General features: G+C 66.8%; 50 protein-coding genes (2 of these 50 running past the window's edge). 36 read left to right on the forward strand and 14 right to left on the reverse strand.

Annotation, left to right across the window (positions count from 1 at the left end):
* The 8 genes from IEY07_RS03095 to IEY07_RS24010 all read left to right on the forward strand — a co-directional run.
* On the forward strand, nucleotides 1-195 hold the 3' portion of the coding sequence (locus IEY07_RS03095; RefSeq protein WP_188893671.1) for a hypothetical protein. 216 nt of this gene lie to the left of the window's left edge; the window shows 195 of its 411 coding nt (coding positions 217-411); its start codon lies beyond the left edge, outside the window; it ends in the stop codon at nucleotides 193-195.
* Nucleotides 196-407: 212 nt separating this feature from the next.
* A complete protein-coding gene (gene hflX, locus IEY07_RS03100) occupies nucleotides 408-1,862 on the forward strand; it encodes a GTPase HflX (protein WP_188893672.1) in 1,455 nt (484 codons plus the stop codon).
* A 33-nt stretch (nucleotides 1,863-1,895) separates the two neighbouring features.
* On the forward strand, nucleotides 1,896-4,127 hold the full coding sequence (locus IEY07_RS24540) for an ATP-dependent DNA helicase (protein ID WP_188893673.1): 2,232 nt from the start codon (nucleotides 1,896-1,898) through the stop codon (nucleotides 4,125-4,127).
* 80 nt (nucleotides 4,128-4,207) lie between these two features.
* Nucleotides 4,208-4,738 carry an RNA polymerase sigma factor gene (locus IEY07_RS03110; RefSeq protein ID WP_188893674.1) on the forward strand — a complete coding sequence of 177 codons (531 nt, stop codon included), beginning with the start codon at nucleotides 4,208-4,210 and terminating at the stop codon, nucleotides 4,736-4,738.
* Between the two features lie 121 nt (nucleotides 4,739-4,859).
* A complete protein-coding gene (locus tag IEY07_RS03115; protein WP_188893675.1) occupies nucleotides 4,860-5,633 on the forward strand; it encodes a VOC family protein in 774 nt (257 codons plus the stop codon).
* 63 nt (nucleotides 5,634-5,696) lie between these two features.
* The gene (locus IEY07_RS03120; protein ID WP_188893676.1) at nucleotides 5,697-6,383 is read left to right on the forward strand and encodes an IMP cyclohydrolase; all 687 of its coding nucleotides are present in this window, start codon (nucleotides 5,697-5,699) and stop codon (nucleotides 6,381-6,383) included.
* Nucleotides 6,384-6,562: 179 nt separating this feature from the next.
* Nucleotides 6,563-7,072 (forward strand): FAD-dependent oxidoreductase, encoded by a 510-nt coding sequence (locus IEY07_RS24005; protein WP_229669638.1) that lies wholly within the window; start codon nucleotides 6,563-6,565, stop codon nucleotides 7,070-7,072.
* Entirely contained in the window at nucleotides 7,012-7,563 is a 552-nt protein-coding gene (locus tag IEY07_RS24010; RefSeq protein WP_229669639.1) for an oxidoreductase dimerization domain-containing protein, read from the forward strand. The genes IEY07_RS24005 and IEY07_RS24010 overlap by 61 nt, the downstream gene beginning before the upstream one ends.
* Nucleotides 7,564-7,569: 6 nt before the next feature.
* Here the strand turns inward: IEY07_RS24010 and IEY07_RS03130 are convergent, their stop codons facing one another.
* Together IEY07_RS03130 and lexA are read right to left on the reverse strand one after the other, a co-directional pair.
* Nucleotides 7,570-8,694, reverse strand: a complete 1,125-nt coding sequence (locus IEY07_RS03130) for an aminotransferase class V-fold PLP-dependent enzyme (protein ID WP_188893677.1) — start codon at nucleotides 8,692-8,694, stop codon at nucleotides 7,570-7,572.
* Nucleotides 8,695-8,783: 89 nt separating this feature from the next.
* Nucleotides 8,784-9,758, reverse strand: a complete 975-nt coding sequence (lexA, locus tag IEY07_RS03135; protein ID WP_188893678.1) for a transcriptional repressor LexA — start codon at nucleotides 9,756-9,758, stop codon at nucleotides 8,784-8,786.
* A gap of 284 nt (nucleotides 9,759-10,042) precedes the next feature.
* Here lexA and IEY07_RS03140 point away from each other — a divergent pair, with 284 nt between their 5' ends.
* The 8 genes from IEY07_RS03140 (at nucleotide 10,043) to IEY07_RS03175 (ending at nucleotide 19,352) form a co-directional block, all read left to right on the forward strand.
* Entirely contained in the window at nucleotides 10,043-10,426 is a 384-nt protein-coding gene (locus tag IEY07_RS03140; protein ID WP_188893679.1) for a hypothetical protein, read from the forward strand.
* Between the two features lie 113 nt (nucleotides 10,427-10,539).
* The gene (locus tag IEY07_RS03145; protein WP_188893680.1) at nucleotides 10,540-11,016 is read left to right on the forward strand and encodes a DUF2752 domain-containing protein; all 477 of its coding nucleotides are present in this window, start codon (nucleotides 10,540-10,542) and stop codon (nucleotides 11,014-11,016) included.
* 312 nt (nucleotides 11,017-11,328) lie between these two features.
* Nucleotides 11,329-11,925, forward strand: coding sequence for a transcriptional regulator NrdR (gene nrdR / locus IEY07_RS03150; RefSeq protein WP_188893681.1), 597 nt, complete (start codon nucleotides 11,329-11,331; stop codon nucleotides 11,923-11,925).
* Nucleotides 11,926-12,079: 154 nt separating this feature from the next.
* Nucleotides 12,080-14,998, forward strand: a complete 2,919-nt coding sequence (locus IEY07_RS03155) for a vitamin B12-dependent ribonucleotide reductase (protein ID WP_188893682.1) — start codon at nucleotides 12,080-12,082, stop codon at nucleotides 14,996-14,998.
* A gap of 201 nt (nucleotides 14,999-15,199) precedes the next feature.
* Entirely contained in the window at nucleotides 15,200-15,523 is a 324-nt protein-coding gene (locus IEY07_RS03160) for a hypothetical protein (protein ID WP_188893683.1), read from the forward strand.
* A 54-nt stretch (nucleotides 15,524-15,577) separates the two neighbouring features.
* Complete coding sequence (locus IEY07_RS03165) at nucleotides 15,578-16,072, forward strand: Fur family transcriptional regulator (protein WP_229669640.1); 495 nt, start codon at nucleotides 15,578-15,580, stop codon at nucleotides 16,070-16,072.
* Between the two features lie 18 nt (nucleotides 16,073-16,090).
* Nucleotides 16,091-18,244, forward strand: a complete 2,154-nt coding sequence (gene katG / locus IEY07_RS03170; protein ID WP_188893684.1) for a catalase/peroxidase HPI — start codon at nucleotides 16,091-16,093, stop codon at nucleotides 18,242-18,244.
* A gap of 106 nt (nucleotides 18,245-18,350) precedes the next feature.
* Nucleotides 18,351-19,352, forward strand: a complete 1,002-nt coding sequence (locus IEY07_RS03175) for a zinc-binding dehydrogenase (protein WP_188893685.1) — start codon at nucleotides 18,351-18,353, stop codon at nucleotides 19,350-19,352.
* Here the strand turns inward: IEY07_RS03175 and IEY07_RS03180 are convergent.
* Nucleotides 19,342-20,832, reverse strand: coding sequence for a flavin-containing monooxygenase (locus tag IEY07_RS03180; RefSeq protein WP_229669641.1), 1,491 nt, complete (start codon nucleotides 20,830-20,832; stop codon nucleotides 19,342-19,344). The genes IEY07_RS03175 and IEY07_RS03180 overlap by 11 nt on opposite strands.
* 92 nt (nucleotides 20,833-20,924) lie before the next feature.
* On the opposite strand from IEY07_RS03180, the gene IEY07_RS03185 reads away from it, so the two are divergent.
* Nucleotides 20,925-21,488 (forward strand): YbhB/YbcL family Raf kinase inhibitor-like protein, encoded by a 564-nt coding sequence (locus IEY07_RS03185; protein WP_188893686.1) that lies wholly within the window; start codon nucleotides 20,925-20,927, stop codon nucleotides 21,486-21,488.
* A 20-nt stretch (nucleotides 21,489-21,508) separates the two neighbouring features.
* Here the strand turns inward: IEY07_RS03185 and IEY07_RS03190 are convergent, their stop codons facing one another.
* Entirely contained in the window at nucleotides 21,509-22,426 is a 918-nt protein-coding gene (locus tag IEY07_RS03190; protein ID WP_229669642.1) for an AraC family transcriptional regulator, read from the reverse strand.
* Between the two features lie 86 nt (nucleotides 22,427-22,512).
* Between IEY07_RS03190 and IEY07_RS03195 the strand changes: the two genes are divergently transcribed.
* Nucleotides 22,513-23,310 carry a phytanoyl-CoA dioxygenase family protein gene (locus tag IEY07_RS03195; protein WP_229669643.1) on the forward strand — a complete coding sequence of 266 codons (798 nt, stop codon included), beginning with the start codon at nucleotides 22,513-22,515 and terminating at the stop codon, nucleotides 23,308-23,310.
* Between the two features lie 24 nt (nucleotides 23,311-23,334).
* On the opposite strand, the gene IEY07_RS03200 is transcribed toward IEY07_RS03195, so the two are convergent.
* From IEY07_RS03200 to IEY07_RS03225, 6 genes are read right to left on the reverse strand one after another with little or no spacing between them, the layout of a single operon-like run.
* Nucleotides 23,335-24,384, reverse strand: a complete 1,050-nt coding sequence (locus tag IEY07_RS03200) for an ABC transporter ATP-binding protein (protein WP_188893687.1) — start codon at nucleotides 24,382-24,384, stop codon at nucleotides 23,335-23,337.
* Nucleotides 24,381-25,439 (reverse strand): ABC transporter ATP-binding protein, encoded by a 1,059-nt coding sequence (locus IEY07_RS03205; RefSeq protein WP_188893688.1) that lies wholly within the window; start codon nucleotides 25,437-25,439, stop codon nucleotides 24,381-24,383. Before IEY07_RS03205 ends, IEY07_RS03200 begins: the two co-directional genes overlap by 4 nt.
* Nucleotides 25,440-25,454: 15 nt before the next feature.
* On the reverse strand, nucleotides 25,455-26,306 hold the full coding sequence (locus IEY07_RS03210; RefSeq protein WP_188893841.1) for an ABC transporter permease: 852 nt from the start codon (nucleotides 26,304-26,306) through the stop codon (nucleotides 25,455-25,457).
* Between the two features lie 9 nt (nucleotides 26,307-26,315).
* Nucleotides 26,316-27,377 (reverse strand): ABC transporter permease, encoded by a 1,062-nt coding sequence (locus IEY07_RS03215; protein ID WP_188893689.1) that lies wholly within the window; start codon nucleotides 27,375-27,377, stop codon nucleotides 26,316-26,318.
* 33 nt (nucleotides 27,378-27,410) lie between these two features.
* Nucleotides 27,411-29,357 (reverse strand): ABC transporter substrate-binding protein, encoded by a 1,947-nt coding sequence (locus IEY07_RS03220; RefSeq protein ID WP_229669644.1) that lies wholly within the window; start codon nucleotides 29,355-29,357, stop codon nucleotides 27,411-27,413.
* A gap of 37 nt (nucleotides 29,358-29,394) precedes the next feature.
* Nucleotides 29,395-31,236, reverse strand: coding sequence for an ABC transporter substrate-binding protein (locus IEY07_RS03225; protein ID WP_188893691.1), 1,842 nt, complete (start codon nucleotides 31,234-31,236; stop codon nucleotides 29,395-29,397).
* Nucleotides 31,237-31,700: 464 nt separating this feature from the next.
* On the opposite strand from IEY07_RS03225, the gene IEY07_RS03230 reads away from it, so the two are divergent.
* The 8 genes from IEY07_RS03230 to IEY07_RS03265 all read left to right on the forward strand — a co-directional run bounded on the left by IEY07_RS03230 (nucleotide 31,701) and on the right by IEY07_RS03265 (nucleotide 40,464).
* Nucleotides 31,701-32,108: a (deoxy)nucleoside triphosphate pyrophosphohydrolase gene (locus IEY07_RS03230; RefSeq protein WP_229669645.1), complete on the forward strand. Its 408-nt coding sequence runs from the start codon at nucleotides 31,701-31,703 to the stop codon at nucleotides 32,106-32,108.
* A 165-nt stretch (nucleotides 32,109-32,273) separates the two neighbouring features.
* Nucleotides 32,274-33,206 carry an AEC family transporter gene (locus IEY07_RS03235; protein ID WP_188893692.1) on the forward strand — a complete coding sequence of 311 codons (933 nt, stop codon included), beginning with the start codon at nucleotides 32,274-32,276 and terminating at the stop codon, nucleotides 33,204-33,206.
* 207 nt (nucleotides 33,207-33,413) lie between these two features.
* Nucleotides 33,414-34,583 carry an ROK family transcriptional regulator gene (locus IEY07_RS03240; RefSeq protein WP_188893693.1) on the forward strand — a complete coding sequence of 390 codons (1,170 nt, stop codon included), beginning with the start codon at nucleotides 33,414-33,416 and terminating at the stop codon, nucleotides 34,581-34,583.
* Nucleotides 34,584-34,634: 51 nt separating this feature from the next.
* On the forward strand, nucleotides 34,635-36,296 hold the full coding sequence (locus IEY07_RS03245) for an ABC transporter substrate-binding protein (protein WP_188893694.1): 1,662 nt from the start codon (nucleotides 34,635-34,637) through the stop codon (nucleotides 36,294-36,296).
* 155 nt (nucleotides 36,297-36,451) lie between these two features.
* On the forward strand, nucleotides 36,452-37,438 hold the full coding sequence (locus IEY07_RS03250; protein WP_188893695.1) for an ABC transporter permease: 987 nt from the start codon (nucleotides 36,452-36,454) through the stop codon (nucleotides 37,436-37,438).
* Nucleotides 37,439-37,448: 10 nt separating this feature from the next.
* Nucleotides 37,449-38,369 (forward strand): ABC transporter permease, encoded by a 921-nt coding sequence (locus IEY07_RS03255; protein WP_188893696.1) that lies wholly within the window; start codon nucleotides 37,449-37,451, stop codon nucleotides 38,367-38,369.
* On the forward strand, nucleotides 38,366-39,427 hold the full coding sequence (locus IEY07_RS03260) for an ABC transporter ATP-binding protein (RefSeq protein WP_229669646.1): 1,062 nt from the start codon (nucleotides 38,366-38,368) through the stop codon (nucleotides 39,425-39,427). Before IEY07_RS03255 ends, IEY07_RS03260 begins: the two co-directional genes overlap by 4 nt.
* Nucleotides 39,424-40,464, forward strand: a complete 1,041-nt coding sequence (locus IEY07_RS03265) for an ABC transporter ATP-binding protein (RefSeq protein WP_188893697.1) — start codon at nucleotides 39,424-39,426, stop codon at nucleotides 40,462-40,464. Before IEY07_RS03260 ends, IEY07_RS03265 begins: the two co-directional genes overlap by 4 nt.
* A gap of 71 nt (nucleotides 40,465-40,535) precedes the next feature.
* Here the strand turns inward: IEY07_RS03265 and IEY07_RS03270 are convergent, their stop codons facing one another.
* Together IEY07_RS03270 and IEY07_RS03275 are read right to left on the reverse strand one after the other, a co-directional pair.
* The gene (locus IEY07_RS03270; protein ID WP_188893698.1) at nucleotides 40,536-41,147 is read right to left on the reverse strand and encodes a DapH/DapD/GlmU-related protein; all 612 of its coding nucleotides are present in this window, start codon (nucleotides 41,145-41,147) and stop codon (nucleotides 40,536-40,538) included.
* Nucleotides 41,148-41,261: 114 nt separating this feature from the next.
* The gene (locus IEY07_RS03275; protein WP_229669647.1) at nucleotides 41,262-42,527 is read right to left on the reverse strand and encodes an alpha-L-fucosidase; all 1,266 of its coding nucleotides are present in this window, start codon (nucleotides 42,525-42,527) and stop codon (nucleotides 41,262-41,264) included.
* A gap of 72 nt (nucleotides 42,528-42,599) precedes the next feature.
* Between IEY07_RS03275 and IEY07_RS03280 the strand changes: the two genes are divergently transcribed.
* The 10 genes from IEY07_RS03280 to IEY07_RS03325 all read left to right on the forward strand — a co-directional run bounded on the left by IEY07_RS03280 (nucleotide 42,600) and on the right by IEY07_RS03325 (nucleotide 55,872).
* Nucleotides 42,600-43,532, forward strand: a complete 933-nt coding sequence (locus tag IEY07_RS03280) for a hydroxymethylglutaryl-CoA lyase (protein ID WP_188893699.1) — start codon at nucleotides 42,600-42,602, stop codon at nucleotides 43,530-43,532.
* A gap of 94 nt (nucleotides 43,533-43,626) precedes the next feature.
* On the forward strand, nucleotides 43,627-44,553 hold the full coding sequence (locus IEY07_RS03285; protein ID WP_188893700.1) for a T3SS (YopN, CesT) and YbjN peptide-binding chaperone 1: 927 nt from the start codon (nucleotides 43,627-43,629) through the stop codon (nucleotides 44,551-44,553).
* A 95-nt stretch (nucleotides 44,554-44,648) separates the two neighbouring features.
* A complete protein-coding gene (locus tag IEY07_RS03290) occupies nucleotides 44,649-45,614 on the forward strand; it encodes an isoaspartyl peptidase/L-asparaginase family protein (RefSeq protein WP_188893701.1) in 966 nt (321 codons plus the stop codon).
* Nucleotides 45,615-45,645: 31 nt separating this feature from the next.
* Nucleotides 45,646-46,509: a MurR/RpiR family transcriptional regulator gene (locus IEY07_RS03295; protein WP_188893702.1), complete on the forward strand. Its 864-nt coding sequence runs from the start codon at nucleotides 45,646-45,648 to the stop codon at nucleotides 46,507-46,509.
* Nucleotides 46,510-46,610: 101 nt separating this feature from the next.
* A complete protein-coding gene (locus IEY07_RS03300; protein WP_188893703.1) occupies nucleotides 46,611-47,807 on the forward strand; it encodes a glycosyltransferase family 4 protein in 1,197 nt (398 codons plus the stop codon).
* Nucleotides 47,808-47,893: 86 nt separating this feature from the next.
* Nucleotides 47,894-48,775, forward strand: a complete 882-nt coding sequence (ppk2, locus tag IEY07_RS03305; RefSeq protein ID WP_229669678.1) for a polyphosphate kinase 2 — start codon at nucleotides 47,894-47,896, stop codon at nucleotides 48,773-48,775.
* Between the two features lie 60 nt (nucleotides 48,776-48,835).
* Nucleotides 48,836-52,735, forward strand: a complete 3,900-nt coding sequence (gene hrpA, locus IEY07_RS03310) for an ATP-dependent RNA helicase HrpA (RefSeq protein WP_188893705.1) — start codon at nucleotides 48,836-48,838, stop codon at nucleotides 52,733-52,735.
* Nucleotides 52,736-52,755: 20 nt separating this feature from the next.
* Nucleotides 52,756-53,703 carry a PAC2 family protein gene (locus IEY07_RS03315; protein WP_188893706.1) on the forward strand — a complete coding sequence of 316 codons (948 nt, stop codon included), beginning with the start codon at nucleotides 52,756-52,758 and terminating at the stop codon, nucleotides 53,701-53,703.
* A 31-nt stretch (nucleotides 53,704-53,734) separates the two neighbouring features.
* A complete protein-coding gene (locus IEY07_RS03320; RefSeq protein ID WP_188893707.1) occupies nucleotides 53,735-54,604 on the forward strand; it encodes an acyl-CoA thioesterase in 870 nt (289 codons plus the stop codon).
* Between the two features lie 146 nt (nucleotides 54,605-54,750).
* Complete coding sequence (locus IEY07_RS03325) at nucleotides 54,751-55,872, forward strand: DUF5005 domain-containing protein (protein ID WP_188893708.1); 1,122 nt, start codon at nucleotides 54,751-54,753, stop codon at nucleotides 55,870-55,872.
* Between the two features lie 94 nt (nucleotides 55,873-55,966).
* Here the strand turns inward: IEY07_RS03325 and IEY07_RS03330 are convergent, their stop codons facing one another.
* Together IEY07_RS03330 and IEY07_RS03335 are read right to left on the reverse strand one after the other, a co-directional pair.
* Nucleotides 55,967-56,917: a sigma-70 family RNA polymerase sigma factor gene (locus tag IEY07_RS03330; RefSeq protein WP_188893709.1), complete on the reverse strand. Its 951-nt coding sequence runs from the start codon at nucleotides 56,915-56,917 to the stop codon at nucleotides 55,967-55,969.
* Between the two features lie 180 nt (nucleotides 56,918-57,097).
* Nucleotides 57,098-57,671, reverse strand: partial view of a hypothetical protein gene (locus IEY07_RS03335; protein ID WP_188893710.1) — the 3' portion only. Its footprint extends 263 nt past the window's final position; 574 of the gene's 837 nt are visible here — the last part of the coding sequence; its start codon lies off the right edge, out of view — the gene reads right to left on this strand; the stop codon is at nucleotides 57,098-57,100.

Genomic DNA, 57,671 nt, shown 5'->3' on the forward strand with positions numbered 1-57,671 from the left:
GCTCGCGACACTGTGCCGGTGAACCCCGACAGCCGGGTCGAGGTCTACTACTCGTCGCCGTACTTCACCTTCCTCTCGGGTCGGATCGGTCCGGTCCCGCAGCCGCACCGCGGCAAGCTGGCGCTCTGGCTGCTGCTGATCGGTCTCGCGATCGTGGTCGTGCTGGTCATCATCGGCGCCATCGCCGGCTCGTAGCGGCTCGGACGGATGGCCGATCGTCCGCCGCTCGCCCGCTGAAGTGCCGATCGCCCGCCGCTCGCGGATTGTCCGCCGCCGGCGGATGGGCCATGGAAGTGGTGACAACGGGAGTTCGTGGTCGGTTTCGGCGCGGATCGGGCAGCGGCGGAGCAACTCTGTGGGTAAACCGGGTGCCACTGTTGGTGGGGCGTGCGAAACTGGAACCCAACATGACCGAACGTTCCACGAATCTCCAGTCCGACCGCGCGACCGACTTCGAGGCCGAGGTCAACTACGACGGCGAGCAGCTCGACCTGGCCGACCGCATTTCGTTGCGCCGGGTCGCCGGGATGTCGACCGAGCTCACCGACATCACCGAGGTCGAGTACCGCCAGCTCCAGTTGGAGCGGGTGGTGCTGGTCAGCGTCTGGACCTCAGGCAGCCAGGTCGACGCGGACAACTCTCTGGCCGAGCTGAAACTGCTGTCGGAGACCGCCGGCTCCGAGGTGCTCGAGGGCCTGGTCCAGCGCCGCGACCGACCGGACCCGGCGACGTATATCGGCAGCGGCAAGGTGGCCGAGCTGCGGGAGGTGGTCGTCGCCACCGGCGCCGACACCGTGATCTGCGATGGCGAGCTCGCGCCCGCCCAGCTGCGCAAACTCGAGGACAAGGTCAAGGTCAAGGTGATCGACCGGACCGCCCTGATCCTGGACATCTTCGCCCAGCACGCCAAGAGCGCCGAGGGCAAGGCGCAGGTCGAGCTGGCCCAGCTGCAGTATCTGAAACAACGTCTGCGTGGCTGGGGCGGCAACCTGTCCCGGCAGGCCGGCGGCCGGACGAGCGGTGGAGCCGGCATCGGCGGCCGTGGTCCCGGCGAGACCAAGCTGGAGACCGACCGACGGCGGATCAACACCCGGATCGCCCGGCTCCGCGCGGAACTGCGCGAAATGGACTCGACCCGCGAGACCAAGCGGGCCGAGCGCCGGCGCAACAAGATCCCGTCGGTCGCCCTCGTCGGCTACACCAATGCCGGCAAGTCCTCGCTGCTGAATCGGCTCACCGGCGCCGGCGTGCTGGTCGAGGACGCACTGTTCGCGACTCTCGATCCGACCACCCGGCGCACCCAGACCGCCGACAGTCGCGACTTCACCCTGACCGACACCGTCGGCTTCGTCCGCCACCTGCCGCACGATCTGGTCGAGGCCTTCCGCTCCACCCTGGAGGAGTCGGTGCTGGCCGATCTGCTGGTGCACGTCGTCGACGGCTCCGATCCCGACCCGCAGGGCCAGATCGAGGCGGTCCGCGAGGTGCTGCGGGAGATCGGCGCCGACCAGGTGCCCGAGCAACTGGTCATCAACAAGGCCGACCGGGCCGATCCGGCGACCCTGACGGTGCTACGGCACCAGTTCCCCGATGCGTTGGTGGTGTCTGCCCGGACCGGTGCCGGGATCGAAGAGTTGCAGTCCCGGATCGACGAGCGGTTGCCGCGGCCCGGAGTCGAAGTGCAGGCTCTGGTGCCGTACGAGCGCGGAGACCTGATCAACCGGATCCATCACGAGGGCGAATTCGACAAGCTGGAGCACACGGCGCAGGGGACGTTGGTCGTTGCGCGGGTGCACGAGGGACTCGCCGCTGAGCTGAGTTCCTTTCTCCTGTCCGAGGGTGCCGATACCTTGGTGCGGTGATCCCGCGAGCCCTGAGCCTGTCGAAGGGTTCTGATGAGCACCGCTGAGCGTACGACCGGTTCCACGGCTCCGACCGCCCAGGACGTTCTCGATGCCGCGGTCGCCGAGATCGGCGGCCAGCATCGGCCCGGCCAGGTTGCCATGGCCGAGGCGATCACCGAGGCGTTCGGCAGCGGCCGACACCTGTTGGTCCAGGCTGGGACCGGCACTGGCAAGTCGCTGGGATACCTGGCGCCGTCGCTGGTGGCGCTGGCCGACGGATCCGTGCAGCGGGTGGTCGTTGCGACCGCGACGTTGGCGTTGCAGGCGCAATTGGCGACCAAGGACATCCCGGCCGCGCTCGCGGCTGCGGAGCAGGCCACCGGCCGGCGGCCCAACGCCGCGATCCTCAAGGGCCGTACGAACTATGCCTGCCGGCTGCGGGTCAACGGCGGTGCCGAGAGTGCACAGCAGTCGCTGATCGATGCCGCCGACCTGGCGGAGAGCCTGCGGACGGCGATGGCCGGCCAGCCGGAGCAGGACGAACCCGACAGCCCGGGCATGTCCACCGCGCTCGGTGCCGAGGTGCTCGCACTGCGGGAGTGGGCCGAGGCGGAGCACGAGCGCGGCGGGCTCGGTGATCGTGACGATGCGCCGACCCACACCGAACGAGCCTGGCAGCAGGTCTCGATCCCGGTGCGCGAATGCCTGGGGATCCAGGCCTGCCCGTTCGGCGACTCCTGTTTCGTCGAGCGATCACGGGAGAAGGCACGGGGCGCGGACCTGGTGATCACCAACCACGCCCTGCTGGCCATCGACGCGATGCACGGCCGGACCGCGCTTCCGGATCATTCCGTGCTGATCATCGACGAGGCGCACGAGCTGGTGTCTCGGGTCACGGGTGCTGCGTCGGCGGAATTGCACCCGACGACGATCGAACGGGTCTCCCGCCGTGCCCTCAGCTACCTCGACGATGATCTTGCCCTGGACCTGATGGAGGCTGCCGATGGTTTGCGGGAGGCACTGGACTCGGTGTCACCCGACCGGATCGAGGACACCTCGTCGCCGGTGATCGCCGCGGTGGACGCGGTCCGTGGGACGTCGCGCCGGGTGGTCAGCGCGCTGACGTCCGAGGGCAGCAAGAGTGAGGACAACGATCGCAAACAGGCCGCCGCCGCGGTGAAGGAGATCTTCGATGTGGCCGACCGGATCGTCAAGATCGATGATCATGACGTGATCTGGGTCGCCGATTCGGAGCGGACCGGACGCGATCTCAGGGTTGCCCCGCTGTCGGTCGCCGGGCTGATGCGGGACCGGGTCTTCAGTGATCGTACGGTGATCATGACCTCGGCGACCCTGAAGCTGGGTGGTGACTTCACCGGGGTCGCGGCCTCGGTCGGCCTGCGGTCCGGTGAGCGGGACGACGCCCCGCGGTCCCATGATCAACAAGCTGCGGTCCGGCAGGCATCGATCCGGGCCGGCGAACACGCCGAAGCCCACGATGGTCTTGAAGAGGGGCTCGGAGACGATCTTGAATTCGATGACGAGCCGGGGGCTGCCGGAGGGCCGCGCACGAAGCAGACGGAGAAGCCCGGCAAGCCGGAGACCGGGCCGCTGACCTGGCGCGGGCTCGACGTCGGGACACCGTTCGACTATCGCCGACAGGGCATCATGTACGTCGCCCGCAACATGCCCAAGCCCGGTCGGGACGGCCTGGGCGAGGAAGTGCTGGCCGAGATCGCCGAGCTGGTCTGGGCGGCCGGCGGCCGGACCCTCGGGTTGTTCTCCTCCCGCCGTGCGGCCGAGGCCGCCGCGGTATTCGTCCGCAAGCAGCTGCCGAAGATGACCATTCTCTGCCAGGGCGACGCCCAGCTCACGGAGTTGACCAGACGTTTCGTCGAGCAGGAGGAGGCCAGCCTGTTCGGCACGCTGTCACTGTGGCAGGGGGTCGACGTACCCGGGACCACCTGCCAACTGGTGATCATCGACCGGATCCCGTTCCCGCGGCCGGACGAACCGCTGACGGTCGCCCGTCAGCGCGCCGTCTCCGAAGCCGGCGGCAACGGCTTCATGGCCGTCGCTGCCACCCACGCGGCGCTGTTGCTCGCCCAGGGTTCCGGTCGGTTGATCCGGCGGTCCAGCGATCGGGGTGTTGTCGCGGTGCTCGATCCGCGGCTGGCGACGGCTCGCTACGGAAACTTCCTGCGCGCCTCGATGCCGGACATGTGGCCGACCAGCGATCGCGAGCTGGTCGTGGGTGCGCTGCGCCGCCTCAACGGCAGCTGAGCGCCTCGAGGGTGCGGTGCGTCGGAGAATAATCGGCCGCTGACCGTCGGAATCCGGTCGGTTGGGACGACAGTAGGAATGTGAGCGAACGGTGGCAGGTCGAGCCCGAGCCGGGTCTGCTGCTGCTCGAACTCTATGACGAGGCGCTGCCGGCTGTCTTCGGTTACCTGCTGTCACGGTCGGGGAGCCGTACACTCGCCGAGGATCTGACTGCCGAGACGTTCGTTGCGGCTATGGGATCTCTGCGCGCCCGGACCACGTCGCAGCCGACGGTGGCTTGGCTGATCGGGATCGCCCGACACAAACTCGTTGATCATTGGCGCAGGGCCGAACGCGACGAGCGCGCGATTCGCGTGCTGAGCGGGGGCCTGGTTGGGCCGGAGGATCCCTGGGAGTCGGAGATCGACGCCATTCGGGCTCGTGGGGTGCTGATGCGGCTGGGCGCCCCGCATCGTGCGGCACTCACGTTGCGGTATCTGGACGGGCTGTCTGTGCCGGAAGTCGCCGCGCACCTGGATCGCACCATCCATGCCACCGAAGCACTGCTCGTACGGGCCCGCGCGGCCTTCCGCCGCAGCTACGAGCGAGAGGAGGGCGAGTCCGGTGGCTGACCCGTTCGACGCCCTTCGCGAGCCGGTGGCACCCACAGAACCCGATCCGGCATTCGCCGAGCGACTCCGGAGCAGGCTGCAGCAACTCCTGCTCCACAGTGAACCATCCGACGGAGGAGATATGAGCGCGTCCACTGCAGCAGGATCCGACCCGGCCGAGTTGGCCTTGCCGCCGGCCATTGTCCCGTACCTCGGCGTCAGCGACGCCCGCCGGGCGCTGGACTGGTATGTCGAGGTCTTCGATGCCGAGCGCAGGGGGGAGGCGTACGTCAATCCGGACGGCAGCATCGGTCATGCCGAGCTGGGCATCGGCGACGCGGTGCTGATGCTGGCGGAGTACGGACCCCGACCTGCCGCTGCCGATCAGCCGGCGACCGGACCGGCCCACTCGCTGTTCGTCACGGTGCCCGATGCCGACCGTACGGTCGATCGCGCCGTATCGGCAGGCGCGACGCTCGAACGTCCTGTTACGGACGAGGCCTATGGCCGGACCGGTGTCATCATCGATCCGTTCGGCCACCGGTGGATGGTCAGCACCCGCCCACGAAGCGCCACCCGTGCCCGGGCCGGAGACATCGTCTACGTGACGATCTGGGTACAGGACCAGGAGCAGGCCGTACGGTTCTACGAGAACGTGCTCGGGACCAGGGTCCGCGGCAACACTGCAGCGCCGACGGTGTCGATCGCCGGACTCGATCAGCCTTACGCTCCCGAGGATGCGCGACCGGCAACGGTCCCCGTCTACCGGGTTACCGACCTCGATGCCGCGCTCGAGCGGGTGCGTGCCGCCGGTGGCCGGACCACGGAAGCATCGCAGGAGCCGTACGGACGGATCGCTGACTGTTACGACCCTGAAGACACCTGGTTCGCCCTCTGGGAGACTCCACGAGGCTGAACGATCACGGCGATCATGACCCGGGTTGCACCGGAACCTTGCTGGCACGCAAGGATGTCGGCCATGAGTTCCGACGCCTTGGAAGCCGCCCTGTCCGACCGCCCGTACCCGGGCCGGGTGATCATCGTCGCCAGGACCGCGGCGGGGATCGTTGCCGCGTACGCCGCGACCGGTCGCAGCGAAGCGTCCCGACAGCGCCGGATCCGGCTGACCGAGACGGGCGACCTGCTGGTGGAGCCGACAGTCGGGGATGCCTCGGACCCGCTGCGGCACTATCGCGCGGTACGCCGCGTGGACGGGTGTTTCGTGCTGGGTAACGGCAGCCAGGTCGACCCGGTCGCGGATCGGATCGCGTCCGGAGCCGTACCGTCGGTCGCTCTGGAAGACCTCGAATACGAGCCGGACCCGCCGATCTTCACGCCGCGGATCACAGCAGTGGTCGGTGACGACGACACCGTCTGGTTGGGGGCCGCACACCGCGGATCGGCCGACCGGGCCTCGGCCGACACGATCGTGACCCGCGCCGGGCGACTGGACGTCGGCGAAGGTCTGCTGTTGTCGACCTACCGCGGGCCGGTGGCCGAGCCGGTCACCAATCGGGTCCCGGTACCGATCACCACCACGGCGACCACTCACGCCGAGCTGGCCCGGCAGCTGTGGGACGGACTCGACGCCGAACGCCGGGTGCTGTCGGCCGGCTTCGAGCCGAAGGACCATCTCGCCGATCCCGTTCTGATCAACGCCGGCTGATCAACGCCGGCTGATCAACGCCGGCTGATCAACGCCCAGGGTGCTGGTCGAGCACCTGAGGGTGGTGCGCGGCCACCTCGGTCTGCGAGTCTGACAGTGCCCACACCCTCGACGTCGCCGTCGACGGCCCGGTCCAGCTGCACGCGAACGAGCGCCGTACGGTCACCGCGGACAAGATCGTGATCGCCGTCGGCACCACGCCGGCGCGGCCCGCGCACATCCGGTTCGACGGCGTACGGGTGCTGGACTCGGACCAGATCCTCAACCTCGACAAGGTTCCCGACTCGCTGGTCGTCGTCGGGGCGGGCGTGATCGGCGTCGAGTACGCCTCGATCTTCGCCGCACTCGGCACCCGGGTCACGCTGGTCGAGAAGCGGCCGAACATGCTGGACTTCTGCGACCCGGAGATCGTCGAGTCGCTGAAATTCCATCTGCGGGACCAGACGATGTCCTTCCGCTTCGGCGAGGAGGTCGCCCAGGTCGAGTCGAGTGATCGCGGCACCACCACCACCCTCGCCTCGGGCAAGCGGATCGCGGCCGAGGCGGTGATGTATTCGGCCGGCCGGCAGGGCAACACCCGCCGACTTGATCTTGCCAACGCCGGGCTGGCGGCGGACAACCGTGGCCGGTGGTCGCCGATGATCATTATCGGACGGCGGTCGAGCACATCCATGCCGTCGGCGACGTGATCGGCTTCCCGGCGTTGGCCGCGACGTCGATGGACCAGGGGCGGCTGGCGGCCGCACACGCTTTCGACGAGCCCGCCCATGATCTTGCCGCCCTGCAGCCGATTGGCATCTACACGATTCCGGAGATCAGCTACTGCGGGAAGACCGAGGCGGAGCTGACCCAGGAGGCCGTCCCGTTCGAGGTCGGGATCTCGCGCTATCGGGAACTGGCCCGTGGCCAGATCATCGGCGACCCGTACGGGATGCTGAAGTTGATCGTGCACTCCCAGACCCGCAACATCCTCGGCGTGCACGTCTTCGGCACCAACGCCACCGAACTGGTGCACATCGGCCAGGCGATCATGGGCTGCGGCGGAACCGTCGACTACCTGGTCGACACAGTCCTCAACTATCCGACGCTCTCGGAGGCGTACAAGGTCGCGGCCCTGGATGTGACGAACAAACTGCGCGCCGTCGACCGGCTGGTGGGCTCGATGCTGGCCGGCGACTGAGTGGGGTCAGCCGATGATCTTGATCAGCGCGTCGGCCAGCCGCTGGTAGTCGTCGGGGGTGTTGTAGACCGCACCCGCGATCCGCATCAGGGCCTCTCCGCCGAACTCGTGCATCGGGACCTGGATGCCGAACTCGTCGGCCAGCCGTTGCCGGGCAGGGTTGTCGCCGCGAAGCAAGTGATCGGGCAGCCGTACGATCCGCATCGTCGGCGCGGGATGCACCGGCAGACCGTCCAGGGACGTCCCGAGTGCGTCGGCCAGCAGCCGCTGTCCGGCGTCGACCGTCGCACTCTGCCTGTCGATCTGCTCCCACCCGCCCAGCTCGGTCCAGAAGTCCAGCCCGGCCGGCGCCGCCAACCAGCCCGAGTAGTCCCAGGTGCCGGGGTGATCGAACGCCTCGGCGTAGCCGTCGTGCAGGTGCCAGCTCAGCACGCTCGGCGGCGTGCCGGCACGGCGGTCCTCGCGGGACCACAGCACCGCGGTGCCGCGGGGAGTGAAGGCCCATTTGTGCAGATTGCCGACCCAGTACGCGACCCCGAGCTCCTCGATGTCGACCGGGAGGGTGCCGGGCACGTGCGCGGCGTCGACCAGGACCGGTGCCTCGATCGCTGCTGCGATCTCTGCCACGGGCAATACTGTCGCGGTCGGGGAGGTGATCTGGTCGACAATCACCAGCCGGGTCCGCGGACCACAGACAGCGACGAAGGCGTCGACGATCTCGTCGTCACCGGCGCCGAGTGCGAATTCCGCCGCCCGGACCGAAGCGCCGCGCCGGCCGGCCCAGTGCTCGGCCGCGATCCGTACGGCTCCGTAACCGTGGTTGCAGACGACGATCTGATCGCCCGGTTCAAGATCAAGTGAACTGATCACCGCGGACGCGCCCTCGGACACATTGCGTACCCAGCCGACGCCCTCGGGGTCGACGCTCAGCCACGCGGCGACGAACCGGCGCGCCTGCGGCACGAGTTCGCGGAGCTCAACGCTGTTGAAATGATTGGGATTGCGTTCAGCCCGGTCGCGCCAGGCCTCGGCATGTCTGCGCACCGCGATCGGCGCCACACCGAAGGCTCCGTGATTGAGGTGCAGTACGTCGGGATCGAGTCCGAATTTGTCGAGCAGCTCCAGGTCCACGGGTCCATGATCGCTGGTCGGACGACTGTGCCGCCAGTCGGGGCAGCCTTGAGCGGTCCGGGCAGCTCACCGGGACCGACCGAGCAAGATCAAACTTTGCGCAGCACCGCCACGACGATGCCCAGGATCGATGCGGCGTCGCCGTCGATCGGGTCGTACGCCTCATTGTGCGGCATCAGCCAGACATGACCGTCGACGCGCTTGAAGGTCTTGACCGTCGCCTCGGTGTCCAGCAGAGCTGCCACAATGTCGCCGTTCTCCGCGGTCTGTTCTCGTCGGACGACGACCCAGTCACCGTCGCAGATGGCCGCGTCGATCATCGAATCGCCGCTGACCTCGAGCATGAACAGCTCGCCGTCGCCGACGATCTGCTTGGGCAGCGCGAAGACGTCCTCGAAGCGCTCCTCAGCGAGGATCGGGCCGCCGGCCGCGATCCGGCCGAGGAGCGGAACGTGAACCGGAGCCGGGAAGGCGTCGTTGATCGCGGTCTCGTCGCCGGTCGTGGCCGGTCCGGCCTGGCCGATCCTGCGGACGGTGGCGGGCTCGCCGGAGTCGTCCTGGTCCGGTGTGCCGAAGTCCTGGGGGAGAAACACCTCCATAGCCCGCGGGCGGTTCGGGTCCCGGCGCAAGAAGCCCTTCTGCTCGAGCACTTTGAGCTGGTGGGCGACGCTGGAGGAACTGGCCAGGCCGACCTCCTCGCCCAACTCGCGAATGCTCGGTGGGTAGCCGCGACCCTCGACGGCTTCCTTGATCACCTCGAGGACCCGGCGCTGGCGTGGGGTGAGACCGCTCGCGTCGGCCGGGCCGTCGGGTAGCGATGTCACGGTCGCCCGTTGGGCGGCGCGTGCCCTGGACGCCGCGATCTGGGCCTCGACGTCGACATTGCGCGGTCGACCGCGCTTGGGAGTGGGGATCGGCCGCGATCGTGGTGTCGGCTTGCGCGTGGACTTGGCTGCCGGTGCGCTGACGGCCTTCTTGCCGGTGTTCTTGCCGGTGTTCTTGCCGGTATTGCTCCCGGTCGTGCCGGTCCCGCCAGGGCTGCCGGGCTTCTTCGATTCGGCCATAGGTCCACCGTACGGGAATTTCTTGTGTCGAATCAAACAATTGTTCGATGTAGCGGTCGGCGTGTCGCGGGGACTTCGCGCACTGGTCGGCCCGGCTGTTCGGACGGGCTGTACGCATCGACTGTCAGTGGGCCCTGCTTTGCTGGAATGCAGGTGGTCGCAAGCCTGTTCGATAACGAATGGGAACTTTTGTGCGAATGGTCTTGCGGTCGCCGGCGGGATGAGCTAAAAATCAAACACGCGTTCTATCGAACAGACGTTCGAGGCGCAGAGGAGGAGTCACCATGAGTGCAGCAACCCTTGAGCGTCCGGCTGTCGCAGCCCGCTCCGCCGGGACCACGCGCACCCGGCAACTCCGTCCGGGGCGGGGATCCGGCCGGGCCGGTCGCCCGGTCACACGATCGGTCTCCGGCGTCCAGGCTCCGATGATCGGTCGCGACCGCCATCCCAGTGCCGGCGCTCGGGCCTGCCGTCCGGAGGTCGCTGCCCGGCCGGTGTCCGCAACGTCGGTTCCGTCGGCCTGGCAGTTGACGAACCGGGGGATCGCCGTCGTACTGATCGCCGGTGCGCTGCTTGCCGCGGCCGCGATCACCGTGATCACCGCCACGGCCATCACCGTCACTTCCGACGGATACCACTCCCACGGATCGGCGCTGGTCCGGCGCTGAGGGCCGCAGACCCAGGACGGTGGCGAGCTCGGCTCGGCTGTGATTTCCGGGCCGACCGACACCGAGGTCGGATGCGGCGCCCGATGTGACGCCTTCGGGTGGACAATGGCTCCATGCCCAGCGCGCCTCTCCCTGCTCAGCCGCTCGGGGTCGCCGGTGCCGGTGTCGCCCAGCCGGCGGCGTACCGGATGCGGCCTTTCGAGGCAGTCCGGGCTGTCAAGAGTCTGGGCATCTTCGTCGGCTTCGGCCTGGCGGTGAGCGGTTTGTACGCGACCACTGGGATCGGCTTCCCGTGCCCGCTGCGTGCGGTGACCGGCTGGGAGTGCCCGCTGTGTGGAGGCACCCGGCTCGGCTCGTCGTTGCTGCACGGCCACATCCGACAGGCATTCGACTACAACCCGGTCGTGTTCATCGGCCTGATCGTGATGACGATCCTTGGTGGCATCTGGATCGTCGAGGCCCTCGGAGGGCCGAAAGTCCGGCCCCCGCGGCGCATCGCGGATCGGCTCGTACGTGTCCACCCGACCGTGTGGGCAGCGATCGCGGTCGCGGCCGGACTCGCCTACACACTCGTTCGCAACCTGGTCTAGTCGCTCCCGGGCGGCTCGCCCTGCCACTTCACGGATCTGTGTCGAGTCATGGTGTCGACTCCCTGGTGTCGATCACCTGGGTCGCCTCGGCGCGACACGCGACATCCAACCTGCGCCTTGGTTGACGACCGCTGTTATCGGACCTAAGATCCATATGTAGTAGTTACACGCGTGTGCTTCATCCACAAATAGTGGTCGATGTCCACACACGATCCACAAGCTATCCACACCAAGACCCACAAGTCATCCCCAGACTTGTCCCCAAGATCGCCCTCGGCGGTCGCCCTGATCCGAATCGGAAGAAGGCTCCACGTGCACTGCCCCTACTGCCGGCACACGGACACCCGGGTGCTGGACTCGCGGGTCGCCGAGGACGGCAGCAGCATCCGCCGCCGCCGGCAGTGCCCGGAGTGCGGGAGCAGATTCACCACGATCGAGCAGATGCAATTGGCCGTCATCAAGCGGTCCGGTGTGGTCGAGCCGTTCAACCGCGACAAGGTTGTCAGTGGTGTCCGCAAAGCTTGCAAGGGTCGGCCGGTCAACGAGGACCAGCTGGCCAAACTCGGCCAGGAGGTCGAGGAAGCATTGCGGGCGTCCGGCAAGCCGGAGGTCCCCGCCGACGAAGTGGGGGTGGCAATCCTCGGACCGCTGCGACGACTGGACCAGGTGGCGTACCTGCGCTTCGCCAGCGTCTACCGACAGTTCAACTCGGTGGACGACTTCGAGGCGGAGATCGCGACCTTGCGGATCGAGAAGGATCCGATGGGTATCGAGCCGTTGATCCCGGAGCTGGCCGGCGCGCCCGCCGGTCGCCGGGCCAGTGCCAAGCGCAGCACGACCGGCAAGACGACGGTGCATCGGCGCGCGCCGCGCCCCGCCCAGCCGCCGCAGCGCGGCGGCACCCCCTAGACCCCGGGACGGGCCCGCATCTGGGGAAGGGTGCGCGGTCCGTCCCGGCCTATCGACGATCACGTATGCGATGCAGCGAATGCAACACGCAACAGCGAACACAAGCGGTACCGAAGTTCTCCCGGATATCAGCTAGTAGTGAGAGGCAGGAGCAATGTCCGAAACGACCCGATCGGACCGGAAGACCCAGTCGAGCGCGAGCTCGGGGACCAAGGTCGCGTCTTCCAAGCCCGGACTGACCAGTGGACTGACCATCGACCGCGTCTTCACCACCGAAGGCGTACATCCCTATGACGAGGTCACCTGGGAGTCGCGCGACGTCGTCCAGACGAACTGGAAGACCGGCGAGACGGTCTTCGAGCAGAAGGGGACTGAATTCCCCGACTTCTGGAGCGTCAACGCGTCGACGATCGTCACCACCAAGTACTTCCGGGGAGCGGTCGGCACCGACGCGCGGGAGTGGAGCCTCAAGCAGCTGATCAATCGCGTGGTGTCGAAGTATCGCCAGTCCGGCGAGGAAAACGGGTACTTCTCGACGCCGGCCGACGCCGAGACCTTCGAGGCGGAGTTGACCTGGATGCTGTTGCACCAGTTCTTCAGCTTCAACAGCCCCGTCTGGTTCAACGTCGGCACCCAGGCGCCGCAGCAGGTCAGCGCTTGCTTCATCCTGTCCGTCGACGACTCGATGGACTCGATCCTCAACTGGTACAAGGAAGAGGGCTTCATCTTCAAGGGCGGCTCCGGTGCCGGCCTGAATCTCTCCCGCATCCGCTCGTCCAAAGAACTGCTCAGCTCCGGCGGCACCGCTTCGGGTCCGGTGTCGTTCATGCGCGGCGCAGACGCCTCGGCCGGGACGATCAAGTCCGGTGGCGCCACCCGGCGCGCGGCCAAGATGGTGGTCCTGGATGTCGATCATCCCGATATCGAGGAATTCATCGAGACCAAGGCGCGCGAGGAGGACAAGATCCGCGCGCTGCGGGACGCCGGGTTCGACATGGACCTGGGCGGCAAGGACATCGCCTCGGTGCAGTACCAGAACGCGAACAACTCGGTCCGGGTGACCGACGAATTCATGAAGGCCGTCGAGGACGGCACCGAGTTCGGCCTGAAGGCGCGGATGGACGGCCGGGTCATCGAGACCGTCGACGCTCGTACGCTCTTCGGCAAGATCGCTCAGGCCGCCTGGGAGTGCGCCGATCCGGGTCTGCAGTACGACGACACGATCAACGACTGGCACACCAACCCGGAGACCGGCCGGATCACCGGATCGAATCCCTGCTCGGAGTACATGAGCCTGGACAACAGCTCCTGCAACCTGGCCAGCCTCAACCTGCTCAAGTTCCTGCGGGACGACGACACCTTCGACGCGCCGCTGTTCGCCAAGGCCGTCGAGTTGATCATCACCGCGATGGACATCTCGATCTGCTTCGCCGATTTCCCGACCGAGAAGATCACCCAGACCACCCGCGACTACCGCCAGCTCGGCATCGGGTACGCCAACCTGGGCGCCCTGCTGATGGCCACTGGCCACGGCTACGACTCCGAGGGCGGGCGGGCCGTCGCTGCAGCGATCACGTCGCTGATGACCGGGGTCGCCTACCGGCGCTCGGCCGAGTTGGCCGGCGTCGTGGGGCCGTACAACGGCTATGCCCGCAACGCGACCGCTCACAAGCGGGTGATGCGCAAGCACCAGGCCGCCAACGATGATCTTCGGACGCTGTCGGCCTTCGACGCCGACATCCAGAAGCTGGCCACCGACGAGTGGGCCAGGGTCATCAAGATCGGCGAGGAGAGTGGCTACCGCAATGCCCAGGCCTCGCTGCTCGCGCCGACCGGCACCATCGGCTTCATGATGGACTGCGACACCACCGGCATCGAGCCCGACTTCTCCCTGGTCAAGTTCAAGAAGCTGGTCGGCGGCGGTTCGATGCAGATCGTCAACCAGACCATCCCGCGGGCGCTGAAGAAGCTCGGCTACACCGGTGAGACCAGCGAGGCGATCGTCGAATACATCGCCGAGAACGGTCACGTCGTGGATGCTCCCGGACTGAAGCCCGAGCACTACGAGGTCTTCGATTGCGCCATGGGCCAGCGGGCGATCAAGCCGATGGGACACGTGCGGATGATGGCGGCGACCCAGCCGTTCCTGTCCGGTGCGATCTCCAAGACCGTCAACCTGCCGGAGTCGGCGACCGTGGAGGACATCGCGCAGGTCTACAGCGAGGGCTGGAAGCTCGGGCTCAAGGCGCTGGCGGTCTATCGCGACAACTGCAAGGTCGGCCAGCCGCTCAGTGACGGCAAGAAGAAAGACGAAGCCAAGACCGATCAGGCTCCGGCCGAGCAGCCGGTCAAGATCATCGAGCGGCCGGTGCGCAAGCGACTGCCGAAGTCGCGGGCCAGCCGTACGACCTCGTTCTCCGTGGGGGGCGCCGAGGGCTACATGACCTCCGGCGCTCACGAGGACGGCGAGCTCGGCGAGGTGTTCCTCAAGCTCGGCAAGCAGGGCTCAACCCTGGCGGGCGTGATGGATGCCTTCTCGATCGCGATCTCGGTGGCGCTGCAGTACGGGGTCCCGCTGCAGACCTATGTCGAGAAGTTCACCAACATGAAGTTCGAGCCGGCCGGTCTGACCGACGACCCGGACGTCCGGATGTCGCAGTCGATCATGGACTACGTCTTCCGCCGGCTGGCCCTGGACTACCTCTCCTTCGACGAGCGGTCCGAGCTGGGGATCTACACCGCCTCCGAGCGTGCGCGTCAGGTGGAGACCGGCTCCTACCTGCCGCCGGAGCCGGAGACCGACGACGCCAGCGAGGCGGACTCGCTCAAGACCGAGCCAGTGGCCAAGAGCGCGGAGACCGTGGAAGCGCCGAGGGTCGAAGCGCCTGCCGCCAAGGTCGAGACGGCCAAGGCTGCGGCGCCGAAGTCCGCGCACACCACGGCCGAGCTGATGGAGTCGATCTCGGGCATGAGCTTCGACGCACCGCTGTGCTTCACCTGCGGTACGAAGATGCGGCCCAGTGGTAGCTGCTACGTCTGCGAGGGCTGCGGCTCGACCAGCGGCTGCAGCTGATCATCGGACAATCGAACGGCCCCGGCGGACACCGCCGGGGCCGTTCGCCTCTTCATACACACGAAGCCCGGGTCCCGAAGATCAGAGCAAACTCATGATCCGCGGCTTGAAAACATGAGTCTGCTCGGGTCCTGTCCTTGCGCCCGACCCAGCGATCCCAGTGGACCGCAGCATGACACCCGGAACCGGCACAATCCCTGCATGGCGAGACCTCTGCGGCTGGTGTTGGCGTCGGCGGGCGTACTACTGGGACTGTTGTCGGTGCTGGTCGCCGCGTCCCAGATCACGCTGACCTACTACCTGCCGAGCCCTGGCGGAATTGCCACCACTCACACGACGACGTTCCAGCCGGCGATCGTTGCGACGGTCGTCGCCGTGGTGATGGCGCTGGTCCTGATCGGCTGGCTGGTCCGCAATCTGATCGGCGCCTCGCGGAACTGGTTGTGGGCGATCCCGGTTGCCGCCTTGATCATCAGCTACGCCGTCATCATCGCGGTAGCGGGCATGCCCCGGCCCTCATTCTGACCGGCGCCAGCTCCTTATCTTGACTTGTTCAAGAAACTGCACAAGACTGCGGCTGTGGCCACGGAGTTCGAGCAGCAGCTGCGCAGTGTCTCGCTGCGGGTCACCCAGCCCCGGCTGGCGGTCCTCACGGCAGTCAACACCCACCCGCACTCCGACACCGACTCGATCATCGCCTCGGTGCGTCAGAAGCTGCCCGGAGTCTCCCACCAGGCCGTCTACGACTCGCTGCACGCGCTGACCGAAGCGGCACTGCTCCGCAAGATCCAGCCATCCGGTCTGGTGGCCCGCTACGAGTCGCGGGTGGGTGACAACCACCACCACGTCGTCTGCCGGTCCTGTCGGCGGATCGATGACATCGACTGCGCTGTCGGCGATCCGCCCTGCATGACGCCTTCGGATGATCATGGTTTCGTCATCGATGAGACGGAGGTCATCCACTGGGGTCTGTGCCCTGACTGTGCGGCAGCAGTGCAGGCGGACGCCGACGTGATCGCAGACCCGGTCACCGCCAGGACCACGAGCAAGATCAAGATCAAGAACGACAGCTGAACACCCGAAAGGATTGACATGTCTGAGACCGTCGACGCAACCTCCTCCGGCACCTGCCCGGTCGCGCACGGCACCCATCCGACCCACGGCGACGCCAACAGCGAGTGGTGGCCGAACCGTCTCAATCTGAAGATCCTGGCCAAGAACACCGACGCACGCGATCCGCTGGGCGCCGACTTCAACTACCGCGAGGCGTTCAAGTCCCTCGATCTCAATGCCGTCAAGGCCGATCTTGCTGCGGTCATGACCGACTCCAAGCAGTGGTGGCCCGCCGACTTCGGTCACTACGGCGGACTGATGATCCGGATGGCCTGGCACTCCGCCGGCACCTACCGCAGCCACGACGGCCGCGGCGGCGCGGGAGCAGGCCAGCAGCGCTTCGCACCGCTGAACTCCTGGCCCGACAACGTCAGCCTGGACAAGGCGCGGCGGCTGCTCTGGCCGGTCAAGAAGAAGTACGGCCAGAAGATCTCCTGGGCCGACCTGATGATCCTGGCGGGCAACGTCGCGCTGGAGACGATGGGCTTCCCGACGTACGGCTACGCCGGCGGGCGTCCGGATACCTGGGAGTCGGAGGACGACGTCTACTGGGGCCCGGAGAACGTCTGGCTGGACGACAAGCGCTACACCGGTGATCGTGATCTCGAGGCGCCGCTGGCGGCGGTCCAGATGGGCCTGATCTACGTCAACCCCGAGGGTCCCAACGGAAATCCCGATCCGCAGAAGGCCGCGATCGATATCAAGGAAACCTTCCGCCGGATGGGCATGGACGATGAGGAGACCGTGGCGCTGATCGCCGGCGGACACTCCTTCGGCAAGACCCATGGTGCCCATCCCGACGACAAGATCGGCCCGGCACCGGAGGCCGCGCCGATCGAGGAGCAGGGCATGGGCTGGCGCAACGGCTACGGCACCGGGGTCGGTGCGGACGCCGTCACCAGCGGCCTCGAGGTGACCTGGACCGCCACCCCGGTGCAGTGGGGCAACGGCTTCTTCGAGAACCTGTTCGGCTTCGAGTGGGAACTCAGCAAGAGCCCGGCGGGCGCCCACCAGTGGGTGGCCAAGAACGCCGAGGCGATCATCCCGGCACCGGACCAGGGCGGCGCCAAGCGGCTACCGACGATGCTCACCACCGACCTGGCGCTGCGCGTCGACCCGGTGTACGAGGAGATCTCGCGCCGGTTCCTGGAGCACCCGGACCAGCTGACCGAGGCCTTCTCCCGGGCGTGGTTCAAGCTCACCCACCGCGACATGGGGCCGAAGGCGCGCTACCTCGGTCCCGAGGTGCCCGCGGAGGACCTGATCTGGCAGGACCCGCTGCCGGCGCAGACCGCAGCAACCGACGCCGGCTCGCTGGCGAAGGCCAAGCAGGCGATCGCCGACTCCGGTCTGAGCGTGCAGCAGCTGGTGTCCACCGCATGGAAGGCAGCAGCCACGTTCCGGGGCTCCGACAAGCGCGGCGGTGCCAACGGCGGTCGGATCCGGCTCGAGCCGCAGATCTCCTGGAAGGTCAACCAGCCCGACGAGCTGAAGCCGGTGATCGCCAAGCTCGAGGAGATCGCGGCCTCCTCCGGGGTTTCCTTCGCCGACACCCTTGTGCTGGCCGGCGGGGTGGGTGTCGAGAAGGCTGCTGAGGCGGCCGGCATCTCGATCACAGTGCCGTTCACCCCGGGCCGGGTCGATGCCACGCAGGAGCAGACCAGCGAGGAGAATTTCGCCTGGCTGGAGCCGGTGGCCGACGGGTTCCGCAACTACGACAGCGGATACCTCGACCTGCCGACCGAGTTCCTGTTGATCGACCGGGCCAACCTGCTGAAGCTGACCGCACCGGAGATGACGGTGCTCGTCGGCGGGCTGCGGGTCCTCGGTAACAACTGGGACGGCTCGGAGTACGGCGTCTTCACCGACAAGCCGGGCACGCTGACCAACGACTTTTTCGTCAACCTGCTGGAGCCGGGTATCGCCTGGACTCCGTCGTCGGACGAGCAGACGTTCACCTCGGCTGACGGTCGGTGGAAGGGCAGCCGGGCCGATCTGATCTTCGGATCGAATTCGGAGTTGCGGGCGCTGGCCGAGGTCTACGCCAGCGACGACGCGAAGGACAAGTTCGTGGCCGACTTCGTCGCCGCCTGGACCAAGGTGATGGAGCTTGATCGTTTCGATCTGCTCTGATCCTCGTCACTGATCGACCATCCGGCAGGGGTGTCGCCACGGCAGAATATCCGTAGCGGCACCCCCGCCGCGTTGTCGGCCCGGTTCGATTCCCTCGGGAGCACAGATGCTCGCAGCACGGTTGAATGTCGTTGATCATCGTCTGGACGTTGCCGAGGTGTCGATCCCCGAACCGGGACCGGGCCAGGTGCGCATCGCCGTCAAGGCAGCCGGAGTCTGCCTGTCCGACGTGCATCTGGTGCAGGGCCTGCTGAACCCGATGTATCTCAACGGCGACGTTGTCACCCTCGGTCATGAGGTCGCGGGCACGATCGACGCGCTCGGGCCCGGAGTCACCGGCTGGACCGAGGGTCAGCGGGTGGCGTTGCAGGCCGGCGAGCTCTCGGCCGCACAGGTGCTGACCCGTGGCGTCGACTACGACGGCGGTTGGGCGGAGTACGCCCTGGCCACCGTCGCGACGCTGGTGCCGATCCCGGACGATCTGCCCTTCGAACAGGCGGCGATCATTCCCGATGCGGTGTCGACACCCTGGGGTGCGATCACCGGGACCGGAGCCGTACGGGCCGGTGAGGCGGTCGGCGTGTGGGGGATCGGTGGCCTGGGAGCGCATGCCGTGCAATTGCTCCGGATGATCGGTGCCGCACCGATCATCGCGGTCGATCCCAATCCGGCGGCTCGTGAACGCGCCCTGGACTACGGTGCCGATCTTGCTCTGGACGCCGCCGATCCCGATCTGCCGATGGCGATCCGGTCGGCCACGGCCGGCAACGGGCTGGCCGCTGCCTTCGACTTCGCCGGCATCGAGGCCGTACGCCGACAGGCCCTCCCGTGCCTCGGCCCAGCAGGTCGGCTGGTGCTGGTCGGGTTGGGCCCGGAGCCGATGACGATCGCCAACCCGACCTTGATCAGCTTCCTGGGCCAGCAGATCCGCGGCCATTACGGCTCCGGTCCGGATGATCTTGGTGTGCTGGTCGGTCTGGTCACCCACGGCCGGTTGGACTTTGCGAAGTCGATCTCCGACGTTTTGCCGCTCTCGCAGGCCGCCGAGGCCGTGAATCGCCTTGAGCATAAGGAAGGAAACCCGGTCCGGCTGGTGCTCAGGCCGTGACGATGTCGCGGGCAGGATCGCGTACGGGCTCGAAATGCATGTCCCGGCGGGGATCGGCGAGCCGCATCCGTACGGAGTCGACGAAGTAGTTCTGCGGGTAGAACCAGGCGCCCCCCGCACCCTGGACCGGAAGCCGGGCTCGGATCACATAGCCGGACGTCAGCGGCAGCAACGGATGCGGATCAAGATCATCGGGCCGGACCGGACAGCCCGAGGCCAGCCGATGCCGTTGCAGGTAACGAAGAAGGCGGCAGACATACCGGCTGGCGAGATCCGCGCGCAACGTCCACGACGCATTCACGTAGCCGACGGCCATGGCGAAATTCGGTACGCCGTCGAGCATCAGCCCGCGGTAGACGATCCGGGTCGCCGGATCAACCGGCACGCCGTCGACGCTGAGATCGATCCCGCTCAGCAGCTGCATCCGCAGCCCGGTGGCCGTGATGATCACATCGGCCGGCAGCAACTCGCCCGATGTCAACCTGATGCCATCGGCCTCGAAGTGATCGATGTGATCGGTGACGACGGACGCATCACCGCGCTGGATCGCCGTGAAAAGATCCCCATCGGGGACGACGCACAGCCGCTGGTCCCACGGGTTGTACAGCGGTGTGAAGTGCCGGGCCGCATAGTCGGCGCCGAGCCGGCGGATGATCGGCTCGCTGAGCATCCGGCGGGCCGTCTCGGGACGGCGTCGGGTGATCCGGTAGAACACCTGCCCGAGGGCGAGATGGCGGACGCGGTTGACCCGATGTGCGAGACCTGCGGGCAGTCGCTGCCGCAGCCGCTCGGCCGTCGGATCGTGACGCGCCTGGGAGGTGATCCAGGTCGGCGACCGCTGCAGCATCGTCACCTGTGCGGCGATTCCGGCCAGTGCCGGGACCAGGGTGACCGCGGTCGCACCGGAGCCGATCACCACCACTCTCCTGCCGGTCAGGTCAAGATCATCCGGCCAATGCTGCGGGTGCACGACGGGCCCCGCGAAATCCTCCCGGCCCTCGAAGTCGGGGGTGTGGCCCTCGGCGTAGTCGTAGTAACCCGAGCAGGCGTAGAGAAAGCGACACGTCCAGATCTGCTGGCCGGCGGCGCCGGTGGTTGTGACGGTCCAGCGCTGGTCGGCGCTGGACCAGTCGGCTGCCGTCACCCGGGTGCCGAAACGGATCCTGCGATCGATGCCGGATTCGGCGGCCAGGTCCTGCAGGTAGCGCCGGATGTCGGCGCCGTCGGCGAGCGCCTGTGAGCCGGGCCAGGGCCGGAAGGGGTAGCTGAAGGTGAAGATGTCGGAGTCGGACCGGATGCCCGGGTAGCGGAAAAGATCCCAGGTCCCGCCGATCGCGTCCCGGGCCTCCAGGATCGCGTACGAGTGATCCGGACACTGCTGCTGCAGTCGGTACGCCGCGCCGATGCCGCTGATGCCCGCGCCGACCACCAGCACGTCGACGACGCGCTCGCTGCCCGCACCCACAGCTTCGGAGGACACAGGATCCAGTGTGCCAGTTGCGCCCGGTACGGGTGGTCATTAGTATACCTAAAGAACTGTCCTCCGAGCGGTAGTCGGGAGTCAACACCACCATGCCCAATCCCATCGGACGCGCCCTGCGCAACCGGCGTGCCGGCCACGACAAGCTGGTCTGGACCCTTCCCGGCCTGCAGGCGCCGGAGAACTTCACGCTGACCAGCCCTGCTTTCGCGCACAGGACTCCGATCCCGTCGGCGCACCGCGGCCGGATCTTCGCGCCGAACGTATCGCCGGCGCTGACCTGGACGACACCACCCGAGGGCGCCGTCGAACTGGTGCTGATCATCGAGGATCCCGATGCTCCGCGGGCGACTCCCGCGACCCACGGGATCACGACCGGCATCGATCCATCGCTGACCGGGCTCCCGGAGAGTGCGCTGACCGATCCGAGCCGGATCCCCGGCCTGCGGCACGGAAGCGGCGCGATGGGCCGCCGCGGATTCATCGGCCCGATGCCGCCGGGTTCGCACGGGCCGCACACCTACGTCTTCCAGCTGTTCGCAGTCGATCACAAGCTCGGGCTGCCGGAGAAGTTCGGTCTGACCGACGTCCTCACGGCCATCGACGGGCATGTGATCGGCCGGGCACGGCTGGACGGGACGTACGAGAACAAGTGAGCATGATCAAGTGAGAAAGATCAGGTGGGGCGGGATGAGCCGAGCTGGGTGAGATCGGTTCCGATCCCGGGGGTCTTCGACTGTTGGCGGTAGATGGTCGGCGTGACACCGGTCAGGTGCCGGAACCGGCGCGCGAAGTAGGTCGGATCCGCCCAACCGACGAGGGCACCGATCCGGGCCACCGGCTCGTCGGTATTGGTCAACAGGCCGGCCGCCCGCTCGACCCGCAACCGGGCGAGATAGGCCATGGGGGAGACGCCGTAATGTCTGCGGAAGAGCCGGCCCAGGTAGTCGGGATCGATCGCGGCGACGGCAGCGACCTCATCGATCCGCCAATGACGCTCCGGTGCCGCGGCCAGCAGTCCGGCGGCCTCGCGGACGGCGTCCGGGATCGTCGTGTCGCCGGATTGTGATTCGGCGGGCGCCTGGTCGTCGAGGGCATCGACGAGAAGCCCGAGCGTCGCCAACAGATGACCGAGCAGCGTCAGCCCGGCGCCGCGCACGGCACCGAGCCGGCGGATCGCAGCGACGCCGGCGGTGGCAGCATCAGCCGGTAGCCGTACGGCATAGCTGCCTTGGTGGCCACCGAGCACCGGCCCGCTCCACAGCAGCCGGCGGAGGACGGGATCCGCGTACAGCAAGGAGAGCTGGCCGTCCAGCGCCTGCGCCGACAGGCAGCAGTTGGCTACCTCGAGGTCGCGGCAGTCGGCGAATCCGTGCCAGGCACCCGGTCGCAGCACCAGCAGGTCGCCCCGGGAGAGCGGCTGTTCTCCCCGGACATTCAGATGCTTGCCGGAGCCGTGGCCGATCAACGCGATCTCAACGAAATCGTGCCCGTGCACCTCGGCATCACCGTCGAGATTCCAAACACCCGCGAGCACCGGGCGGTCGGCGAACATCTCCGACTCCCGATACAGCGACGGCCGCGCCACACCCACGGTGCCAGCGTACGCGAGTCGGAATCGTCCGAGTTCCGGGCGGGATCGTCCTAGCCGCGCAGCTTCCCGGCGACAACAGTGTGAGCATGACAATCTCCGATTCGACCATGATCACCGACGATCCCGTCCGCGATGTCGATGATGACGGAAACCTCCCAGCCGAGTTGATCGACACCTACCGCACCGACGGTGTGGTCCGGATCCGCGGGATGCTGAAGCCCGAGGAGGTGCAGACCTTCCTGGCGGCCGAGCAGGCATTCCACCAGCGGCACAAACAGGACAGCCTGGACAAGCAGGGCACCTTCACCCAGCTGGTGAACGTCTGGCAGCAGGACGAGACCCTCGCCCAGCTCACCCTGCATCCGAGGATCGCCGCCGCTGCCAAGCAACTGACCGGGATCCCACTGCGGATCTGGCATGATCACATGCTGGTCAAGGAGCCGCACAACAACAAGCCGACCTTCTTCCACCAGGACCGGCCCTACTGGCCGCACACCGGGGACCGGCAGTCGCTGTCCTGCTGGATCGCACTCGTCGACGTCCCACCGGAGCGCGGGTGCATGACCTTCCTGCGGGGCACCCAGCACCTCACCGGGCTGCGGCCCCAGAACCTCGCCGAGGAAGAGGATCTCTTCGGGCTGGCACCCGACCTGCGGTGGCTGCCGCGGATCACCTACCCGCTGCGTGCCGGCGATGTCACCTTCCATACCAGCTACACCGGGCACATGGCGCTGGACAACCGCACCGATTCAGCCCGGTACGCTCACATCACCGTCTACATGGATGCCGAGACCCGCTTCAACGGCAACCCGCACATCGTGACCGCGCCGCTGGACCTGACGGAGGGCGATCCGCTGGCAGGGGAGAATTTCCCCCAGGTGTGAGCTGAGGACCGTCAGATCCCGCGATCAGACCCCGGCGATCTCGGGAATCGCCTCGGACAACTGGGGAACGCGCTCGGGGAAGAGACAGGCCGCACGGTGGCCGGGGGAGACCTCGGCCATCGGCGGCCTGGCCTGACGGCAGGCGTCCTCGACGAACGGGCAGCGGTTGGCGAAGATGCAACCCTCCTCGGCCGGCGGCTGCTCGGCCAGATCATCCACAGCGTCGGTGGCGATCTCCTGACGGCGGCGCCGGGCAGTCCGCGGATCCGGTATCGGGATCGACTCCAGCAGCAGGTAGCTGTACGGGTGCCGGGGATGCTTGATCACCTCTTCGGCGGGCCCATCCTCGACCACCTCGCCGAAGAACATCACGATGATCCGACCGCCCCGGGCGATATAGCGGACAACGCCGAAATCGTGGCTGATGAAGACGTAGGCCAGCCCCTGCTCGGCGCGCAGGGACAACAGCAGATCGAGGACGGCGACCCGGATCGACACGTCCAGCATGCTGGTCGGTTCGTCGGCCACCACCAGCTGTGGCCGCAGGCTGACAGCGCGGGCGACGGCCAGCCGCTGGCGCTGACCGCCCGACAGCTGGTGCGGAAAGCGTCGCAGGAACGCCTCGTCGGCGTCCAGGCCGACCAGCTCCAGCAGTCGCAGGATCTCGCCCTGGACCTCGCGGCGGGGAACGATCTTGTGGTGCAGCAGCCCCGGCCGCAGTGTCTCGCGGATGCTCAAGCCCGGATTGAGGGACGCGTACGGGTCCTGCTGGACGATCTGCACCGCGCGCCGGTACTGGTTCCAGTCGGCCCTGCCGAGGTTCCAGATATCCTGGCCCTGGTAGAGGATCCGTCCGTCGGACGGCTTGAGCAGTCCGGTGATCATCCGGCCGAGGGTGGTCTTGCCGCAGCCGGATTCACCGACGATGGCGGTGACCGAATCCTGGCCGACGGCTAGGTCGACGCCGTTCAACGCCGGCAGTGGGGCCGTACTCGTCGGGTAGCGGTGGGATAGCCCGTCGACCTGCAACAACAGTGCCGGGTCGGTTGCCGGCGTGGTCTCGGCAGCGGTCACTTGAGTAGCCCCTTCTCGCTGAGTCCGGCGTTCACCACATGGCAGGCGACCCCGTGCTCGGCCGCGTCCAGCAGCAGCGGTGGATCGACCGATTGGCAGATGTCGATGGCCTGCGCACATCGGGGCGCGAACCTGCATCCCGGAGGCAGCTCGGCCAGGCTCGGCACCCGGCCCGGGATCGGCTTGATCAACTCGGTGTCCGCGGTGACGCTGGGGACGGCGCGAATCAGGGCGCTCACGTAGGGGTGCCGGCGTTCGTCGTAGAAGATCTCGTCGATGGTGCCGGTCTCGACCAGCCGGCCGGCGTACATCACCGCGACCCGGTTGGCGAGCTCGGCGACCAGGGCCAGATCGTGGGTGATGAAGATGATCGTCACGCCCAGGGTCTCGTGCAGGTCGTTGAGGATGTCGATCACCAGCCGCTGGTTGAGGATGTCCAGGGCCGTGGTGGGCTCGTCCAGGACCAGTACTGACGGCCGCAGCAGCAGTCCGAGCGCAATGGCGACCCGCTGCTTCATGCCGCCGGAAAGCCTGCTCTCGTAGCCCTTCCAGACAACCTCCGGGTCGAGCCGTACGAGTCGCAGCAGGTATTCGAAGTACTCCCGGCCCTCCCTGGCGGTGGGGAAACTGTCCGGGTGCGCCTGCAGGACGTGCTCGACCTGGGTGCCGATAGTGATCACCGGGTTGAACGCATTCATCGCCGCCTGGAAGACCATCGAGATCTCGGCGCCGCGGATCTGGTCGAGCTTGCGCCGGTCCATCCCGGTGAGGGTGTGGCCGCGGAAGGTGATCTGTCCGGTCGAGACCACCCCCGGTGGCGGCACCATGCCCAGCAGTGAGTAGGCCAGCGTCGACTTGCCACAGCCGGATTCCCCTGCCAGGGCGTAGATGTCGCCCTCGCGGACTGTCAGGCTGACCCCGTCGACGGCGCGCAGCGGGCCGAAATTGACACTGAGGTTGTCAACCTCGAGGATCGCGGGCGCCTGCTGCCGGGCGTCGGAGTCGCCGCCGCCGGCGGTGTCGGCGTGCAGGGCCATCATCTGATGCGTACTCATCGCTGCACCCTCACTTCACTGGACCCGTAGGCGCGGATTGAACAACTTGTCCAGGGCTCTGGAGAAGTAGACGAGCGCGACCTGCAGCAACACGATCGCGCCCATCGGGGCAAAGAGATAGAGCATGCTCTTGCTGGTGTAGAGCGCACCCTGGTTCATAGCCAGGTTGATCATGATTCCCCAGTTGGTGCCGCTGACCGGTGCGACGCCGAGCACGAAGAGTCCGACCTGGGCGTAGATCGCGCCGGTCACGGCGAGCAGGAAGTTGATCGCGACGAACGGCCCGACGTTGGGCAGCAACTGCTTGCCGATCAGGTTTCCGATCGGCAGGTTCTGTACCTTCGCGGCGTCGATGAAGTCCGACGTCCGCAGGCTCAACGCCTGGGCGCGTACAGCCCGGGCCAGACCTGCCCACGCCGTGACGGACAGGATGATCGCCAGCACGAACGGGTTGGTGGTGTGGATGATGCTGGCGATCACGATGATCAATGGCAGCCCGGGGATCGTCAGGAAGATGTCGGTGACTCGCATGATCAGGCCGTCGACGAAGCCGCCGACATAGCCGCTGAAGAGGCCGACGACGACTCCGACGAAGATCACGATCACCGCGGATACGACGCCGACGATCATCACCGGCCGGGTGCCGATCACCAGTTCGGACAGAGTGTCGTTGCCGAGGAAGTCGGTGCCCAGCAGGTGCCGGCCGGATGGCTTGAGGTAGGCCTGCCCGCCGGCCGGCAGATCCGACACATGGGCGAAGAGATGACCGAAGATTGCCACCAGAGTGTAGATCAGCACGACGATGCCGCCGACGAGTGCGGTCTTGTCGGCACGCAGGATCCGCCAGAAGTCCTTGAGAAACTCCATCGCCGCCTCCTACGCGTTCATCGCTTCCGGGGTCTGCAGCGCAGCCTCCGGTTTCGGGGTGATCTTCGTCCGGCGGGCCCCGGGCTTGACGATCCGCGGATCGACCACCGGATAGATCAGGTCCACCACGAAGTTGGACACCACGACGGAGATGGTGATCAGGATGAAGCAACCCATCATCAGCGAGTAGTCGCGGGAGTTGACGGAGTTGATCAGCCGGTAGCCCAGCCCGGGGTAGGCGAAATAGGTCTCGATGAAGACCGAGCCGCCGAACATGTAGCCGACCGAGATCGCCAGGTTGGTGACCATCGGCAGCATCGCGTTACGTCCGATGTAGGTCTGGGTGACCCGACGGCCACCCAGACCGCGGGCCTCCGCTGCCCGGACGTAGTCGGCGCCCAGCACCGTGGTCACGCTGCCCTTCATGGCCAGCGACCAGGCACCGAACGACACGATCACGTACGCGGCCATCGGGAGCAGTGCGTGATAGAGAACGCTGCCGATGAAGGGGAAATTGAATCCCGGGACCGTGTTGTTGGAGTAGGCACCGCTGATCGGGAAGACGTGGTGCAGATCGCCCAGCAGATAGATCAGGATGATCGCGATCAGATAGTTGGGCACCGCCGACAGGAACGACACCACACCGGTCATGATCCGGGAGAACAGGCTCTCCGGATAGGCCGCCAGGATGGTCCCGACCACCAGTCCGATGATGAAGCTGATGATCAACGAGACCCCGACCAGGATGACGGTCCAGGGCAGAGCGCTGGCGATGATGCTGGTCACGCTCTGCCCCGGATTGAGCATCGAGTTGCCGAAGTCCCCGCGGAAGATGTTGCCGACGTAGGTCAGATACTGCTGCCACAGCGGACCGCTCGGCATCACCCCGTAGATCGCCTGGACTTGCTGCCTGATCTGGTCCGGGCTCACGCCGCCCTGCTGCTCCAGTTGCGCCTCGAGGAACTGCATCGGGTTGCCCGGCATCAACCGGACCATGTAGAAGGAGATCGTCACCACGACGAAGATCGTGACGAAAGCCATCAGTATGCGCCGGGCCAGATATCCAACCACGGGTCGTCTCCTCAGTGCTTGCTCGGAACGGGACTACTTGAGTTTCAGATAGCCGGCCTGCATCCATTCCACCGGTTGCGCGGCTCCGCTCAGTCCGGTCCACAGCCACTTCTGCGAATCCGGTGGGAAGTTGGTGTAGCGGGTCTGCGAGGAGGCCTCGTGGAAGGCGTTGTTGTACAGCGGCAGGAAGGGCAGGTTCTGGTTGAACCACTGGGCCCAGGCCCAGGTGTACTTCGACCAGGTCGACGGGTCGGCCTGGTTCGCCTCGCGGTTCAGCTCGGAGGCGATGTTGACGTGGCCGAGTCCGGGCACGTCCGCCTCCGGGCCGATGCCGATCGCGCAGTTGCACGGGCCCTTGCCGCTATAGGAGATCGGGTAGTTCCAGGCCGGGGTCGACGCCTGTCCGAAGCTGGCCGCCCAGTCGGCCATCGGCGCACCCTGGCCCCAGTCCATCCAGGTCTGAGACGCTGCGAAGTCGCCGGCCTGCTGTTTGGTCGTGTAGGTGGCCGGATCGACATCCTCGACCTTGACGTCGATGCCGAACTGCTTCAGATAGCCGGCGATGATCAGGCCATCCTCGTCGAACTGCGGGATACCGGCCTGTTCGGAGATCGTGAAGGAGAACGGCTGACCCTTCGGAGTCATCCATTTGCCCTTCTGCAGGGTAAAACCGGCACCCTGCAGGAGCGTCGTCGCTTTGGCCTTGTCCACCGGATAGTGGTTCAGCTTGGCAAACTGGTCAGCCGTCAGGAACTGCTTGGCCTCGGAGTAGTTGATCCCGTCCGGTGTCTCCTCAGCCGGATCCTGGACGATCTGCCCGCCGGCGTCCCTCTTGACCAGATCGTGCCGGTCGATCACGTATTCGAGTGCCTGGCGGACCGGGAGCAGGTTGAAGGGGTAGTGGTTGAAGTTGACCACCAGGCCGACCTGCTGCACCGGCGACGGTAGGAAGGTGTAGTGGGCGTTGCTGCCCTGACGATTCAGCGTGGTGACCTGAGGATCGGTGAACTGGTTGTCGCTCTCGAATTCGATGTTGCCGGAGCTGATCGCCCCGTACTCGGTCGAGGTGTCCATCGGCGTGACCTGGATGTACGGCGCCGTGATCTTGGCGGCGTCCCAGAAGCCGTTCCACTTCTTGTAGAGAACGCCGCTGACGTTGGCGCTCTGGAGCGTGTAGGGGCCGTCCCCGTTGAGCTTCTTCGGGTTGTACTTGACCAGCTTGCCGCTGTTGGCGGTCATCACCTTGCCGGCGGCGCTGCCGCTGGCCTTGGCTATGCTGGCCGTCGTCGGTTTGAGGATGTTGTAGTCCTTCCAGTACGCCAACAGTGTCCGGTTGACATCCGACGGAACGAACTGTCCGTATTCCTTGTCCGGGACGATCACGATCTGCAACAGGTGCAACAGATCGTTCTGTGGCACGGCCCAGGACTGCAGATCGACGGTGACGGTGTGATCATCGGGCGCCGAGATCTTGGTGATCGCGGCCCAGACCGAGTTGTAGTCGATGCCCGCGACCCGAAACGAGGTCACCACGTCCTTGCTGGTCAGCGGGGTGTTGTCCTGCCACGTGGCCTTCGGCTGCAGGTGGAAGGTGATGGAGTGCGCCCCGACGTCCCAACTCTGCGCGAGTTCCGGGTAGTAGGGGTTGTCGCCCGGCCGGTCCCAGTCGGAGACGACCGCGAGGTTGAGCAGTGAGAAGTTGTACTCCGGCACCGGCGTCGGAGAGTACGGGTTGTAGCTGATCGAGGATGCCCACGCACGGGTTCCCCAGCGGAAGGCAGTGGTGGACGGGTTGGCGGTGTCGGCGTTGATGTTGCCGTTGTTCGAGCCGCCACCGCTGTTGCCGCTGCCGCCGTTGGTCGAACTGCCACCGGTGCACGCGGCAGCCGTGATCAACAGCAGCGAGCAGAGCGCGACCAGGAGCAGGCGGAGTCTGCGGCCCGTAGCGCGGACGGGGAGATGATCGGGGACCTTCCACATCATTGTGTGTCCTGTCTGTCAGGGGCTGGGTGGGGAGCTAGGTGAGCTTGAGATATCCGTTCTGCATCCAGACGACCGTCTCGTCGGCACCGGAGAGGACGGTCCACAGCCACTTCTGCGACTGCGGTGGGAAGTTGGCGTAGCGGTTGGTCTGGTAGATCGTGTGGAAGGCGTTGTTGTAGAGCGGCAGGATGGGCAGTTGCTGGTTGACCCACTGGGCCCAGGCCCAGGTGTACTTGGACCAGGTGTCCGGTGTCGCCTGGTTGACCTCACGATTCAGCTCGGAGGCGATGTTGACGTGGCCGAGCCCCGGCACGTCAGCCTCGGGCCCGATACCGATCGCGCACTTGCAGGGTCCGCTGCCGCTGTAGGAGATCGGGTAGTTCCATGACGGTGACGACGCCTCACCGAAGGTGGCCGCAAAATCTGCCATCGGCGGCCCCTGGCCCCAGTCCATGTACCACTCCGAAACCGCGAAGTCGCCGGCCTCCTGTTTGGTGGTGTAGGTGGCCGCGTCCACGTCCTCGACCTTGACATCGATGCCGAACGCCTTGAGGTAGCCGGCGATGATCAAGCCGTCCTGGACGAACTGCGACAGTCCGTTCGGCTCGGAGATCGTGAAGCTGAACGGGGTGCCCTTGGGCGTGTACCACTTGCCGGCCTTCTTGGTGAAGCCGGCGGACTGCAACACGGACGTCGCCCTGGCAAGATCGTGCGGATAGTGGTTCAGCTGGGCGAACTGCTCCGGCTTCAGATATTGCTTGGCCAGGAAGTAGTTGATGCCGTCCGGCGTCTCTTCGGCCGGGTCCTGCACCAGGTCGCCGCCCATGTCCCGTTTTACCAGGTCGTGCCGGTCGATCACGTACGCCAGAGCCTGGCGGGCGGCGAGCAGATTGAACGGGTAGTGGTTGAAGTTGAAGACCAGGCTCTCCTGCTGCACCGGGGACGGAATCACGCCGTAGTGCGCCGTCTGGGTGGCATTCATACGGGTGACCTGCGGATCGTTGAACTGGGAGTCAAGTTCCTGCTCGATGGAGCCGCCAATGATCGCGCCGTACTCGGTGGAGGAGTCCATCGGGTAGATCTGGACATACGGCGCGGTGATCTTGGTCGCGTCGAAGAAGCCGTCCCACTTCTGGTAGAGAACGCCGCTGACGTTCGCGCTCTGCAGTTTGTATGGTCCGTTGCCGATCATCGGATTCGGATCGAATTTGACGAGCTTGGCTGCGGCCGCCGCCATGATCTTGCCGTCGGGACCGCTGCCGGCCTTGGCGATGCTGGCTGCCGTGGGATGCAGGATGTTGTAGGTCTTCCAGTAGCTGATCAGGGTCTGGTCGAAGTCGGTCATCGGGATCAGCGAGCCGTACTGGGTGTCCGGCACGATCACGATCTGCAACAGGTGCAACAGTGCGTTCTGAGGCACAGCCCAGGACTGCAGGTCAACCGTCACGGTGTGATCGTCCGGGGCGCTGAGCTTGGTGATTGCGGCCCAGACCGAGTTGTAGTCGGCGCCGGCAGCCCGGAAGGAGGTGATCACGTCCTTGCTGGTGAGCGGTTGGCCGTCCTGCCATTTGGCGTCGGGACGCAGCGCGAAGGTGATCGAGTGCTGGGCGAGCTTCCAGCTCTTGGCCAGCTCGGGATAGTAGGGGTTGTCTCCCGGCCGACCCCAGTCGGAGACCACACCGAGGCTGAGCAGCGAGAGGTTGTAGTGCGGCGTGGGCGTCGGGGCGTACGGGTTGTTGGCGATCGAACTGCCCCACGCCATCGCGCCGATCCGATATGCGGTGGTGCCGGGATTACCGGAGCCACCGCTGCTGCTGCCCTGGGAGCCGTCGGCGGCGCCCGTCCCGCTGCCGCCGGTGCACGCCTGAGCGGTCACGGCGACGAGCATCAGGACGGCCAGGCCGACCAGCGACCTCCGAACGGCCTGTGGAGCGCGCCAAAGGCCGTTGCGGCGGGTGCCCGAGGGCGGGCGCGCGCCGGCGTCAAGACTCTTTCCTAGCCACATCGTTGTGGTCCCTCCGGGCTCGAATCCCTGTCTGTGCGGGGATCCGTGGGGTGAGCAGCGGATTGGTGAGTCAGTGCCCGCATCACCCTTGCGGGCGGTACGTACACACGAACCAGCACCACACGGCCGACGGCTCGATGGTCCCGGCGCTGCCCGACGCATGGCGACTTGAATCGTTGCAATGGAGTGTAGGGACGGAGGTGAAAACGGGCAACCCTCAATGCGGACGGCATGTTGGCCACGCCACCGGCGCCCGTGTGGAGCGGTCCGTGCTGCGAGTGGTCTGCCCGGCGACTACCTCGTCTGGCACCGCGGCTTTGCCTATGCTTGCTCGGGTGCCGGAGGCCTCCACGAAAAAGCAGATCGATGTCGTTGGGGCAGTCATCGTGCGTGACGGTCTGGTGCTGTCTGCCCAGCGCGGACGCGGGAGCCTGGCCGGCCGCTGGGAATTCCCCGGAGGCAAGATCGAATCCGGCGAGACGGCGCGCGCCGCCCTGGAACGCGAGATCCTTGAAGAGCTCGAGTGCGAGATTCAGGTCGGTGACGAAGTCACGTCGACAACGCATGAGTACGACTTCGGGGTCGTCACGCTCACCACATTCCTCTGCACCCTGATCTCAGGGACGCCGAAGCTCACCGAACACACCGACATCGTCTGGCTCCCGGCCGGCGAGCTGGCAGGCCTCGATTGGGCGCCGGCCGACCTTCCGGCGGTCGAGATCATCTGCGATGTCCTTGGTTGACCGATCCTGATCACCGAGACCAGCTGATCAGGTCGTCATGTGCGGCGACTCCGGTAGATCACGAACGGGTCATCCGGGGCCGCTGAAGCCGCCCCGCGGGTCGTGACCGGAGCCCGTACGAAAGAATGGCGGCCAACCTTGATCGACCGGCCGGAGGAGCGACGCGTGGGTGGAGTCCTGCAGGGCTTCCTCACGCTCGTGCTCGTGATCGGCGTCGGATTCCTGATCGCCCACCTCAAGGTGGCCGGAGCCAACGCACAGACCACGCTCGCCCGACTGTCCTTCTTCGTCGCGAGTCCCGCGCTGATGCTGACCGAGATCGGCAGCACCAACGTCAAGCAGATCTTCTCGACCAACCTGATCGCGTCCATCACCAGTACCGCGGTCAGCGCGATCCTCTTCGTGATCGCCGCGCGGCTGGTCTTCAAACGCTCCGCCAGCGACACGGTGATCGGCACCTTCTGTGCCAGCTACGTCAACGCCGGCAACCTCGGCCTGCCGATGGCCGTGTACGCCCTGGGTAGCGCCTCCTGGATCGTCCCGATGCTGCTCACCCAGCTGGTGCTGCTGCAGCCGGCCGGCCTGGCCGTCCTCGACATGACCACGCACAACCACACCGGCGGCAACCGGATCCTCCGCCTGGTCACCCAGCCGTTCAAAAATCCGCTGATGATCGGCTCCCTCCTCGGCCTGCTGATCTCGATCTTCTCGATCAGGCTCCCGCAGTGGGTCAACGAGCCGATCACGATGATCGGCAACATGGCCGTGCCGGCGATGCTGATCGCCTACGGCATCTCGCTGCGCCTGGGGCCGCTGCCCGGCCGGGGCGAGCCGAAGGTCCAGATCGGCTACATCGTCGTGCTGAAGCTGATCGTCCAGCCGCTGGTCGGCTTCATCATGGCCCGCTACGTCCTGCACCTCGATCCGCACGCGGTGCTGGCGGTCACCGTCGTCGCGGCACTGCCGACAGCCCAGAACGTCTTCACCCACTCCGTACGCTACGACCGCGGCATCATCCTGGCCCGCGACTCGATCTTCGTCACCACCGTGCTGTCACTGGTGGTGCTGGTCTTCATCGCTGCGATGCTCGCCCCCTAGGCCTCAGAACCGCATGGTTGACGGTTGGGGCGCAGTCTCAGCCGTGGCCAAGACTGTTGTTGGCCCTCGGTAAAGAACGCGTTACAAGCCTGCTGATTGCTTGACGCCCGGGTGTCGAGACCCAAAAATCTATCTATCTGGGAACTTTCCAGACGGTTGTCGGGTCGTCTGGGGTGCAAGGTTCCCCCTAGCTGACGACGGTGTCGGATGAAGGGGTTGTCGGGGTTGCGGATCGGTGGTCCACGAGCGCTGCGGGCGATGAATGATCGTGCCGCGCTCTACGCGCTCGCCGAGCACGGGCCGCTGTCCCGCGTCGAGCTGGAGCACGCGATCGGCTTGTCCAAGCCGGCCGCCGCCGAGTTGCTGCGGCGGCTGGAGGCGGCCAAGCTGGTCCGGCAGGACGGTCACAAGACCAGCGCCGGGCCGGGACCGAACGCCAAGCTGTGGACGGTCAACGAGAATGCCGGCCACGCCGTCGGCATCGACGTGGTGGCCTCCGGGGCGGACCTGGCGATCGCCGACCTGGCCGGCCAGGTCATCGCGGAGCGTCGGGTGCTGAGCCGGGGGAACGGGCCCGATCCGATCTCGCCGTTGCGCAAGGCGGTCGCCGATGCGGCCAAGTCGGAAGGGTTGGCGCTCGGCGACATCGACCGCGCGGTGATCGGGATCTCGGGCTCGATCGACCCCGTCACCGGCTTTCTCGGCTACGCCGAGCACATGCCGCGTTGGCAGGGGTTCAACATCCCGGCTCGCCTCTCGGATTCACTCGGAATCCCTGTGACCGTTGAGAATGACGTCAATCTTGTCGCCACCGACGAGCTGCTGCACGGTCGCGCCAAAGGCTACACCGATGTGCTGTTGCTCTGGATGGGATCGGGTGTCGCCGCGGCGGTGATCCTCGACGGGCAGTTGCATCGGGGCTGGCGCGGTGCTGCCGGCGAGATCGACTTCGCACCGGTCGAATTCGACGGCCGTCGGGTGACCGAGTTGATCGACAGCCGTGGCGTGCTGGAGCTGGCGGCGCAGCACGGCGTGCGGGCCAGCCGGCCGGCGACTGCCGTCCGGCGGGCGGTGTCGGCGGTCACCGGCGAGATCGACCGGATCGGCGATCCCGAGGGATTGCTGGCTGAATTGGCTTCCCGGATCGCCCAGGCCGTGGTGATTCCGGTGTCGTTGCTTGACCCCCAGTTGGTCCTGCTGGGCGGGGAGATAGGGGTCGCGGGTGGGGACCGGCTCGCAGACCGGGTGGCCGATCGGCTACACCGGCTGATCGCGCACCGGCCGGAGGTCAGGCCGGCCACCGGGCGTGATCACGCAGTACGACACGGCGCCGTCGAGGCCGCCGTACGGCAACTTCAGGAAGCAGTATTCGGATGACAGCTCTGCTGACAATTTCCAATGAGCGGTTCAGCGATCGGGAGGATGATCATGAAGTTCGGTAAGCGGATCAGGGCGCTCGGCGCTCTGGTCGGGATCGGGGTGCTTGCCCTCGTGGCGGCATGTTCCGGCGGAGGATCCGGGAACAGTACCGGATCGAACGGCTCCTCGTCGACGTCGCTGACGATCGCCAACGTGGCCGGTACAACCTGGACCTGTGGATTCAATCCGTTCAATCCGTCGGTGAGCGGACTGAGCATCGGCTTCGTCTACGAGCCGCTGGTGTATGTGAACCCGTTGCAGAACTCCAAAGAGACTCCGATGATCGCCAAGTCGTCGCAGTGGAGCTCGGACAAGAAGACCCTCACCTTCACCATCCGCGACGGGATCAAGTGGAGCGACGGCAAGCCCCTGACTGCCGACGACGTCGCCTACACCTTCAACCTGCTGAAGGCCAACAAGGGTCTTGACCTGAATGCGTTGTGGTCGTCGGGCCTGACCTCGGTCACCGCCAGTGGCGACACCGTGACGATGAAATTCAGCGCTCCGTCGACGACGTACTACTACTACATCGCCGACCAGACCCCGATCATCCCCAAGCACATCTGGGACACCGGGGCGGCGGCCAAGGATCCGGTCCAGTACACCGATGCCAAGCCGATCGGCAGCGGTCCGTACACCGTCTCGGACTGCAAGCCGCAGAATGTCCGCTACCAGGCGAACGCGAACTTCTGGCAGAAGGGCAAGCCGGCGATCAAGACCATCAACTACCCGGCCTACACCGACAACAGCCCGGCCAACCTCGACCTGGCCGAGGGCAAGGCGCAATGGGGTGGCCAGTACATCCCGAACATCGACCGCTACTACGTCAACCGGGACAAGGCGGACAACCACTACTGGTTCCCGCCGGTCGCCAACGTGCAGATCTTCCTGAATCTCAAGCAGGGCCCTACGGCCAATCTTGCCGTCCGGCAGGCACTGGCGTACGCGATCAACAAGGACCAGGTCTCCAAGACCGCTGTCGGCGGCCAGCTGCCCTCGTCCAACCAGGCCGGCATCGTGCTGCCGACCTTCAAGGACTGGTACGACCAGGCCGCGGCCGACAAGTACGGTTACAAGCAGGATCCTGCCAAGGTGAAGCAGTACCTGGCCAAGGCCGGCTATTCGACCTCGAACCCGCTGAAGCTCTCGATCATCAGCGTCTCCGGATACACCGACTGGGAGGCAGAGCTGCAGGAGATCAAGACCGAGCTCGCCCCGCTGGGTATCGACCTGACCGTGCAGAACATCGCCGGCCAGACCTACGACACCAAGCTGTACAAGGGTGACTTCCAGCTCGCGTACGGCAGCCAGACCGGTGGTCCGGTCCCGTACTTCGAGCTGCGGCAGAATCTCTACAGCGGCAACACCGCACCGATCGGCCAGAACGCGTCGACCAACTACTCCCGCTACTCCAACCCCAAGACCGACGCGCTCTTCAAGGCCTATCCGGCAGCGGACGACCAGAAGCAGCACGACATCGTCAACCAGTTGCAGCAGGTGATGCTGTCCGACATCCCGACGATCCCGGTCCTGGAGAGCGTGAGCTGGTTCCAGTACAACACCAAGGACATCAGTGGATGGCCGACCGCCCAGAACCCGTACGCGCTGCCGGCGCCGTATGCGGTTCCGGACAACGAGCAGGTGCTGCTGCAGCTGAAGCCGAAGAGCTGAGGCTGGCAATCAGTCCTTCGACAGGCTCAGGGTGCTTCGGGCCCTGAGCCTGTCGAAGGGGCGCTGAGCCTGTTGAACGGGCACTGCCCGGACGACTACCGGAACCAGGAACGGAAAGCTTAAATGATCAACACGTACGGCTGCGGGCGGCGCTGATGCGGTTCATTCTGCGCAGGCTCGGTTTCTTCGTGATCACCCTCTGGGTGGCGCTGACGGTGAACTTCTTCGTCCCGCGGCTGATGCCCGGCAACCCTGCCGAGGCGATGATGGCCCGGTTCCGCGGCCGCATCAATCCGGACGCGCTCAAGGCACTCGAGGTGGCCTTCGGCCTCAACACCCAGAAGCCGCTCTTCGTCCAGTACCTGGATTATCTGGGCAACACGCTGACCGGGCACTTCGGCATCTCGCTGACCTTCTTCCCGCAGCCGGTCAGCACGGTGCTGGCCCAGGCGCTGCCCTGGACGCTGGGACTGGTCGGCATCACGACCGTGCTGGCATTCGTGCTCGGCACGGGCATCGGCCTGATCGGCGGCTGGCGGCGCAACGGGATCGTGGACAGCGTGCTGCCGCCGGTCTTCGTGATCACCTCGGCGCTGCCGTACTTCTGGGTCGGCCTGGTGCTGATCATGGTGCTGTCGCTGGGCACCAACGGCGCGCTGCCCAACGACGGCGGCTACGACCCGACACTGAATCCTGGCTTCAACGCCGTCTTCATCTGGGACGTGGTCAAGCACGCGATCCTGCCGGCGCTGTCGATCCTGATCATCTCGATCGGTGGCTGGATCCTGACCATGCGCAACAACGTGGTCACCACACTGGCCGAGGACTACATCAGGATGGCCCGCGCCAAGGGCATCCCCAATCATCGGATCATGATCAACTACGCCGGCCGCAATGCCATCCTGCCGAATCTGTCGGGGTTCGCGATGTCGCTGGGCTTCGTCGTCAGCGGCTCGATCCTGGTGGAATTCACCTTCAACTACCCGGGTGTCGGCTACATGCTGCTCAGCGCGGTCAACAACCAGGACTATCCGCTGATGCAGGCGCTGTTCGTGTTGATCACGGTCGCCGTCCTGGTCGCGGTGCTGATCAGCGACTTCCTCACCGCGTGGCTCGACCCGCGCGTCCGGACCGCGGGATAGGAGCCGAATCATGAGTGCTGTTGCTGCAACCGTTGCCGGGTCCGACGCCACCACCCGGGTCCGTCCGGGCTCGGGCGTCCTGCGGGCCGTCCTGGGCAACAAGAAGGCCCTGGCCGGCGCCATCATGCTGCTGATCTTCCTGGTCGCCGCGATCGCGCCCGGACTCTTTACGTCGATCCGGCATCCCGACACCCACAAGTTCGCCCAGCTGCTACCACCCGGATCGGGCCACATCCTGGGCACCAATGCCTTCGGGCAGGACATCTGGGCCCAGTTGGTCTACGGCACCCGGCAGTCGCTGTTCGTGGCGGTCGTCGCCGGGGCGCTGGCCAGCATCCTGTCGATCATCGTCGGTGTATCCGCCGCCTATCTCGGCGGGCTGGGCGACGACCTGCTGTCGTTGCTCACCGACGTCTTCCTGGTGATCCCGGCCTTCCCGCTGATCATCGTCATCGCCGCCTACGCCGGCGGCGGGAGCATGCTGGTCGTGATCGGGGTACTGGTGGTCACCGGCTGGTCCTACGGTGCCCGCCAGCTCCGGGCCCAGGCGATGTCCTTGCGGAACAGGGATTTCCTGGAATCGGCCCGGGTGCGGGGCGAGCGGCGGTCGTATGTGATCGTCTTCGAGATCCTGCCGACCATGGTGTCGCTGATCGCCGCCAACTTCCTCGGCGCGGCCCTGTACGCGTTGCTGACCGCCGCCGGGCTGCAGTTCATCGGACTGGGCAACTCCTCGACCGACAGCTGGGGGACGATGTTGCACTGGGCGCAGAGCAACGAGGCGTTGCAGACCGGCCAGCAGTGGTGGGTCATCGCGCCCGGCCTGTGCATCGCGCTGCTGGGTGCCTCGTTCGCGCTGCTCAACTACGCCTTCGACGAGATCAGCAACCCGGCGCTGAGGCCCGTGCGGCGCAGAAAGGTACGCAAGTGAACGAGAGTGTCGAGAGTCCTGAGCTGGTCGAAGGGCTGGGAACCGGCTTTTCCCCTGAGCCAAAGGACGGCCCGTTGCTGACCGTGACCGATCTCTCGGTCGAGTACGACACCCCGAGCGGCCCGGTCACCGCGGTCGATCACGTCGATCTCGATGTGGGTGCCGGCGAATTCGTCGGCATCGTGGGGGAGTCCGGCTGCGGCAAGTCCACGCTGCTGTTCGCCATCGCCCAGCTACTGACCTCACCGGCCCGGATCTCGTCCGGCGAGGTGATCTTCCGCGGCCAGAACATGGTCACCATGAACGAGGCTGAGCTGGCCCCGGTCCGGTGGCGCAACATGTCGGTGGTCATGCAGAGCGCCATGAATGCGCTCAACCCGGTCAAGAAGATCGAAGCCCAGTACGCCGATGCGATGAAGGCTCACGGCGTACGCTCCCGGTCCGAGATCCGGGAACGCTCGCAGGCCGTCCTGGAGCTGGTCGGCATCGACCGGGCGCACCTGAACAGCTATCCGCACCAGCTGTCCGGCGGGATGCGGCAGCGGGCCATGATCGCGATGGCGCTGCTCTTCACCCCGGAACTGGTGATCATGGACGAGCCGACCTCGGCGCTCGACGTGGTCGCCCAGCGTTCGCTGATGCTGCAGATCAAGGAACTGCAGCAGCAGCTGGGTTTCGCGGTGATCTTCGTGACCCACGACATGAGCCTGGTCAGCCACTTCTCCGACCGGCTGATGGTGATGTACGCCGGCAAGGAGATGGAGTTCGGTCCGACCCGCAAGGTCTTCGACAACCCGGCGCATCCCTACAGCCAGGGCCTGCTCGACGCTTTCCCGTCGATCAGGGGGGAACGCGTACCGCTGCAAGGGATCCCGGGCAGTCCGCCCAGCCTGTCCGCGATGCCGGTCGGCTGCCGCTTCGAGCCGCGCTGCCCGCTGCGCTTCGACGCCTGTGCGACGGTCCCACCCGAGCTCTACGACGTCGACGGAGTTCAGGCCAGGTGCCTGCTGCACGACCCGGCCTATCGTGATCATGCCCCGGTGGAGGTGGCGAAATGAGTGATCCTGCCCCGCTCCTGGAAGCACGCGAGCTGACCCGGGTCTTCCGGGTCGGCGGCCTGCGCAGCCGCAAGCAGCTGCACGCGGTCGACGGCGCGAATTTCGTGATCAACCCCGGCGAGATCGTTGCGCTCGTGGGCGAGAGCGGCAGCGGCAAGAGCACCATCGCGCGGCTGCTGGCCCAGGTCTACACGCCGAGCAGCGGCGAGATCCTCTTCGAAGGAACGCCACTGTCGTCGTTGAGGTCCCGGCGGGACGTGCTGGCCTACCGGGCCGCGGTGCCGATGGTCTTCCAGGACCCGTTCAGCTCGCTGAATCCCGCCTACACCGTGGTGCACGGCATCATGCGCGGCCTCAAGCTGCACCGCCCCGACATCGGCCCCGCAGATCGCGAGGCCGAGGCGCGCCGAGTGCTGGAGGCGGTCGGCCTGACGCCGGCGTCGCAGGTGGTCGGCCGGTATCCGTACGAACTCTCCGGCGGACAGCGGCAGCGGATCGGCTTCGCCCAGGCGCTGGCCTATCACCCCAAGGTGATCCTGGCCGACGAGCCGGTGTCGATGCTGGACATCTCGATCCGGATCGGACTGCTCAACGTGATGACCAGCCTGCGCGATGATCAAGGTGTCTCGCTGCTCTACATCACCCACGACATCGCCAGCGCTCGATATGCCGCCGATCGGATGATGGTGATGTACGCCGGCCGGATCGTCGAATCCGGCCCGGTCGAGGAGGTGCTCGGCAACCCGCTGCATCCCTACACGCAGTTGCTGGTGGCCGCTGTACCGGACCCGCGGGCGGAGTTGACGGTGACCGCGGAGATGGCCAAGGGTGAGCCGCCGAAGGTGATCGATCCGGGTCCCGGCTGCCGGTTCGCCGATCGCTGCCCGCTCGCCCGTGAGGTGTGTCGGACCACCACGCCGCCGCTGTTGGAGCTCAAACCGGGCATCCGGGCCGCCTGTCACGTGGCGGCCGACGACCTTGGTCGCGGCGAGGAGTCGACCGGCGGTGCGCCGCTGGGCGCCAAGTTGGCCGCCTGACCGGTCGACCTCGGGCGCGCAGGGTGTGCGTTACAGCAGCTGATGCGGGAGCCGACCGCCGTGGCTCCGCTTCAGCTGTAGAGGTCGCAGAACTCGCGGGCGTCGAGTTTGCGGAAGTCCGGTAGGGCATCGCGGAGTTGGTCGTGGGACCAGTCCCACCAGGCGAGTGCGAGCAGCCGCTCGGCTGTCCCCTCGTCCACCCGACGCTTGATCGGGCGGGCCGGGACGCCGCCGACGATCGTGTACGGCTCTACGTCCTTGCTGACCACGGCACCGGCTGCGACCACGGCGCCGGTGCCGATCGTGACGCCCGGCAGGATGATCGCGCCGTGGCCGATCCAGGTGTCGTGACCGATCGTCACCCGGTTGGATCGCCGCCAGCCGAAGAACTCGTCCTCGTCCTCGTCGGCCAGACCGTAGGACGCCGAGCGATAGGTGAAGTGATGCAGCGTCGCCCGCCAGGTCGGGTGGTTGGTGGCGTTGATCCGTGTGTACGCGGCGATATTGGCGAATTTGCCGATCTCCGCGCACCACGAGATCGTCCCTTGCATGACGTAGGAGTAGTCGCCCAGCGTCGTCTCGGTCAGGTCGGCGTTGGCCGCCACCTCGACGTAGGTGCCGAAGGTGCAGTCCCTGGCGATTGTGGTGGGATCGATCACTGGTTCGACGCCGAGTCTGCTCATGACCGCCAAACTAGGAACGTCGGGCGGAGTGCCAGTTGCCAACCGGCAACGTGTCGGTGTCGGGTAGGCGACGATCGGTGACCACCTCCAGTACCGTCCCCGATCGACGGCGAACTACTCGGGCACGCCCGTTCCCGCCAGGTATTCGATGCTGGGAATGGCCGTGACACCGGTCGCGTAGCCGCGCACCGACGCCAACCGCGGGTCCGGCCCCTCGATGGTGATCAGCAGCTCGGCGGTCCGCACCTCGTCGAAGACGTGGATCCGTTTGTTGCCGACGGTCCGACCCTCGGCAACAAGTCGATCGCCGTTGGTGATCTTGTGCGAGATGATCCTCTGGCCGTCGCGATAGTCCTCGGTCAGCTCGAGATGATCAAGCCGTACAGTCCGGTCGAAGCTCGCGCGCCAGGTGCCGGGCTCGACCAGGGTCAGCACGGCGTCGATCGGTTCGGCGAAGCGCCGGTCCAACTCTGACCGCCATTCCCGCAGCCGGTCGATGTCGGTATCGGGGATCAACCCGCGGTCGTCCGGCGGGAGGTTGAGCAGCAGGTTGGCGCCCATCCCCACCGATCGGTAATAGATCGCCAGCAGATGATCAACCGATTTCGGCCGATCATGGTCGGCCCAGAACCAGCCCTTGCGGATCGACACATCGCACTCAGGCGGCAGGTAGAGCGCCTGGTCGAGCTTGGTCGTCTGGACCGTGTACTGGCTGAAATCCGTCTCGGCGACGACGTACTCGACCGGATCGGCGGCCAGGCCGTCCTCGTTACCGACCCAACGGATTGTCGGGTCGCCCATGTTGAAGATCATCGCCTGTGGTTGGGTCTGTTTGATCACCTCGCCGATGCTGACCCAGTCGTACTCCCGGCCCTGCGAACCGGCACCGTCGAACCACAGCTCCGACAGCGTCCCGTAACGGGTGCACAGCTCGCGCAGCTGATCCTGGTAGTAGCGGTCGTACGCCTCCGGGTCCGGGTAGCAGGACGCGTGCCGGTCCCAGGGCGACAGGTAGAGGCCGAACGCCAGCCCATGCTGGTGGGCGGCTGCCTGCACCTCCGCCACGACATCGCCCTGCCCGTCCTTCCAGGGTGACGACTTGACCGAGTAGTCGCCTGTGTCGGTCGGCCACAGGCAGAAGCCGTCGTGGTGCTTGGCGGTCAGGACGACGTAGCGTGCCCCGGCTTCGGCGGCGGTCCGGACCCATTGGTCGGCATCCAGGTCCTCCGGGTTGAAGATCGACGGGTCGAGGGTGCCGTCGCTCCACTCCAGGCCGGCGAAGGTGTTCACCCCGAAGTGGAAGAAGACGCCGAGTTCCTGGCGCTGCCAGGCGTACTGGCCCGGGCTGGGCGGGAGCAGTGGAGGCTGATCGACGGTCACGACCAGAACCGTACAAGACCTCCGATGTTTGCCCTCCCTCGGCGGGTGGGTGGGTGGACGTAGGGTGCGGACATGGCTGCGCTGCCCGATGTGGTTCCGATGCCCGGTCTGCCCGAGGCGGTGACGATCTACGAGGTCGGACCGCGCGACGGGCTGCAGGCGGAGAAGGCGATCGTCGACACCCCGACCAAGATCGAATTCATCCGGCGGCTGCGGGAGACCGGGCTGACCGCGATCGAGGCGACCAGTTTCGTCTCGCCGCGGTGGGTGCCCCAGCTGGCCGACGCGGCCGAGGTGCTGGCCGGGATCGGCGAGCACGAGGGCGTACGGCATCCGGTGCTGGTGCCCAACCAGCGGGGGATGGACCGGGCCCTGGCCGCGGCCGCTACCGAGATCGCGATCTTCGTCAGCGCGACCGAACGTTTCGCTCGGGAGAATCTGGCCACCACGGTCGACGGTGCCATCGAGCTGGCCGTGCCGGTCGTGGACCGGGCGCGGCAGGCCGGGATCGGCGTCCGGGGATATGTCTCGATGTGCTTCGGCGACCCGTGGGAGGGCCGGGTGCCGATCGCCCAGGTGGTCGACGTCGTACGGCGGCTGGCCGACCTCGGCGTGGGCACGATCAGTCTCGGCGACACCATCGGGGTCGCGACGCCGGGACACGTCCGCGCATTGCTGGCTGCCCTCGACGAGGCAGGAATCGGGATGGACCGGATCGCGCTGCACTTCCATGACACCTACGGAGGCGCGCTGGCCAACGTGCTCTCCGGGCTGCAGTCCGGCGTGACCGAATACGACGCCGCGGCCGGTGGCCTGGGCGGTTGTCCCTTCGCCAGATCGGCGACCGGCAACCTGGCGACCGAGGATCTGGTCTGGATGCTGACCGGCCTCGGTGTCCGGACCGGCGTCGACCTCGACCGACTGCTGGCGATCAGCACCTGGATGGCCGGCAGGCTCGGCAGGCCGGCACCGTCCCGGGTGGTCCAAGCGCTGGCCGCGTCCTGACCCTTCGACAGGTTCAGGGCGGGTTCGGCAGGATCAGATCCTGGCGCGGGTTGCGATAGGTTCGCACACGTACCGGCACGCGGAAGGACGGGCGTTGGACGCGACTGATTACGAGGGCTTCGACATCGACCGGAGCACCGAACAGGCTTGGGCCGAATTCCGGACCCGGCTCAGCGAGGTCGTCTCGGTGATCGACGAGACGGCCGATCTGGTGATCGGCACCGAGTCGCAACGCACTGAGGACGGCGGTCCGTTCGTCTCCTTCACGGCCCCGGCGAGGGACCAGATCCGCTCCGAGGCCGCCAGCAACGCCGTGCTGGGTGACGCCTTCCAGCTGGACGACCGGCAGCTCGGGGCGATGGAGAAGGCCGGCTGGAATCCGCCGAGCGCCGATGCCTCGGCGAATTTCTGGGTCGAGCTGCCCCAGGAGGAGTCTGATCGGCTCGCCGATCTCGCCGTCACGGCGCTGCGGGACGTGTACGGGGTCCAGCACCCGGTCTTCCTGGCTCCCGATCAGCTGGCCGAGATCCTCACCCCGAAGGTCGCCGACCCGCCGGAGGAGAAGATCTACGACGAGGAGGACGTCACGGCGGTCCTGGCGGGCAGCCGCGAGCATCTCGATGATCTTGTCGCCGAGGAGCTCACCGAGCTTTTCGGGCACCGGCCGATCCGTGACGAGGAAGGCGATATCGCCATTCGGGTCGGTTCGACGATGATCTTCCTACGCACCACCGACGATGCCACCGAGATCGTGATCTTCGCCGCGATCGTGCACGATGTCGAAGGCAGGTCGCGAGCGGTCGAGGTGCTCAACGACCTGAACACCGAGGCGCGCTGGGTCAAGTTCCAGTTGATCAGGGACCGGGTTTTCGCCACGCTGTCGGTGCTGGCGCAACCTTTCGTGCCGGCCCATCTGGCCCAGGCGGTCAAGATCATGTCCGACACCGCCGACGCGATCGACGACGAACTCGCCGAGAAGCTGCGCGGCCGGACGACCTTCGATAACGACAGCGACGACTGAGTGTGTGAAACGTAACAGATGCTCTGATCTCGCGCTCGCCTGTCATTCACCGTACATTTGGCCTCACCCATCGACCGAGGAGGCCACCCCACCGTATGAGCAGCAAACCGCAATCCACACCCGAGGAGTCCGTCGCGGCGCCTGACAGCATCCAGTTGTGGCAGGTGCCCGGTGACGGGGCCCCGACGCTGGCACTGCACGGCGGCGCCGGCGGCCGGATCAAGGAACTCGCCGAGGACGAGCGGCGGGGCTTTGAGTCCGGGCTGGCGGCCGCCTACCGTGCGGGCGAGTCCGTCCTGGTCGGCAGCGGTTCGGCGCTCGACGCGGTGTGCGCGGCGGTGGAGGTGCTGGAGAACGATCCGCTGTTCAACGCCGGCAGAGGCGCCGCCCTGACCGCCGATGGCCGGGCCGAGCTCGATGCTGCGGTGATGACCGGGGACGGGCAGGCGGGTGCGGTCGCCGCCTCGCGGTATGCCAAGAGCCCGGTACGGCTCGCCCGCCGGGTGATGGAGCGGTCCGAGCACGTGCTGTTGGTCGCACCGCCCGCCGAGCTGGCGCGGGAATGGGATCTCGAGGTCGTCGACCCGGACTACTTCGTCATCGACATCCGCCGACAGCAGCTGGCCCGGCTCCAAGAGCAGGCTGTGACCGGGCCGCGCCACGGGACGGTCGGTGCAGTCGCCCGGGACAGCAAGGGACAGATCGCCGCAGCGACCTCGACCGGAGGGATGTCCAACCAGGCAGCCGGACGGATCGGCGACAGCCCGATCGTCGGCGCCGGCACCTACGCGCGCGACGGCCTGGCCGCCATCTCCTGCACCGGCCACGGGGAGGCGTTCATCCGCGGCGTGGTCGCCTACGACATCGCCGCACGCATCCGCTACCTGGGCTCCGGGCTCGCGGATGCGGTCACGGCGACCTTCGAGAACGAGCTCCGGGCCAAAGATTCCAGCGGCGGTCTGGTGGCAGTGGACGGCAGCGGTCGTATTGTTGTGGCCCACAACTCGCCGAGCATGTTCGCGGCGTACACAAACCAGGGAGAGTTGATCATTCACACATGATCATCGCCAGCTGATCAAATCCGAGGTACCGATGCCGATCACCACCATGCTGATCAAAGACGAGATCTTCGCCAGGATGGACGAACTCAGTCCGGCGGAGCGCAAGGTGGCGCGGACCTTGCTGGCCAGCTATCCGAGCGCCGGCCTGGCCAGCGCTGCGGCGCTCGCCCGGTCGGCCGGTACGTCGGCACCCACCGTGCTGCGATTGCTGTCCCGGTTGGGAATCGGCAGCTACCCCGAATTCCAGCAGAAGCTGCGCGAGGAGGTCAGCAACCAGATCAACGCCCCCGTCCGGCGGAGCGAGGCCGTTCGGCGGCTGGACGAGGATGATCTTCTCGGTCATGCGATCGCCCGCCGCGCCGGGCTGGTCGCCGACCTGGCCGGGAGCGTACCGCCCAGCGAATTCGAGCGGGCGGTCCGGCTGCTGGTCGACAAGCCCCGGCACGTCCTGGTCACCGGCGGTTACTTCAGCCGCTACATCGCCATGCTGCTGGCCGCCCAACTGGACGAGGTGATCCCCGGCGTCGATTTCGTCGACCAGCCCGTCGGCCGGCAGATCGGAAAGCTGCTCAGCCTCGGCAACCGCAGCGTGGTGATCATCATGGACTTCCGCCGCTACGAGGAGTCCGCGGCGAGCGCTGCCGAAGCGGCCCGGGCCCGAGGAGCGGCGGTGGTCGTGATCACCGACCAGGGGCTCTCGCCTGCCGCCGAGCACGCCGATGTCGTGCTGCCCGTCAAGGTGGCCGGGATCCCCTTCGACGCCATGGTGGGGCTGCTCGCCCTGACCGAGGCCCTGGTCGAGGCGGTCCTGGACGGCGCCGACGAGCGCGGCTTGTCCCGGATGAAGGACTGGGAGACCTCCGTACGCATCCAACGGGCTGAGCGCACCGACTGACGGCTGGGCGATCGGCGAGTAACGACATCGCGGCAGAAGTTCAAGGACACGTCGACTGGACCTACCCCAATCAGTGCATCGATCCGATTGCCTGGGGAAACGTGAAGATCGCGATTGTCGCCGAATCTTTCCTGCCATCGATGAACGGTGTCACCCACTCCGTCCTGCAGATCCTCGACTACCTCTCCGCGCGGGGCCACCAGGCCGTCGTGATCGCGGCCGCAGATCGTGATGCGACCGACAGCTACCAGCCTCCGGCCGGTCCGGCGGTCCCCGTGCACCGACTGCCTGCTGTGGCACTGCCCGGCTACAACTCGTTCCGGGTGGCCGTCGGCGGCAGTGCCCGGCTCCGCAAGCTGCTGCTGGAGATCGAGCCCGATGTCGTCCACCTGGCCGCCCCCTTCGTCCTCGGTTGGCGGGCGATCGTCGCCGCGGACCGGCTGGGGCTGCCGACCGTCGCCGTCTATCAGACCGAGGTGCCGACCTATGCCGCCCGCTACGGGATCCCGGCGGCCGAGCCGATGCTGTGGAAGCGTGTGGTCGACATCCACGACCGGGCCACGATCACCCTGGCGCCGTCCTCCTTCAGCGCAGCCGAGCTGGAGCGCCGCGGCATCCCGCGGGTACGGCGATGGGGGCGCGGGGTCGACGCGCAGCGCTTCCATCCGTCCCGGCGCGACGACGGGTGGCGCCGGCGGATCGCCCCCGACGGCGAGGTGATCATCGGTTACGTCGGCAGGCTCGCCGCCGAGAAGCAGGTCGCCGATCTGGCCGTGCTCGCGGACCTTCCCGGCACCCGGCTGGTGATCACCGGCGACGGTCCGTACGCCGACCGGCTGAAGGCGGTGCTGCCCGACGCCGTCTTCACCGGGTTTCTCGGCGGCACCGATCTCGCCCGGGCGCTGGCGAGCCTGGACGTCTTCGTGCACCCCGGCGCGGCGGAGACCTTCTGCCAGACGATCCAGGAGGCGATGGCCTCCGGCGTACCGGCGGTTGCCGTCGGTCGAGGCGGTCCGCTCGACCTCATCGACCACAGCCGTACCGGATGGCTCTACCGGCCGGGCGATCTCGCCGGACTGCGCAGCCGGGTGGCCGACCTGGCCGGCGACACCCGCAAGCGGCAGGTCTTCGGCGAGACCGCACGCCGCCGGGTCGAGGGATCGAGCTGGTCGGCGCTCTGCGACGAGCTGATGGGTCACTACCGCGACGCGATGCTCGCCGGCCGGAGCCTGGATGTCACGAGACGTTCACCGATTCGTCGCCACCGCGTCGGCAGCCGGGCCGGCACCACACCGTAAGAATTCCGAACGTGCACAAAGTTCTCGAAGATCAACTCCGCCGCCTCGCCGAACGCTACGGAGCACCGGAATTCACCGTCGTCGAGTTGGAGGACGACGATCCTGTCCTGCGTGCCTTCGACGGCACGATCGTCGACACCTGGCGGGAGAACTACCCGTACGACGAACGCATCTCCGCCCAGGTCTACGAGGCGCAGAAGCGGCTGTTGCAGATCGAGTTGCTCAAGCTGCAGACCTGGGCGCGCCGCAACGGTGAACGCCTGGTGATCTTGTTCGAGGGTCGGGATGCCGCCGGCAAGGGCGGCACCATCAAACGCTTCATGGAGCATCTCAACCCTCGCCACGCCAATGTCGTCGCGTTGGAGAAGCCGACCGACCGCGAGGCCCGGCAGTGGTATTTCCAGCGCTACATCCAGCACCTGCCGGCCAAGGGTGAGATCACCCTCTTCGACCGGTCCTGGTACAACCGGGCCGGTGTCGAGCGGGTGATGGGTTTCTGTACCCCGGCCGAATACGACGAGTTCCTCCGCCAGGTGCCGGTCTTCGAGCAGTTGCTGGTCAACGAGGGCATCCACCTGACCAAGTTCTGGTTCTCGGTGTCCCAGCGCGAACAGGGCACCCGGTTCCTGATCCGCCAGATCGACCCGGTCCGGACCTGGAAGCTGTCGCCGACCGATCTTGCCTCGCTGGACAAGTGGGACAAGTACACGGCCGCCAAGGAAGACATGTTCGCCGTCACCGACACCGACTACGCCCCCTGGACCGTGGTCAAGAGCAACGACAAGAAGCGCGCCCGGCTCAACGCGATGCGCTACGTCCTGAGCCTGTACGACTACGACGGCAAGGATCCCGAGATCGCCACCGCTGCGGATCCGCTGATCGTCGGCCGGGCCACCGAGCTGTACGAGCTGGGCGAGCGGGTGGTCTCGCCCCGTCCCGAGGCGCTGCAGGCGGAATTCCTCGGCTGAGGCTGTCGTGGGGTTATCCGTTCGAGGGTGGACCGGACGCGGACATAAGCTGGGCCCGTTATGTCCACCCCCGCCCTGACCAGCCCGACCAGCACGCCAGGGCCGAGGATCACCTTCGACCCGGCACTGCCGATCGCAGCCAGGGCAGCCGAGATCGAGACCGCCATCCGCGATCACCAGGTGGTCGTCGTGGCGGGGGAGACCGGGTCGGGCAAGACCACCCAGCTGCCGAAGATCTGCCTGCAACTGGGCCGCAGGTCCATCGGGCACACCCAGCCGCGCCGGATCGCGGCCCGGACGGTCGCCGAGCGGATCGCCGAGGAGCTGAACGTAACGCTCGGCGATCTCGTCGGTTACCAGGTGCGATTCACCCGCAAGGCGTCCCGGGACACCCGGCTCAAGGTGATGACCGACGGCGTGCTGCTGGCCGAGATCGGCCATGATCGCGAGTTGCGCAAATACGACACGATCATCATCGACGAGGCGCACGAACGCAGCCTCAACATCGACTTCCTGCTCGGCTATCTCAAGCAGCTGCTGCCGCGCCGGCCGGAGTTGAAGGTGATCATCACCTCGGCGACGATCGACACCGTACGGTTCGCCGAGCATTTCGCCGACCAGGACGGTAACCCGGCGCCGATCGTCGAGGTCTCCGGGCGTACCTACCCGGTCGAGGTCCGCTACCGGCCGCTGGTCGGTCAGGCGGGCGAGGGTGCCGGGGATGCGGTGTCCGTCCAGCGGGGATCGGAGGACATCGACCAGGTCGACGGGATCGTCCGGGCAGCCAAGGAGCTGGTCGCCGAGGGTGACGGCGACATCCTGGTCTTCCTGTCCGGCGAACGCGAGATCCGCGACGCGGCCGATGCCCTGCACCAGGCCCAGGCCGGCGGAGCCCGCGAATTCCGGTTCACCGAGGTGATCCCGCTCTACGCGCGGCTGTCGTCGGCCGAACAGCACAAGGTCTTCCAGTCCCATACCGGTCGGCGGATCGTGCTGGCGACCAACGTCGCCGAGACCTCGCTGACCGTGCCCGGGATCCGGTACGTGATCGACACCGGCACTGCCCGGATCTCGCGCTATTCGGCCCGTACCAAGGTGCAGCGGCTGCCGATCGAGCCGATCTCCCGGGCCTCGGCCAACCAGCGGTCCGGGCGCTGTGGTCGCCTCGGCCCGGGCGTCTGCATCCGGCTGTACGCCGAGGAGGACTTCGCCGGTCGACCGGAATTCACCGAGCCCGAGATCCTGCGCACCAACCTGGCCTCGGTGATCCTGCAGATGGCCGCCGCCGATCTCGGCGAGATCGCGTCCTTCCCGTTCGTCGAGGCACCCGATTCGGCCCAGATCACCGAAGGCCTGCGGGTGCTGGACGAACTCGGCGCGATCAAGCCTGCCCGTAGCGGCGACCGGTCGCCACGGCTGACCACCATCGGTCACCGGCTGGCCGGCATACCGATCGACCCGCGGATGGGCCGGATGCTGATCGCCGGCGAGCGGCAAGGCTGCCTGCGCGAGATGTTGATCATCGTCTCCGGGCTGTCGGTCCAGGATCCGCGCGAGCGGCCGGCCGAGCACCAGCAACAGGCTGATCAGCTGCACCGGCGCTTCTGGGCGCCGATGGTCACGCCGGACGGAGATCAGGAGCCCGAGCCGGACGGCAGCGACTTCATCGCCATCCTGCGGCTGTGGCGCTACCTGCGTCAGCAGCAGAAAGCTCTGAGTGGCAACGGATTCCGGCGGATGTGCCGGGACGAGTATCTGCACTTCCTGCGGATCCGCGAATGGCAGGACCTGCACGCCCAGCTGCGCCAGATCATCCGGGAGCTCGATCTCAACCTCAACGACGAGGCTGCTGATCATGGGCGCATCCACACCGCGATCCTGACTGGCCTGCTGTCCCACGTCGGCCTGGCCGAGGTGATGGAGGATCGCAAGCGAGGAAACCAGCCGGGACGGTCCGGCAAGCGCCGCCGGCCCGCGCTGCAGGAGTACCTCGGCGCTCGGAACACCAAGTTCGCGATCAATCCCGGTAGCAGTGTCGCCCGTACCAGCCCGCCGCTGGTGATGGCCGCGGAGATCGTCGAGACGTCGAGGCTGTGGGCGCGTACGGCCGCCGGGGTCGACGCCGCGCAGATCGAGGAGGTCGCCGGGCATCTGTTGAAGCACAGCTACTCCGAGCCGCACTGGTCCGCGCGCAGCGGGTCGGTGATGGCGTACGAGCAGGTGAGTCTCTACGGCGTTCCGATCATCGGGCGGCGGCGCGTCTCCTACGGCCGGATCAATCCGGCGGAGGCCCGGGAGATCTTCATCCGGTCCGCGCTGGTCGAGGGGGACTGGAAGACCCGGCACCACTTCTTCGCGGACAACCAGAAGGTACGGGCCGAGGCGGAGGAGTTGGAGGATCGCACCCGACGCCGGGACCTGCTCGTCGACGACCAGGTGATCTTCGACTTCTACGACGCCCGGATCCCGGCCGATGTCACCTCAGGCGCCCACTTCGACCGGTGGTGGAAGGACGCCCGGCACCAGGATCCGGATCGGCTGACCCTGACCCTTGATGATCTTGTCGTCGATCCGAACGTGGCCCACATCGACGAGTTTCCCGATGTCTGGACCAGCGGCGAGATGTCGTTCGAGATCGGCTACCGCTTCCAGCCGGGCACCGCCCGCGACGGCGTCAGCATCGAGATCCCGGTCGGATTGCTCAACCAAGTCTCGGAATCCGACTTCAGCTGGCAGGTGCCCGGATTGCGGACGGAGTTGGCGACCGAGTTGATCAGGTCGCTGCCGAAGGCGGTCCGGCGCTCCTTCGTGCCGGCACCCGAACACGCCCAGCGGGCATTGGCCTGGCTCGATGATCATCCCGGCGCCGAGGGGGAGTCGCTGCCGGCAGCCCTCGGTCGGGCGCTGACCCAGCTGACCGGCGTACGGGTCCCCGCCGATGCCTGGCGGACCGGCGAACCGCCCGCGCATCTGCTGCCCACCTACGTGATCACCGATCACGACAAGGTGCTGGGCGAAGGTAAGGATCTTGACGAGCTGCGCCAACAGTTGGCGCCCCAGGTGAGCAAGACCCTCAACCGGGCCGCGGCCACTGTCACCGTGACCGGAGCGACCGACTGGACCTTCGGAACCATTGAAGATCAGATCAGGACCGGGGACTTGATCAGTTATCCGGGTCTGGCCGACGAACAGGTCTCGGTCGGCCTGATGGTCTATCCGTCCGCCGAGCTACGTGATCATCACCATCCGCTCGGGCTGCGCCGGCTGGCCATGCTCAACATCCCGGATCCGACCAAGTGGGTCGTCGGCCACCTGGGAAATCAGGCCAAGCTCGCGCTGGGCAGCAGCCCGTACAGCGGGGTCCCGGCGTTGCTGGAGGACGCACGGCTGGCGGCCGTCGGGGAGTTGATCAGGCGCCATCACGGCGAGCGAACCCATGATCAACAGTCCTTCCGCACGCTCTGTGATCTGGTCCGCGCCGATCACGCCGACCGGATGCGATCGCTGGTCAACGAGGCCGCGACCGTGCTGGAGCTGTGGCACCAGGCCGAGGCACAACTGGACGCGGTACGGGCCGTCAGTGATCTTGCCGCGGTCGATCTGGGAGAGCAGCTGGGCAATCTGGTCTTCGCCGGATTCCTCGCGGTCACCGCCGGCGAGCGATTGAGTGACCTCGTACGCTACCTGCGCGCCGCGCTGAACCGGATCGCGGTGCTGCGTGCGACGCCGGCCCGCGACAACGCCGGGCTGGCGACCATTACCCGGGTGGAGGACGCGTACGCCGACCTGGTGTCCGCGATGCCCGAGGGGCCGCTGCCGCCCGACGTGGAGAACATCGGCTGGACGCTGGAGGAGTTACGGGTGAGCCTGTTCGCCCAGCAGTTGCGGACCCGGGTCCCGGTCTCGGAGAAGCGCGTGATGACCGCCATCGCCGAGGCACGTCGCAATCATGAGTCGTAGCTGGGCATACATTTGGACCCATGTTGGATCCGCGTTCGCTGTATGAGGTCCGCGAGGACGTCGCCAAGGAGATGGTTGGTCAGCACCCGGTGCTGATCGTGCAGCTGGACGGATTCGTCGACGCGGGTCAAGCTGGCCGGCTCTTCCGCCGCCACCTGCTGCGCCATCTCGACCACCAGGTGCTGGTCGATTTCGACCATGACCAGTTGCACGACTACCGGTCCCGGCGGCCGATGATGGACTACGACGGCGACCACTGGTCGTCGTACCGGAGCAGGGGACTGCGGATCCACCGGCTCACCGACGAGACCGGCGAGGTGTTCCTGCTGCTCAACGGTCCGGAGCCTGACGTCCAGTGGGAGCGGGCCAGCGCCGCCGTGATCGGGTTGATCGAGCAGTTCGACGTCCGGATGGTCGTCTCACTGACCGGGATCCCCGGTGCGGTCCCGCACACCCGGCCCGTCGCCCTGAACGCCCACTCGACCGATCCCGACCTGGTCCGTGACGAACAGGCCTGGTTCGGCAAGGCCGAGGTGCAGGCCAGCTTCTCGGCGATGCTGGAATACCGGCTCGGCCAGCAGGGCCACACCGCGGTCGGCTTCGAGGCCTTCGTGCCGCACTACCTGACCCAGGCCGCCTTCCCCCAGGCGGCACTGACCCTCGGCATCCGGATCAGCCAGACGACCGGTCTGGTGATCGGCTACGGGCCGCTCGAGGAGGCCGCCGGCAGCAACATGGCCGAGATCGCCGAGGAGGTCGCCGGCTCGACCGAGGCGCAGGAGATGGTCGGCCAGCTGGAGCAGCAGTACGACTCGTTGCGCGCCGATCGCGGTGGCCTGGGCTTCCCGCCGTCCGTGGCCGACGAATTCGGGTCGGTGCCCAGCGCGGACGAGATCGGCGCCGCGTTCGAGCGGTTCCTGGCCGAGCAGACCGACGACGACGATCCGGACAACCGTTCCGACGACTGAGCCGGGAGCGTACGGCCAGTAGGATCACTTCGTGCCGGAGTCGTTGGATGAACTGAAGGATCTCCTCGAGCTCGAGGAGATCGAAAGCACCCTCTTCCGAGCCAGGACGCCCAAGACCCACTTGCAGCGGGCGTTCGGCGGCCAGGTGCTGGCCCAGGCCCTCACCGCGGCCGGGCTGACGGTTCCCGAGGGCCGGTATCCGCACTCGCTGCACGGCTACTTCCTGCTCGAGGGTCGGATCGACACCCCGATCGTCTACGACGTCGACGCCGTCCGCGACGGCGGCTCGTTCTCCACCCGCAGGGTGAGTGCTCGGCAGAACGGCCACGTGATCTTCTACATGTCGACCTCGTTCCACAAGGACGAGGACGGCTGGGAGCACGCCGATCCGATGCCCGACGACGTACCGCCGCCCGAGCAGTGCCCGTCGATGTCGGAGGTGCTGAGCAAGCTGACCGGGGCGCCGGCGTCGAACTGGACCCGTGAATGGGGCGCACTGGATGTCCGGTACGTCGGCAATTCCGGTCCCGGCGGCGGTCTGCGCGACCCGCGGCACCCGGCCCGCGCCCGGCTGTGGATCAAGACCGACGGCTCACTACCTGATGATCGTTTCCTGCACACCTGCCTGCTCGCCTACGCCAGCGACCTCACCCTGCTCGGCGCGAGTCTGGTGCCGCATGGCGAGGTGCTCGGCTCGCCCCGCGTGCAGGCTGCCTCGATCGATCACGCGATGTGGTTCCACCGGCCGTTCCGGGCCGACGACTGGCTGCTCTACGACCAGGTCTCGCCCTCGGCGTCAGCAGGGCTCGGACTGGCGACTGCGCGGCTCTTCCAGAACGGCCTGCTGGTCGCCGACGTCGCCCAGGAGGGGTTGATCCGTCAGGCACGGCGCAAGGGCTGAGTCCGGATCCATGAGCCGTTTCCTCTTCCCGTGCTTCGCGCGTCGGTCCGATGTCATCGTTGACATCGTCGGCCGGGGTTGCGAGGATCGGGGTGCCCTGATCAACGGTGACCGCGGCCCTCACGCGGTTGGGAGGAGACTCGACCATGACTGGTATCAGTCGAAGGACGTTCGGAACGGCCGTACTGCTCGGCGCGGCCGGCGCAGCGACCATGGCACCCAGAGCGCTGGCCACCCCGGGGGGCCCAACGACCGGGTCGCGGACGCCGGTGGCAGCGGCGAACACCGAGCTCACCGAGGCGTTCCGGCGGTTCGGTGACAGCGGTGGCGGCTGGTCCAACCACGGCGGCTGGGGTGCCTCGGACGGCACCTACACCGCGGAGCTTCCGGGCCACCAAGTCGTCTGGCTGATGAACGACACCTTCCTCGGACCGGTCAATCCCGACGAGAGCATGACCAACCCCGGATTCATCCACGGTTCGGTCCTGCTCGGCGGTCGGGACGGCTTCCCGCGGTACACGATCACCGGCGGCACCCACGATGCGCCGACCTCGATCGCCTCCCCGCCCGACGCGGTCAACGGCGATCCCTGGTACTGGAACGCCGCCGGCATCTTCGACGCCGGCAGACTGCAGGTCTTCCAGGGCCGGATCGGCCAGACCGACGGTCCGCCACCCTGGAATTTCGGCTGGCTCGGCTCCGACATCGTGACCTACGACCGGCACTTCGCGGTCGAGAAGATCACCCGGACCTACGGCCAGACCGGAGGCGTCAACTGGGGCAACGAGCTGCTCCGGGTAGGCGGTCACATCTACATCTACGGTGAGCTCAACAGCACCATGTACGTCGCCCGGGCACGCTCCGGCCATCTTATCGACAAGCACTGGCAGTTCTACACCGGCAGCGGCTGGTCCTCGGCCGAGAGCGACGCGGCACCGCTGGTGACCGATCTCGGAGCCTCGTACAGCGTGACGCCGGTCAACGGACGGTACGTGCTCAGCACGACGGCCTCGGCGATCTTCGTCGACCATCAGATCTACCTGGCGACCGCCCCGACCCCGGTGGGCCCCTTCACGCCCAAGACCCCGGTCTACACGCCGCCGGAGTCCCAGGTATCGGGGATCTACACCTACAACGTCGCGGCGCACCTGCAGATCAGCCGGCCCGGCGAGCTGGTGCTGTCCTACAACGTCAACGCCCAGAACGGCGACGACATCCTGGCTGACGCCAACAACAACCGGCCGCGCTTCATCACCGTCCGCTTCTGAGTATCGACCTCTGAGTATCGACCTCTGAGAATCCGCCTCTGGAGCGTGCAAAAGGGCCGGTCACCTGTGGTGACCGGCCCTTCGCGCTGCTTCCTTATGCTGCCAGCGTCGACGCGCTGCGCAGCTTGGCGATCGCGTGCCGTTCGATCTGGCGGACCCGCTCGGCAGTGATGCCCCAGACGGCGCCGATATCGGCCAGCTTGGCCTGACGACCGTCCAGCAGGCCGTACCGGCGGCGTACGACATCCGCCGACCGCTCGTCCAGCTGGTCCAGCAGGGCCTCGAGACGCTCGTGCTCCTCGGCGTCCAGGAACACCTCGTCCGGGCCCGGCATCGGCTCGCGGGCGATCAGATCACCCAGAGCGGTGTCGCCACCCTCCTCGACCGGGGCGTCCAGGCTGACGTGATCGCGGCCGTACCGCATCAGATCCAGCACCCGATCCTCGTCGACACCCATCTCCTCGGCGATCTCGTCGATCTCCGGATCGCGGCCCAGCCGCCGTTCCAGCGTCCGGCGCACCGCGCCGACCTGGTTGACCTGCTCGGCGACGTGCACCGGCAGCCGGACGATCCGGCCCTGCTGGGCAATGCCACGACTGATCGACTGCCGGACCCACCAGGTGCCGTAGGTGGAGAACTTGAAGCCCTTGGTGTAGTCGAATTTCTCGACCGCGCGGATCAGTCCGGTATTGCCCTCCTGGACCAGGTCCAGCAGCGGCATCTGGGCGCGGCCGTACTTGCGGGCGACCGAGACGACCAGGCGCAGATTCGCCATCACGAACCGGCGTTGTGCCTGCTGGCCGTCCTCGATCAGGAACTGCAACTCGTCGTCGGTGATCCCGACGGCCTTCTTGCCTCGCTCCTTGGGGGACACCTCACCTGCGAGCAGCTTGCTCGCGTAGAGACCGATCTCGATGCGCTTGGCCAGCTCAACCTCCTCCTCGGCGGTCAGCAGTGGCGTCTTGGCGATTCCATCCAGGTAGAGACCGACAGCATCCTTACCTTCGATGCCCTCGTTGACGCGGCTCGAAGTTCTCGTTGCCACTTCTGTCCCCTTTCGTTGGCTACACACATTCAACGTTCCGGGGGTGACGCAGGATTCCGCGAGCACCCTGAAGAGTCCCTGAATGTCGCTTCGGGGTCACTCCGTACGGAATCTCGATACCCGTCGTCTCGACCGGCAACCGGACAACAAGGGCAGTGATGCTCCTGTTCCCGAGGGGAGTCACATCCGCATCCGGGGGTCGGCGGCGACCGGAATCAGATCCTTGGCGCTGAACGGGAAGAACTCATCCGGGTCGAAGTCGTAGCCACCGTTCTTGCCTTCCGCGAGCACTGTGACCAGCTGGCCGCCGGTGGTTTCGACCTCGACGCCGAATCCGCCGGCATCGTCGGGCAGCCGGATCATCGTGATGCTGCGTGCACCCGCGACGCCTTTCGGGCTGATCCGATGACAGGTCGAGCCGTCATAGGAAGCGGAAGTCTTGTCGCAGAAACTCGCCGCGTAGGTGTTCGTGGTGTCCCGGGAGATGTCCACCTCGATCTGACCCACCCCTGGACCGGTCGCGTTGTACCAGGTGAACTGGCCGCCCACGCCGGTCAGCTGCTCGGGTTGCGGATCCTCGTCCCAGCTGTTGAACGCCTTGTAGGTGTCGACGATCCGCCGATGATGCGGATCGAGGTGGCCGTAGACCGCTGCCCGGACCTTCGGATAGAGCACCTTGTCGAGCTGCCGGGACTCGGCCGCGATCTCGGCATCCGGGCCGGACATCGTCGGCTGCTGGGTCGGCGGATCGGCG

The sequence above is a fragment of the Microlunatus endophyticus genome (assembly GCF_014646195.1).
Taxonomy (GTDB): domain Bacteria; phylum Actinomycetota; class Actinomycetes; order Propionibacteriales; family Propionibacteriaceae; genus Microlunatus; species Microlunatus endophyticus.

What these genes read in the sequence shown, in the direction of transcription:
- hflX (WP_188893672.1), top strand. Translation starts at nt 408, where the DNA reads ATGACCGAACGTTCCACGAATCTCCAGTCCGACCGCGCGACCGACTTC.
- IEY07_RS24540 (WP_188893673.1), top strand. Translation starts at nt 1,896, where the DNA reads ATGAGCACCGCTGAGCGTACGACCGGTTCCACGGCTCCGACCGCCCAG.
- IEY07_RS03115 (WP_188893675.1), top strand. Translation starts at nt 4,860, where the DNA reads ATGAGCGCGTCCACTGCAGCAGGATCCGACCCGGCCGAGTTGGCCTTG.
- IEY07_RS03120 (WP_188893676.1), top strand. Translation starts at nt 5,697, where the DNA reads ATGAGTTCCGACGCCTTGGAAGCCGCCCTGTCCGACCGCCCGTACCCG.
- lexA (WP_188893678.1), bottom strand. Translation starts at nt 9,758, where the DNA reads ATGGCCGAATCGAAGAAGCCCGGCAGCCCTGGCGGGACCGGCACGACC.
- IEY07_RS03140 (WP_188893679.1), top strand. Translation starts at nt 10,043, where the DNA reads ATGAGTGCAGCAACCCTTGAGCGTCCGGCTGTCGCAGCCCGCTCCGCC.
- IEY07_RS03145 (WP_188893680.1), top strand. Translation starts at nt 10,540, where the DNA reads ATGCCCAGCGCGCCTCTCCCTGCTCAGCCGCTCGGGGTCGCCGGTGCC.
- IEY07_RS03155 (WP_188893682.1), top strand. Translation starts at nt 12,080, where the DNA reads ATGTCCGAAACGACCCGATCGGACCGGAAGACCCAGTCGAGCGCGAGC.
- IEY07_RS03160 (WP_188893683.1), top strand. Translation starts at nt 15,200, where the DNA reads ATGGCGAGACCTCTGCGGCTGGTGTTGGCGTCGGCGGGCGTACTACTG.
- katG (WP_188893684.1), top strand. Translation starts at nt 16,091, where the DNA reads ATGTCTGAGACCGTCGACGCAACCTCCTCCGGCACCTGCCCGGTCGCG.
- IEY07_RS03175 (WP_188893685.1), top strand. Translation starts at nt 18,351, where the DNA reads ATGCTCGCAGCACGGTTGAATGTCGTTGATCATCGTCTGGACGTTGCC.
- IEY07_RS03185 (WP_188893686.1), top strand. Translation starts at nt 20,925, where the DNA reads ATGCCCAATCCCATCGGACGCGCCCTGCGCAACCGGCGTGCCGGCCAC.
- IEY07_RS03195 (WP_229669643.1), top strand. Translation starts at nt 22,513, where the DNA reads ATGACAATCTCCGATTCGACCATGATCACCGACGATCCCGTCCGCGAT.
- IEY07_RS03205 (WP_188893688.1), bottom strand. Translation starts at nt 25,439, where the DNA reads ATGAGTACGCATCAGATGATGGCCCTGCACGCCGACACCGCCGGCGGC.
- IEY07_RS03210 (WP_188893841.1), bottom strand. Translation starts at nt 26,306, where the DNA reads ATGGAGTTTCTCAAGGACTTCTGGCGGATCCTGCGTGCCGACAAGACC.
- IEY07_RS03220 (WP_229669644.1), bottom strand. Translation starts at nt 29,357, where the DNA reads ATGTGGAAGGTCCCCGATCATCTCCCCGTCCGCGCTACGGGCCGCAGA.
- IEY07_RS03240 (WP_188893693.1), top strand. Translation starts at nt 33,414, where the DNA reads ATGAAGGGGTTGTCGGGGTTGCGGATCGGTGGTCCACGAGCGCTGCGG.
- IEY07_RS03245 (WP_188893694.1), top strand. Translation starts at nt 34,635, where the DNA reads ATGAAGTTCGGTAAGCGGATCAGGGCGCTCGGCGCTCTGGTCGGGATC.
- IEY07_RS03250 (WP_188893695.1), top strand. Translation starts at nt 36,452, where the DNA reads ATGCGGTTCATTCTGCGCAGGCTCGGTTTCTTCGTGATCACCCTCTGG.
- IEY07_RS03255 (WP_188893696.1), top strand. Translation starts at nt 37,449, where the DNA reads ATGAGTGCTGTTGCTGCAACCGTTGCCGGGTCCGACGCCACCACCCGG.
- IEY07_RS03265 (WP_188893697.1), top strand. Translation starts at nt 39,424, where the DNA reads ATGAGTGATCCTGCCCCGCTCCTGGAAGCACGCGAGCTGACCCGGGTC.
- IEY07_RS03270 (WP_188893698.1), bottom strand. Translation starts at nt 41,147, where the DNA reads ATGAGCAGACTCGGCGTCGAACCAGTGATCGATCCCACCACAATCGCC.
- IEY07_RS03280 (WP_188893699.1), top strand. Translation starts at nt 42,600, where the DNA reads ATGGCTGCGCTGCCCGATGTGGTTCCGATGCCCGGTCTGCCCGAGGCG.
- IEY07_RS03290 (WP_188893701.1), top strand. Translation starts at nt 44,649, where the DNA reads ATGAGCAGCAAACCGCAATCCACACCCGAGGAGTCCGTCGCGGCGCCT.
- IEY07_RS03295 (WP_188893702.1), top strand. Translation starts at nt 45,646, where the DNA reads ATGCCGATCACCACCATGCTGATCAAAGACGAGATCTTCGCCAGGATG.
- hrpA (WP_188893705.1), top strand. Translation starts at nt 48,836, where the DNA reads ATGTCCACCCCCGCCCTGACCAGCCCGACCAGCACGCCAGGGCCGAGG.
- IEY07_RS03315 (WP_188893706.1), top strand. Translation starts at nt 52,756, where the DNA reads ATGTTGGATCCGCGTTCGCTGTATGAGGTCCGCGAGGACGTCGCCAAG.
- IEY07_RS03325 (WP_188893708.1), top strand. Translation starts at nt 54,751, where the DNA reads ATGACTGGTATCAGTCGAAGGACGTTCGGAACGGCCGTACTGCTCGGC.